Raw genomic sequence first — 41,967 nt, 5'->3', positions numbered from 1 at the left:
ACCCGCCGAGTCCGCCTCGGGCTCGTGTTCAGCCTGCCGCTCGGCGCCGGGCTCGTGTTCAGCCTGCCGCTCGGCCCCGGGCTCATGTTCAGCCTGCCGCTCGGCCCCGGGCTCCAGTTGAGGATGCCGCCCAGCACCGGGCTCTCGCCGACGCACCGGCCAGCGCCGGAACCCCGCTGAGCTCGCTCATCGGCGCGGGATTTACGCTGAGCGAGCCGTTCATTGACGCGACAGTAGAACTTGTTCTAATTTGCTCCCATGGGCTTTGTCATCGACTTGGCCGTGTACATCGACGCACCGGCCGACCTGGTGTGGCAAGTAATCACGGACCTCCCCCGCTACGGCGAGTGGAATCCCTTCGTCACCGAATGCGAGAGCACGCTCACGCCCGGCGATCCGATCGACATGCTCGTGCAGGTCTACGGCTCCAGCCCGCGGCGGCAGCGCGAATGGATTCGCAGCCACACCCCGGGTCGTGAGCTCAGCTACTCGATGAAGCCGGTGCCGCTCGGCGCGCTGCACAGCCTGCGCTCGCACACCGTCACCGCGGTGAGTCCCGAACGCACGCGCTACGAATCGCATTTCGAGCTCGGCGGCTGGTTCCATCCCGTGGTGGCGGCGGCGCTCGGCGCGAACCTGCGCCGCGGCTTCGAAGGTATGACCGCGGGGGTCCAGCGCCGCGCCGAGCTGTTGCGCACCAGCTGAATCCGGGCCGGGAATCGACCCGGCGCTTTCGTGGTTGTGCCGTCCTGTTCGGCGCTTCGCCGAGTTCGACCACGAGAGAACGGATTCCGTCGTGCGCACCGTCCGTGCCCTGCTAGCCCTGCTGCTGATCCTGCTACCGTTCACCGCCGCGGGCGCGGCGGCCCGTCCAGCGGATCCGCCGGGCTGGACCACGGCGTGGGCGACATCACCGCACCCGCCGAGTCGCGCGTTCGTCACCAACTGGGCCCAGCAGGGCTTCGCGAATCAGACTCTGCGCCAAGTGGTCCGGGTCAGCGAGGGCGGACTCACCACCCGCGTGCGGCTGACCAACCGCTACGGCGCCGCCCCGCTGACGATCACCGGCGCGACCATCGCGCGCACCGCGGGCGCGGGCGCGATCAGGCCCGAGACGCTGTCGCCGCTGACCGCCGGGCTGTCACCCACCTTCGAGATCGCGCCGGGCGCCGACCTCGTCACCGATCCGGTCGCGTTGCCGCTCAACGCTTTCGACTCGATCACCATCACGCTGTACTTCGCCGGGCCGACCGGCCCCGCCACGCAACACGCGCAGGCCGTCGCCACCACTTACCGCGCCGCGGGCGACCACCGCGCCGACCCGACCGCCGCCGCGTTCACCGAGACCACCCCGACCTGGTACTACCTGGCGGGCGTCGAGGTGGCCGATCTCCTGCCGAACCCGCCCGCCATCGTGGCCTTCGGCGACTCCATCACCGACGGCGTCGGCTCGACCACCGACGCGGACAACCGCTTCCCCGACGAGCTCGCCGAACGCCTCGCCGCGGCGGGCGCCCCGCGCGCGGTGCTGAACCAGGGCATCGGCGGCAACCGGGTGACGGTCGACTCCGACTGGCTCGGCGAGAGCGCGCTGCACCGCTTCCAGCGCGACGTCCTCGACCAGCCTGGCGTCGGCACGGTGATCATCCTGGAAGGCGCCAACGACATCGGCCTCAGCGCGGGCGCGCCCACCCTCGGCGAACCGCCGGTGCCGGTCTCCGCGGACCAGTTGATCGCCGCGCACCGCGAGCTGATCGCCCGGGCCAGGGCCGCCGGACTTCGCGTCATCGGCGCGACCATCCTGCCCTTCGGCGATTCGCCGTACGACTCGCCGGAGGCCGAGGCCAAGCGCTTGGCCGTCAACGAGTGGATCCGCACCTCCGGTGAGTACGACGCGGTCGTCGACACCGCCGCCGTGCTCGCCGATCCGGCGGACCCGAGCCGGTTGAACCCGGCCTTCGACAGCGGGGATCGCTTGCACCCCAACGACGCGGGCTTCCGCGCGATGGCGCAAGCCGTGGATCTCGCCGATCTGCGCTGAGGACAACCCACCGAAAACGCCGAGCGGGCCGGGGCATCACGCCCCGGCCCGCTCGCCGTTGTCCGGTCCGTCAGGCGACGGGTCCGCGGGCGGTCTCGTAGGCCGCGCCCACCCGGTACAGGCGGTCGTCGGCCAGCGCGGGCGCCATGATCTGCAAGCCGACCGGCATGCCGTCGTCCTTGCTCAGCCCCGAGGGCACCGACATGGCCGGGTGGCCCGCCAGATTGGTCGGCAGCGTGCACAGGTCCGACAGGTACATGGCCAGCGGGTCGTCGACCTTCTCGCCCAGCTTCCACGGGGTGAACGGGCTGGTCGGCGAGACGAGCACGTCGACCTTCTCGTAGGCGGCGTCGAAATCGCGCGCGATCAGGGTGCGGACCTTGAGCGCCTGACCGTAGTACTCGTCGTAGTAACCCGCCGAGAGCGCGTAGGTGCCGATCATGATGCGGCGCTTGACCTCGGGGCCGAAGCCCGCGGCGCGGGTCATCGCCATGACCTGCTCGGCGCTGTGCGTGCCGTCGTCGCCGACGCGCAGGCCGTAGCGCATGGCGTCGAAGCGCGCCAGGTTCGACGACACCTCCGAGGGCATCACCAGGTAGTAGGACGGCAAGCCGTACTCGAAGTGCGGACACGACACCTCGACGACCTCGGCGCCCAGCTCCTTCAGCACGCCGACCGCGGCGTCGAAGGAGGCGAGCACGCCCGGCTGGTAGCTGTCGGAGTGCAGCTCCTTGACCACGCCGATCTTCACGCCGCGCAGATCGCCCTCGGCGCCCGCGCGCGCGGCGGCCACCACCGGCGGCACCGGCACGTCGCGGGAGGTGGAGTCGCGCGGGTCGTAACCGGCGATCACCTCGTGCAGCAGCGCGGTGTCGAGCACCGTGCGGCCGCAGGGCCCGCCCTGATCCAGCGAGGACGCGCAGGCGACGAGGCCGAAGCGGGAGACCGTGCCGTAGGTCGGCTTGGTGCCGACGGTCGCGGTCACCGCCGCGGGCTGCCGGATCGAGCCGCCGGTGTCGGTGCCGATGGCCAGCGGCGCCTGGTACGAGGCCAGCGCGGCCGCCGAGCCGCCGCCGGAGCCGCCCGGGATGCGGGTGGTGTCCCACGGGTTGCGGGTCGGGCCGTAGGCGGAGTTCTCGGTGGACGAGCCCATGGCGAACTCGTCCATGTTGGTCTTGCCGAGGATCGGGATGCCTGCCGCGCGCAGCTTGCTGGTCAGCGTCGCGTCGTACGGCGACATCCAGCCCTCGAGGATCTTCGAGGCGCAGGTGGTCGGCATGTCCGTCGTGGTGAAGACGTCCTTGAGTGCCAACGGAACTCCGGCCAGCGGCGAGGCGGGCGCCTGCCCGTCGGCCAGCGCCGCGTCCACCGCGTTCGCGGCGGCGAGCGCCTGCTCGCCCGCGACGTGCAGGAACGCGTTGAACTCGCCGTCCACCTCGGCGATCCGATCCAGGTGCGCCTGGGTGACCTCGGCCGAGGACACCTCGCGGGCGTGGATCTTCGCGGCCAGCTCGGCCGCGCTGAGCGTGGTCAGCTCTGTCATTCGCCCTCTCCCAGAATCTGCGGCACCATGAACCGCTGCTCCTCGACCGCCGGTGCGGCCGCCAGCGCCTCGTGCGGCGTCAGGCCGGGCACGAGTTCGTCGGGGCGCGTCACGTTGGTCACCGGATTCGGCGAGGCTGTGGCCGGGACGTCGGCGGCGGCGACCTCGGAGATGGTCCGCACGTGGCTCAGGATCGAATCCAGCTGACCGGCGAACTGATCCAGTTCGGCGTCGGTCAGCGCGAGCCGGGACAGCCGGGCGAGGTGTGCGACCTCGTCGCGGGAGATGGCGGGCACCGCGGGACCCCTTTCGGCATGGTTGTGCATGGGTGGCCGTGCACGACGACCGCGCTGGCGCTCGGCTCACATCGTGCACGGCAGATGTTAGTCCGCGACCGGGATCGCTCCGCCCACCCGGTCGCTGCCGGGGCTGCGGTGGACAGACAAACACTACGCCGCGCGACGCACCGCCCGTCCGAGAGCAAGAACCGCGACGACACACCACGGGATCTAGAGCGACACGCCGAGATGGCGCGAAATTGCCGCGTGGCGTTCGTCACTGGCAGCGCTTCGAGTCGATAACAGGCCGCAAGGGGTGTAAGTATTGCCTGACCCGGGTATCCGACCACCAGGCTCGGCCGGCCAGAGGAAAGGAACGCGCGTGTCATACCTGCTCCGCGTGCAACTTCCGGATCGCCCGGGAAGCCTCGGCGCACTCGCGCTCGCATTGGGTTCCGTCGGCGCCGACATCCTCTCGCTGGATGTGGTCGAACGAGGGGCAGGCTTCGCCGTGGACGATCTCGTCGTGGAAGTTCCACCCAACGCGCTCCCGGACACGCTGATCACCGCGGCGGAATCGATCGGCGACGTGCACGTGGACTCGATCCGCCCCTATTCGGGCGTGCTGGACACGCACCGCGAGCTCGAGCTCATCGACCAGGTGGCCAGCGCCCGCGACGATCGGCTGCAAGTGCTCGTCGACGGCGTCCCCCGGGTGCTGCGCGTCGGCTGGAGCACGGTGATCGATCTGGGCCCGCACGGCGCCTACCGGCTCGTCGGCAGCCAGAGCGCGCCGCAGACCCAGGCCGGTTCGGCGCCGTGGATGCCGCTGGAGAAGCCCGCGGTGCTCGATCCGGAGGCCGAGTGGGTGCCGCAGATCTGGCGCGACATGGACACCAAGCTGGCGGCGGCGCCGCTGGGCAACACCGGCAAGGTGCTGCTGCTCGGCAGGCCGGGCGGCCCGGACTTCCGGCCGTCGGAGGTGGCGCGGCTCGGCTACCTGGCCGGGATCGTCGCGACCGTGCTCGGCTGAACCCGAACCGTGCCGGAGGGAACTGCTCTTGGCGCGCAGTCGGATTCGCGCGAACGGTGTCAGCGTGCAGGTAGCGGTAGCCGCAGCACGGTGAGCAGCTCGCCCGCCTGCGTCGTCCAATCCCGTTCCGGCACGGCGACGAAACCGAAGCGGTCGTAGATGCGGCGGGCGTCGACCATCGCGGACATGGTGGTCAGCGCGACCGCCTCGCACTTTTGCGCGCTCGCCATCTCGATCACGGTGCGCACCAACGCCGTTCCCGCGCCGAGCCCGCGGGCCCGCTTGGCGACCGCGAGCATGCGGAACTCCAGTTCGCCGGGCCGCGCGATCTCCGCATAAGGGGTGCCGTAGCGGGCGACGGTGAGCGAGCCGATCAAGCGGTCGTCGTGCACGGCGACCAACACCTCCGCAGCGGCGGCGGCCCTGCGTTCGGTGTCGGCCAGCTCGGCGACGTACGGACTGCCCGGCCGGACATAGCCCTCGCCCACGTACACGTCGACGGTCAGCTCACCGACCGCGGCGTATTCCTCCGGGATCGCCGTCCGGATGACCAGCTCGCTCGCGCCCATACCGGCATCCTGCCACCGCCGCGCGCGACCTAGACATCCGACCAGTTCAGGAACCCAGGCTCGGACGGCCGCCGGGGTGCTGGATCTGCCACCGGTCCGGCTTGCCCGGCGGGTACACCACGGGGATGTAGTCGCCGATCGCGGGCCACTGGTTCACGTCCCAGGCGAAGCGTCCGTAGACCACGGTCCCCGGTACCGAGGGGCCGGTCAGGTTGCCGGTGATCGTGACGTATTGCTCGCCCACGGCGTCCGGGCGCGGGCTCACGCCGGTCACGTACAGGGTGCCGGATTCCGGTTCGGCCAGCTGGAAGCCCTTTCGCCCCCGGCGGTAGGACACCAGCAGCGCGACGAGCAGGGTGACCATGATCACCAGCATTGCGAGTTCCAGCATGGGTCCATCGTATGGGGCAACGGTGAGGTCAGAGCGCGGCCAGCTCGCTCGTCCCGCGCTCCGTGCGCCGGACCTGCCAGACCGCCGTGCGGGTGCGTTGCGAACGCCCGTTGCCCCGATCGATCAGCGAGCGGTTGTCGGTGGTGAAAACGAGTTGGGCGCCATGGGCATTGGTCTCCGGGTTCTGGAACAGCTGGATCAGCCGGTCGGCCTGTTCGGCGGGCAGGTGCGCGCCGATGTCGTCGACCGCGAGTACCCGGCCGTTGTCGAGCGCGTCGAGCATGGTGGGCAGCAGGCGCAGCAGCGAGAGGGTCGCGGCGGATTCGTCGGTGATGTCGAACGGGGCGTCGATGCCCGCGTGCACGAGGCTCAGGCCGACCCCGCGCCGACTCACCATGCGGGTGTAGAGCGCGTCGCGGGCCGCGCGCAGGTTGGTCAGCTCCCGTTCCAGCAGCAGCGGTGTGAGCCCGGTGTCCTGTAGTAGTCGGTCGGCGTGCGCGGGCGAGGTGGCGCACAGCTCGACCTGTTTGGCGGCGCCCTCGATATCGGCGTCGAGTTCGCGCAGGTAGTCGGCGTAGAGCGGGTCGTTCTCGGCGATCAGCAGATCCGTGATGCCCAGTTCGGCGGCGCGCAGCAACAGCAGCAGTCGGGCCGCGTTGTCCGGGGAGCGAGAGATGTGGCCGCCCAACCGGTGCGCGATCTCGTTCGGCTCGGCGGCGCCGCGCTGTACCTCCAGCATCGAGGAGAACCAGCGGTAGGCGGGGACCAGCGCCTCGGCGTACATCTGCCCGGCGAGGCTGAGCAGCAACGCGTTCGGGCGCACCAGCGGCACCAGCGCGGCGATGCCGTAGCGGGCGGCCTCGAACATGGGCCCGATCTTGATCTGTTCGCCGTTGCGCTCGAACACGATTCGCTTGCGCGAGCGCGGATGGCTGTACAACCATTCGGCCGTCACCTCGGCGTTGTCCAACCGGAAGCCGTAGGTGAACGGGCAGCCCTCCGCGACGAACCCCGCGACGAACTCCGACGGCCGATCCGGAAAACCCAAGTGCGGCGCGCGAACCGGGCCCGCGTAGGGATCCCACCCCGTGACCGAGTGCAGCACCGCGTCGCGCATGTGCCCGAGCGCGTCGACCAGGCTCGTCTTCCCCGCCGCCGTCCCGCCGTGCACCGCGGTCACCGGCACCGCCACCGGCCCGCTCCCCTTGGTCAGCCGCAACTCCTGCCGTTCGGCCAGCGATCTGTGGTTGGTCACCTGAAAACTCCGCAGCATGCCGCCATACTTCCGTCCCACCCACCTCGAGGCGACACCAACCCGCGTCGGTGCACGAACCAGCACACGGCGCCCGCCGAGTCCGTAGTTGTGGATAAGTTCGATTTCCTCACCGCTACCTGGCCCGATGCGACGCGCTTCCGCCCTCACCTCGAGCACGGCACGGTAGGCTTGGCTTCATGACCGAGGCCTCGATCGCCTACCGCTGGAGCCGCGACGAGTTCTTGCGCGCGTGGCAAGCGGGCGCGTTCGACCATCGGGTCGAACTCGTGGAGGGGGAGGTCTGGTCGGTGGTCATCGGAGACTGGCACGGGCCAGCCGTATTCCGCGTCGGACTGGCATTGGAGTCGGACGGGTTCGAGGTCAGCGGAACAACGCTGCCGACCGAGGATTCTCTTCCCGACCCGGACTGCTGGGTCCGACGGCTCGATTCCGAGCCGATCGGTGTCGTCGGGCGGAAGATCTCGGTGTGGGCCCCGGACGATATCCCGCTGGTCGTCGAGGTTTCCGACGAGACGGTCGTGCCAGACCTCACTATCAAGGCCAACCTTTACAGCCGGGGCGGGCATCCGGTGTATTGGGTCGTCACAAGGGAACTGATCTACGAACATACCGAGCCCACTCCCGTCGGCTATGCCAACGTGCGCAAATTCCGTCCTGGCGAACTCATTCCGCTGCACTTCGCCGACACCGCCGTCGCGGTCGACGACATCCTCTTCCCGAAAAACCGGCGGCCGACAGCTGACGGACGGGGGGACAGGGCGGCCGATCGGGGTTAGCATGCTGGCGCTAGGTCCTGTGCGGGGCGTGGCTGTCGGAACGTCTCCCACGGATGAGGTGCAGCGATGACACGGATACTTCGTCGGCTCGTGATCCGCGGTGCGGTGATCGGGGCGGTCGCCGCGGGAGCGGTGGTCGCGGTGCCGCAGACGGCGATCGCGGAGGCGCCGTGCCAGGACGGTACCGCGCGGGTTTTCCTGAACAACGCCACCAATCTGTGTCAGAGCGGCAGCGCGACCTACACCGCGTACCCCGCGGTGACCAAGGTGTGTTCGACCAGCGGTACCAAGGTCGTCATCGACACCACCGGCCCGCGCCGGGTCAACCGTCGGCACGTCGAACTCGATCCGGGCGGGCACTGCGCGCGCTTCGAGATCGAGGGCCAGGAAAGCGCGACCGTGCTGGTCACGGCCGCCTGACAAGCACACCGCCGGAAAGACGTTCGGATTGACGGTCTTGCGGCGCAGCACGTTTCACCTCGCCCGACGGGCGCAGCCGGACGGAGTCGCCCCGTAAGCCGCGCACGGCCGGGGGCTGGACGGCGCGCCGGTGGCGTTCGTCCACCAGACCCGCGACCCGCTGGTCCCTGACCAGGCGGCCGGACTTCGTCCCGAGCAAACCCGCGCACCTCCGGCGGTGAATCGGCATCGCGCGATCCGGCAGTTCGAAGGTCGGCGCCCACGCGAACGCGGAGGTACGACCTAGTCGCGGTCGTCGGCGCGGAAAAGCAGTGCGCTGTCGCCGAATTCGTGCCACAGGTAGCCGGTGTCGAGCGCCTCGGCGTAGGCGCGGCGCACGGTGGTCTCCCCCGCGACCGCGACGAGCAGATCGAGGTGGGAGGCGCCGGGGGCGTGCCAGCCGGTGATCAGCCCGTCGACCACGCGGGCGGGGTGGTCCGCGCCGAGCACCAGTTCGGTCCACCCGCTCACGGGCCGTACCCGACCATCCTTGTCGGCGGCGGATTCGAGGGCCCTGGTGACCGTGGTGCCGACCGCGACGATCCGCCCGCCCGCGCCTTTGGTGTCGTTCACCAGCCGGGCCGTCGCGGCGGGCACCGCCAAACGCTCCGGGCTCGGCGGCTCCCCGGCTTCCGGTGACGAGACGCCGGTGTGCAGCGTGATCGGCGCGAGGGAGACACCCGAGCTCACCAGATCCAGCACCACATCGTGTGTGAATGGCCTTGCGGCGCTGGGCATTTCCGCGCTGCCCGGAATCCGTCCGAACACCGTGGTGTAGTACGACGGCGACCATCGCCGCGGCACGTAGGAGTAGGTGATCGGTCGTCCGTGCTCACTCATGAGAACCCGCGGATCCACGGTGACGTCGGCGATCCACAACCTGCGCGCCCCCGGCAACCAGGGCTCGCGCAGCGTCGCGCGCGCTCCGCCCGCCAGCTCGAGCACAGCGCCCGCACGCAGTTCGCCGTCGGGCAGTGGGATGCGCTCGCGGGTGCGCGCCTCGACCACCCAACCGCCGTCGTCCAACCAGGTGGCGAAGTGCAGGGTGATCGGCAGATCGGCGAGTGTGCCGTCGACCGCCGCCGAGGTCGTAGCCGAATTGTTCACCACCACTAGGTCGCCCGGTCGCAGATACAGCGGCAGTTCGCGGAACCGCGCGTGCGTCGACCGGTCTCCCGCGACCAACAGCCGGACTTCGTCCCGCGCCAACCCACGCGCCTCCGGCGGTGCATCGGCATTGCGCCGATCCGGCAGTTCGAAAGTCCGCGTCCACGCGGCGAAAGTCGTTGCCGCCCGGATGTTTCCGTGCTTCGACAACGAGCGGTGCCGCGCGGACGGCACGATGCCTTTCGCAGATCGGCGCGACGCCCCGCCACTCATCGCGCCACCGCGAAATCCGCCGCGGTGTAACGGCCGTTCCTCGGGCGTTCGTCGAGGAGCCGCAGCAGCGCGGGCACGACGCTCTCCGGCTCCGGCCGATCGGAGATGTCCTCGCCGGGGAACGCGGCCTGATGCATCTCGGTGCGCATATCGCCCGGATCGAAGGAGTAGACGGCCAGCTCCGGATGCTCGGCCGCGAGGATCGCGGTGAGCTGGTCCAGCGCCGCCTTGGCCGAACCGTACCCACCCCATCCCGGATACGGCTCCACGGCGGCGTCGGAGCTGATGTCGACGATCACCCCGCCGGGACCGAGCAGGGGCAGCGTGGCTTGCAGAACGGCCAGCGGCGCCACCACGTTCGTGCGATACACGGCCTCGAGCTCGTCGAGCGCGTAGTCGGCCAGCCGCGGCAGCGGGCTCGGGCCGAGCCTGCTGGCGTTGTTCACCACGAGGTCGAGAGGTCCGGCGCCATCGGCGATTTCGGCCAGCCGCGCGCGGTGCGCCGGATCGGTGACATCGCCGGTGACGGCGACGAATGCGACGCCGAGCTCGGCGCGGACCTCGTCGAGCCGATCACCACGACGGGCGGTGCCGATCACCCGCCAGCCGCGCCCGGTCAACGCGCGTGCCAGCGCGCGGCCGAGCCCGGCGGACGCGCCGGTGATGAGGGCGGTGGGACGGTGAGTCATGATGACCTCCTCCTAGTTGCCTGGTAGGCGCTGTCGGACTCGATCCCTCCGAAGACCACCCCACGGCCGAAGCGACTGCGGAGGTACGCCGCGCACGCCCGGAGCGACTGCGGAGGTACGCCGTCGCATGGCCGGAGCGACTGCCGAGGTAGCCGCGCATGGAGCGAATGCGGAGGTACGCCTACCCACCGATCGTCATACCTGAAGCAAGGTTCAGGTCAAGTGCCGTTCGCAGACGGCGCACACGCCGACCGCCGCGGGGCCTACTCCTCGACGTTTCCCTCGGCGCCGGACGCCGCCGGTGTCACCGCCTCCGGCCCACCCGCCAACAGCAATCGGAATCCGTCCTCGTCCAGAATCGGCACACCGAGCTCCTCGGCCTTGGCCGCCTTCGAACCGGGCGACTCGCCGATCACCACGAACGCCGTCTTCTTGGAGACCGAACCCGCCGCCTTACCGCCGCGCATCAGAATGGCCTCCTTGGCGCCGTCGCGCGAAAAGCCTTGCAGCGAACCGGTGACGACGATCGAGAGGCCCTCCAGCGTGCGCTCGATCGACTCGTCGCGTTCGTCCTCCATCCGCACACCGGCCGCGCGCCACTTGTCGACGATCGCCCGGTGCCAGTCGACGGTGAACCATTCGGCCGCCGCCGCGGCGATGGTCGGGCCGACGCCGTCGGCTGCGCCGAGTTCCTCGGCCGTGGCCGACTCGATCCGCTCCATGCTGCCGAACTCGGCGGCCAGCGCCCTGGCCGCGGTGGGGCCGACGTGCCGAATCGACAGGCCGACGAGCACCCGCCACAGCGGACGGTCCTTGGCGGAGTCCAGATTGTCCAGCAGCCGTTTGCCATTCGCCGAGAGGGTGCCGCTCTTGTTGGCGAACAGCGAGGTGGTGAGCAGGCGCGGCTCGTCGAGGTCGAACAGATCGCCCTCGTCGGCGATGGCGCCGGACTTCAGCAGGTCGACGGCGGCCTCGTAGCCGAGCGCCTCGATGTCGAAGGCGTTGCGGCTGGCCACGTGATACACCCGCTCCCGCAGCTGCGCGGGACAGGAACGCTGGTTCGGGCAGCGGATGTCGGCGTCGCCTTCCTTCTCCGGCGCGAGCTCGGTGCCGCACTCCGGACAGTGCGTCGGCATGACGAACTCGCGCTCCTCGCCGGTGCGCGCGTCCACCACCGGGCCGAGCACCTCGGGAATCACGTCGCCCGCCTTGCGGATGGTGACGGTGTCGCCGATGAGCACGCCCTTGCGCTTGACCTCCGACGCGTTGTGCAGCGTCGCCATCGCGACGGTCGAGCCCGCGACGGACACGGGCTCCATCACCGCGAAGGGCGTGACGCGGCCGGTGCGTCCCACGTTGACCTGGATGTCGCGCAGCTTGGTGGTGGCCTCCTCGGGCGGGTACTTGTAGGCGATCGCCCAGCGCGGCGCGCGCGAGGTGGAACCGAGGCGACGTTGCAGCGACGTCTCGTCGATCTTGATGACTTGGCCGTCGATCTCGTGCTCGATGTCATGGCGGTGCTCGCCCCAGTAGGCCACCCGCTCGATCACCGCCTCGACGCCCTGCACCCGCCGGGTGTGCTCGGAGACCGGCAGGCCCCAAGCGGCCAGCGCACGGTACGCCTCGTACTGCGAGGACGGCATGTAGCCCTCGATGCGGCCGAAACCGTGACAGATCATCCGCAGCCGCCTGCGCGCGGTGACCGACGGGTCCTTCTGCCGCAGCGAACCGGCCGCGGTGTTGCGCGGGTTGGCGTAGGGCGGCTTGCCCTCGGCGACGATGGACGCGTTGAGGGTCTCGAAGTCCGCCAACCGCATGTACACCTCGCCGCGCACCTCGAGCAGGTCGGGAATCGGGAACTCGTCGGCGGCGGCCAGCTCGACCGGGATGTCGTCGATGGTGCGCGCGTTGAGCGTGACGTCCTCCCCGGTGCGGCCGTCACCACGGGTCGCGGCGCGCACCAGCCTGCCCTTCTCGTAGACCAGGTTGAGCGCGACGCCGTCGATCTTCACCTCGCACAGGTAGTGCAGGTTCGGGCCGGTCTCGGCCTCCACCCGCGCGGCCCATGTGCGCAGTTCGTCATAGCTGAACACGTTGTCCAGCGAGAGCATCCGCTCCAGATGGTCGACCGCGGTGAAGTCGGTCGCGAAGCCGCCGCCGACGAGCTGGGTCGGCGAATCGGGCGTCCGCAGATCCGGATGCTCGTCCTCCATGGCTTGCAGCCGCCGCAGCAGCTCGTCGAACTCGCCGTCGGAGATGATCGGCGCGTCGCGCACGTAGTAGCGGAACTGGTGTTCGCGAACCTCGTCCGCGAGCCGCTGCCAGTCCACCCGCTGCTCTGCCGTCGCCGGAATCGCCACACTCTCGCTCTCGCTCACGAAAGGCAGAGTAGTCGAGGCCACCGACACATTCCCGCACGTCCGAGCCCTGCCGCGGGGTCCGGACCGGTCAGGAGAAGGTCAGCGACTCCGGGTCCTCGGCGAAGGCGCGGGCCACCTCGTTCGCCAGATTCAGCGCGCGCCGGGCCCAGGACAGCGGCGCGCCCGCGAGCCCGCACGCCGGTGCGACGAGCACGCGGTCGGCGAGCGTGGCGCGCGGAAAGCCGAGGCGATCGATGAGACGCACGCCCGGTTCCGCTATCTCACGCCAGGTGACCGGCGCCTGCGGCGTGGTCGCCGTCGCGGCGGCTCTGATCGCCGGGTCGGTGGTCGGCACCAGCCCGAGCACCAGCCGTTTACCTGCGTCGAGCGTCTCGCCGATGCTGTCGAGATCGCGGGTGTGGATCGTCGCGAGGTCGAAGCCGACCGCGGCGGCCTGGCTGCGGCGCAGAAAGGCCAGCGCGGGCGGCTCGGCGCAGCTGTGCACCAGCACCGGCGCGTCTTGCGCCTCGATGACGGCGTCGAGGACCGCGAGCGCCTCCGGATCCGGCATCGCGCGCACGGTGTCCAGCACGCTGACGCCGCGCAGCGAACCGTTCAGCACGTCGGTCAGCGACGGCTCGTCGAGTTGCAGCACGACCCGCGCGCCGAGCCGTTTGCCGACCTCGGCGACGTGCTGGGCGAGGCCCTCCGCGAGGGATTCCGAAAGATCGCGCAGGGCGCCGGAATCGGTGAGCGCGCGGTGCCCGCCGGGCAGCTCGACCTCGGCGGCCAGGGTGAGCGGACCGGCGGCCTGCACCTTGACGACGCGTCCCGTACCCGCCGAACCCGTTGTCTCCCATGCCTCTTCGAGCGCGTCCAGGTCGGCGCGCAGCAGGTCGCGGGCGCGGCGGGAGACCGCGCCGGGACGCGCGGCGAGCCGGTAGCCGCGGGTGCTGGTGTCGAAGCGCATGTCCACGAGCAGGGCCGAGACGCGACCGATCATGTCGGATCCGAGACCGCGGCCCGGTAGCTCGGGCAGGTGGGTCAGCTCGGCCAGCTCGCCGAGCACGGTGTTCGCGGCTTCGCGCGGATCGGCGCCCGGCCAGGAGCCGACGGCCGTCGCGATACCGCCGGGCAACGGGTCGGACGCGCCGGGGTCGGCGGAATCCGCAGCGTCAGTACCGGTTTCGCTCACCACGTCCTACCCATGTCGATGTGTGATGGATGCCGCCGCGTGCGCCGGTGGCTCGACGCCTGATGCCGAGATTCGTCCCAGTCCGCCCGGCCGCGGCATCGTGACATTACCCCGCACCGCAGCCGGGGCGATCATGGCGTATCCCTGTCGGACTCGCGGCCTGCTCCTCGGTGCGCCAGCGGGTACGACGGCCGATCCAGACGACGATCAGCTTCTCTACCGCACCTCGGTGCGCCAGCGGCGGACGATCGGCTCCTCTACCGCGCCTCGACACGCGCCGCGTCGTCGGCCGAGTGCGGCTCGCGCGAGGTGGCGCTGATGGTCCCGCTGCCGATCACCTCGTCGCCCGCCGCATCGGGCCGGTACAGCACGACGGCCTGTCCGCGCGCGACGCCGGTCAACGGCTCGCGCAGCCGCACCTCGAGCCCGTCGCCCGCCGCCTCGGCGACCGCGGGCGCGGTGCCGCCGTGCGCGCGCACCTGCGCGACGCACTCGATCGGCCCCTCCGGCGTCGTGCCCGAGGTCCAGATCGCCCGCTCGGCGCGCACCGTCCAGACCCGCAGGTCCTCGGCCGAGCCGACGCGCACGGTGCCGGAGTCGGGATCGATGTCGGTGACGTAGCGCGGCTTGCCGTCGGCCGCGGGGCCCGCGAGCCCGAGGCCCTTGCGCTGGCCGATGGTGAAGCCGTGCACGCCCTCGTGCTTCGCGAGCACCTGACCGTCGGCGTCCACGACCGCGCCCGGCCGGACGCCGATCTTCGCGCCGAGGAAGGCGCGGGTGTCACCGGAAGGGATGAAGCAGATGTCGTGGCTGTCGGGCTTGTTCGCCACCGCGAGTCCGCGCTCGGCGGCCTCGGCCCTGATCTGCGGCTTCGGAGTGTCGCCCACCGGGAACATGGCGCGGGACAGCTGCTCGGCGGTGAGCACGGCGAGGACGTAGGACTGGTCCTTGTCCGCGTCCACCGCGCGGCGCAGCACACCGCCCTCCAGCCGGGCGTAGTGGCCGGTGACGACGGCGTCGAAGCCGAGCGCCACCGCGCGGTCGGCCAGCGCCGAGAACTTGATCTTCTCGTTACAGCGCAGGCACGGGTTGGGCGTCTCGCCCGCCGCGTAGGCCGCGACGAAGTCGTCGATCACGTCTTCCTTGAAGCGGTCCGCGAAATCCCAGACATAGAAAGGGATTCCGAGCACATCCGCCGCGCGGCGGGCATCACCCGCGTCTTCCTTCGAGCAGCAGCCGCGCGAACCGGTGCGCAGCGTGCCGGGCGTGGCCGAGAGCGCGAGGTGCACGCCGACCACCTCGTGCCCGGCGTCGACGGCGCGCGCCGCCGCGACGGCGGAATCGACACCACCGCTCATCGCCGCGAGTACCCGCATCACACACCACCTTTCGCACCGGCAAGACCAGCGGCCCTGGCCCGCTCCACCACTTGGGGCAAGACATCGAGGAGGGCGTCCACGTCGGCGCGGGTCGACGTGTGCCCCAAGGAGAATCGCAACGAGCCGCGCGCCACCCATGGTTCGACGCCCATGGCGATCAGCACGTGACTCGGCGTGGCCACGCCCGCGTTGCAGGCGGAGCCGGTCGAGCATTCGATCCCCGCCGCATCCAGCAGCATCAGCAGCGAATCGCCTTCGCAACCGGGGAACGTGAAGTGCGCGTTGCCCGGCAAGCGCTGCGCGCCGACCGGACCGTTGAGCACGGCGTGCGGCACCGCCGCCGTGACGCCCGCGATGAGCGTGTCCCGCAAGGCGATCAATTCGGCTGTGCGCGTGGGCAATTCGGCGACCGTGGCGTCGAGCGCGGTGGCAAGGCCGACGGCGGCCGCGGTGTCCGAGGTGCCGGAGCGCAGGTCGCGCTCGTGCCCGCCGCCGTGCAACAGCGGCACACACCCGACCTGCCTGCCGAGCAACAGCACGCCGACACCGTGCGGTCCGCCGACCTTGTGCCCGGCGAAACTCGCCGCGGACAGCCCGCTCGCGGCGAAATCGATGGGCAGCTGGGCCGCCGCCTGGATCGCGTCGCTGTGCATGGGAACGCCGAATTCCTGTGCCACCGCGGCGAGTTCGGCGATCGGCTGGATCGCGCCGACCTCGTTGTTCGCCCACATGACGGTGACGAGGGCGACCTCGTCGGGGTGCTCGGCCAGCGCCGCCCGCAGCGAGCGCGGCGACACCACGCCGTCGGCGTCGACCGGCAGCCAGGTGGCCTGCGCGCCCTCGTGCCGCTCGAGCCATTCCACCGTGTCGATGACCGCGTGGTGCTCGATCGCGCTGGCGATGATCCTGGTGCGGCGCGGGTCGGCGTCCCTGCGCGCCCAGTAGATGCCCTTGACCGCGAGATTGTCGCTCTCGGTTCCGCCGGAGGTGAAGATCACCTCGGACGGCCGGGCGCCCAGATCAGCGGCGATCGACTCGCGCGCCTCCTCCAGCAACCGGCGCGCGGCCCGCCCGGATCCGTGCACCGACGAGGCGTTCCCCGGCCGCGCCATGGCAGCCGTCATCGCCTCGATCGCCGCGGGCAGCATCGGTGTGGTCGCCGCATGATCGAGGTAGACCGTCTGGGGCGCAGCACCGATGACCGGACCCGAAAAAGCCGACTTCATGACCGATAAAGCCTATCCCATCGCTGACCTGCGCAATCTTGGGGTATTCCCCCGCCATCTACGAATTCTCTACGATTTCGCACACGCTTCCCGCAACCTGCCGACCGCCCTCGAGTATTCCCTCGGCCGCCGTTCGGCACGGGCCGCGAGGGCGTTAGGGAGCCCTGCGCCCCTCACGGTCGCCCATCGCCGGACAGGGTGGTTTGCTCGAGGGTGCGGGGCCGGAGTCGGCGGCGTCTATCGACCGGCGACCGAGGTAGACGAGTCGGACCGGGTGGCGAGCCGGGCGACGAAAACCTGTTCCAGCAGTGCGCACAGACGGTCTCGGTCCTGGTCGCTGAGCCTGTCCAGGCCGTCTCGGGTGGCGCACATTTTCGCCCGGATCGTCTCGGTCACCTGCCACCCCTCGGGCGTGATGACGAGATTGGTGACGCGCCGGTCGGATGCGCTGGCCTCCCGGCGCACGAGGCCACGCTTCTCCAGCCGGTTGATGATCCCGGTCACGTTGGAGGCGTCGCAGGCCAAGGTCTCGGCCAGGGCGCGCATCGCGACGGGCCCCCGGCGCAGCACGCTCAACGTCCTGGCCTGGCTCGCGGTGAGGTTCTCGCTCGCCGCCGCGGCTGTGAAGTCGCTGTAGTAGGTGCCGAGCGACACCGAGAGCAGCTCCATGAGCTGGGCCGTGTCGACGCCGGAAGCTTCTGCCATGCGAACCACCCTATCCGCAGAAACTTGACCATCTCAAATACTTAGCTCTACGGTGGCTGCGTTGTTTGAAGTTCTCAACCATCGACTTCCTCAAGTAACTACTAGGAGCATCCAGTTGATCGATACCGCGTCCAAGGCCTCCCGCACGGCCGAGATCCTGTCCCGGCCGGTCACGCTGAACGGCCTGACCGTCCCGAACCGCATCGTGATGGCGCCGATGACGCGCATGTTCTCCCCTGGCGGCATTCCCGGTGACGACGTGCGGTCGTATTACGCCCGGCGCGCCGCCGCCGGCGTGGGCCTGATCGTCACCGAGGGGACCTATATCGGGCACGAGTCGGCGGGGCAGAGCGATCGCGTGCCGCGGTTCCACGGCGAGGAGCAGTTGGCGGGGTGGGCGCGGGTCGCCGCGGACGTCCACGCGGCGGGCGGCAAGATCGTGCCGCAGCTGTGGCACATCGGCATGGTCCGCAACCAGGGCGACGCGCCCTACCCTGACGCACCCGCCGTCGGCCCCTCCGGTATTCGTGTCGACGGCACCGAGGGTGGTAGGGCGATGACCCAGGGTGACCTGGACGACGTCATCGGCGCCTTCGCCGAGGCCGCGGCCGACGCCGAGCGCATCGGCTTCGACGGCGTCGAATTGCACGGTGCGCACGGCTATCTCCTCGACCAGTTCTTGTGGGGGCGGACAAACCGCCGTGCGGATGTCTACGGCGGTGACCCCGTGGGCCGTACGAGGTTCGCGGCCGAGGTCGTCGCCGCGGTTCGCGCCGCCGTCTCGCCCGGCTTCCCGGTGATCTTCCGTTACTCGCAGTGGAAGCAGGAGGCCTACGACACGCGACTCGCCGAGTCCCCGCGGGAGCTGGAGGCGATCCTGACTCCGCTCGCCGCGGCAGGCGTGGACGCCTTCCACGCCTCCACCCGTCGCTACTGGCTCCCGGAATTCGACGACTCGGACCTGAACCTCGCGGGCTGGACCAAGAAGCTCACCGGCAAGCCCACCATCACCGTCGGCTCGGTCGGCCTCGACGGCGACTTCCTCCGTGCGTTCACGGGCCAGGGCGCCGAACTCGGCAGCCTCGACAACCTCCTCGATCGCTTGGAGCGCAACGAATTCGACTTGGTCGCTGTCGGTCGCGCCCTGCTCCAGGACCCGGAGTGGGCGTCCAAGGTCCTGGCGGGGCGGATCGACGAGCTGAAGCCGTACGACGCGGCGGCACTGAAGACGCTCAGCTAGGCCGGGCGGAAGCGCCTCGACGGCAGTGTCGGTGGGTATCGGTAGCCTCCCGTGCTGTGGAAACCGGTGAACGTATCCAAGAGCTCGCGGACCGCATCGTGGCGCTGCGCGACGCCTACTACCAGGGCTCGCCGCTGGTCGCGGACGCCGAGTACGACGCGCTCGAGGACGAGCTTCGTGCCCTGATCGGGGCGCACCCCGACCTCACGCCCGACCCGAATCCGCTGGAGCAGGTCGGCGCGCCCGCGGTGCTGCACGCGCCGGTGCGGCACTCGCGTCCGATGCTGTCGCTCGAGAAGGCGACCAAGCCCGAGCAGGTCGCGGCGTTCTTCGAACGTTTTCCCGGCCAGCCGGTGGTGGTGATGCCGAAGCTCGACGGCTTGTCCCTGGCCCTGGTCTTCGAGGACGGGCGGTTGGTGCGTGCCGTGACCCGGGGTGATGGCACCACCGGTGACGACGTCACCATGCTGGTTCGCGCGCTGGTCGACGGCGTTCCCGAGCGGATCGGCCTCTCGGGGCGGGTGGAGGTTCGCGGCGAGGCGGTGATGCTGCGTTCGACCTTCCTCGCCTACAACACCGCGCATCCGGACAAGCCGCTGATCAATCCACGCAACGCCGCCGCGGGCACATTGCGGGCGAAGGACCCGGCCACGGTCGCCGGCCGGCGCTTGCAGTTCTTCGGATTCGACCTGGACACCCCCGCCGACGCCGCCGCGGTCGACCTCGTGGAGGGGTTGGCGGCACTGGGCATCATGGGCGCGCAGATGCGGCACTGCGCCGACGCCGAGCAGGCGCAAGCCGCGATCACCGCGATCGAGCGAAGCCGCAACGAACTCGACTACGACCTCGACGGCGCGGTGCTGCGACTGGCCGACCGCGATGCTTACGCGGCGGCCGGGACGCGGTCGAACTCCCCGCGCGGCGCGCTGGCGTTCAAGTTCGCCGCCGAGGAGAAGACCACGCTGCTGGCCGAGGTGGTCTGGGACGTCGGCAAGACGGGCAAGATCGTCCCGGTCGCGTGGCTGGAGCCGGTGTTCGTGGGCGGCACGACAGTCACGAAAGCCACGCTGGCAAACCAAGAGGTGATCCGCGCCCGCGACATCAAAATCGGTGACACCGTACTGGTGCGCCGCGCGGGCGACGTGATCCCGTTCGTCGCGGGCGTGCTCGACGCCTCCAAGCGCACGGGCGAGGAACGCGAGATCGTGCCGCCCACCGCCTGCCCCTCGTGCGCGCAGCCGGTGACCGAACAGGGCAACAGCCGAGAACTGTTCTGCACCAACGCCTCCTGCCCCGCCCAGACGGTGCGCAGGCTGATCCACTGGGCGTCGCGGGCGGCGGCCGACATCGACGCCATCGGACCGGTGTGGATCGAACGCCTGGCCGAGGCGGGCATTCTGGAGAGTCCCGCGGACTTCTACACGCTGACCAAGGAGCGTCTGCTCGAGTTCGACCGCATCGGCGAGGTCTCGGCCGCGCGCATGATCGACTCGATCGATGCCAGCCGCCAGGTCGGCCTGCGTCGCGCGCTGATCGGCCTGGCGATCCCGATGGCCTCCGATGGCACCGCCGCGCGCCTGGCCCGAGCGGGATTCGGCTCCCTGGAGGAGGTCGCCGACGCGGGCGAGGAACGGCTCGTGGCGGTGGAGGATATCGGACCGAAGGTCGCCGCCTCCCTGGTCGAGCATCTCACGCGCCTGCGCCCGGAATTGGAGCGGCTGCGCGCCGCGGGTGTCTGTCTGGATGTGCGCGAAGAGGACCTGCCCCCGGTCGTCGCGGCGGGCGCGCCCCTGGCGGGCAAGGCGGTGGTGATCACCGGCGCCATCAGCGACCCGCGCTCCGGCGAAAAGGTCGCCCGGCCGACATTCCAACGCCTGTGTGAGAAGGCGGGCGCGACAGTGGCGTCCTCGGTGTCGGCGAACACCGACCTGCTCGTCACCGGCGCGGGAGTCGGTGAGAGCAAGCTGGCCAAGGCGGAGAAACTCGGCGTCGAGGTCATCGATCAGGGCGAGATCTGGCAGCGGCTGATCGACGCCAAGGTCGTCTAGGCCCGGCCCGGGGGCAATGCGCGTACGCTTGTCTTCTACACCGATCAGTAGAGTGTGCCACCGGTTAGCCGGGAGGCCGAGATGCTTAGCACCACCGAGCAGTTCAGCACCGAACGCGCCCCATGCGGGAAACTGCGGGGCGGGGCTCGCCACCGGGAAGACGACGACGCGGGCCTGGTCATCGATGACCTGCGTTACGACTGCGGCTGCCGCAGGATTCGACACGAATTCCACGACGGCAGCGTTCGGATCAAAACCGTCCGCCACGACGGCAAGGTCCTGATGGACGAGCACAGCGCCGACTTCGAGGCCTGACCGACGACGCCCGGGTGGTGCCACCATGACCGCTTCGCACGATGTAGTGATCGTTGGCGGGGGCGGCGCGGGCCTGCGTGCGGCCATCGCCATCGCGCAAGACAACCCCCGGTTGAGTATCGCGATCGTTTCCAAGGTCTATCCGATGCGCAGCCACACCGTCTCCGCCGAGGGTGGCGCGGCCGCTGTCGCTGATCCCGGCGACAGCCTCGACGAGCACGCACACGACACGGTCTCCGGCAGCGATTGGCTCTGTGACCAAGACGCTGTCGAGGCCTTCGTCCAGGAAGCACCGCGCGAGCTGCTCCAGCTGGAACATTGGGGCTGTCCATGGAGCCGCAAGCCGGATGGGCGCATCGCGGTACGCGCGTTCGGCGGCATGACGAACAACCGCACCTGGTTCGCGGCCGACAAGACCGGCTTCCACATGCTGCACACGCTGTTCCAGACCGCACTGTCGTATCGAGACATCGTCAGGTACGACGAGTGGTTCGCCACGACATTGCTCGTCGACGAGGGCAAGGTGTGCGGCATCGTCGCCATCGAACTGGCCACCGGACGCGTCGAAACCATTCTCGCCAGCGCTGTCATCGTGTGCACCGGCGGCTGCGGCCGGGTGTATCCGTTCACCACCAACGCCAATATCAATACCGGCGACGGTATGGCCTTGGCCTACCGGGCGGGCGCACCGCTCAAGGACATGGAGTTCGTCCAGTACCACCCGACCGGGCTTCCGTTCACGGGCATCTTGATCACCGAAGCGGCGCGCGCGGAGGGCGGCTGGCTGCTCAACAAGGACGGTTACCGCTACCTGCAGGATTACGACCTCGGGACGCCCGCACCGAAGCCGGTGATGCGAAGCATGGAACTCGGGCCGCGTGACCGGCTGTCGCAGGCCTTCGTGCACGAGCTGGACAAGGGCCGGACCATCGGCACGCCCTACGGACACGTCGTCCACCTCGACCTACGCCACCTCGGCGCGGCTCTCATCGACACGAAACTGCCGTTCGTGCGCGAGCTGTGCTCGAAGTACCAGAACATCGATCCGGTCCGGGAGCTGATCCCGGTTCGCCCGGTCGTCCACTACATGATGGGCGGCATCCATACCGACATCCACGGCGCGACACCCCTGGACGGCTTGTACGCCGTAGGTGAGACCGCCTGCGTCAGCATCAACGGCGCCAATCGGCTCGGTTCGAATTCCCTGCCCGAGTTGCTGGTCTTCGGCGCGCGAGCCGGTCACGCCGCCGCCGAGTACGCGAGCTCCGCCAAGACCCGCGAGACACCGGCGGTCGTGGCGCGCGGACGCACCGAACAGGACCGGCTGGAACAGCGACTGGCCCAGCATGCCGAGGGATCCGAACGCATCGCCCAAATCCGCACCGAGATGCAAGAGACGCTGGAGACCGGTGCCGGGATCTACCGGGACGGCGCCTCCCTCACCGCGGCGGCCGACAAGGTGCGCGAGCTTCGCGAACGGTTCGGCAGCGCGCACCTCGACGACCACAGCCGGGCGTTCAACACCGAACTGGTGGCGATGCTGGAGCTGTCCTGCATGCTCGACGTGGCGGAATGCATCGTCGCCTGCGCGCTGGCGCGGGAGGAATCTCGTGGCGCGCACCAACGGACCGATTTCCCCGCCAGGGACGACCAGCGATTCCTGGCCCATTCGCTGATCCATCGGCAGCCGGACGGTCCGGGCCGCGTCTCGTACCTGCCGGTGACGATTACCCGCTGGCCTCCGGCCGAACGCGTATATGGGAGGTGATGGCGATGGCGGACCGGATAACCCTGCAGGTCGCGCGCTACCGACCGGATCGAGACGACGAACCGGTCCCGCAGTCGTACGAGGTTCCGCTGCGCAAGGAATGGACGGTGCTCGACGGCCTCAACTACATCAAGGACGACCTCGACGGGACGGTGTCGTACCGGTGGTCGTGCCGGATGGGCATCTGCGGTAGTTGCGGCATGACCGTCAACGGCGAGCCACAGCTGAGTTGCGCCACTTTCCTCACCGACTACGCGCCCGGGCCCGTGCGGGTCGAGCCATTGCGCAACTTCCCGGTGATCCGGGATCTCGTCGTGGAGATCAGCGACGTCATGCAGAAGCTGACCGCGGTCGAGCCATGGCTGATCAGGGAGGAACACCGGCCGCCCGAGGACGGCGAGTACCTGCAAACACCGTCCGAAATGGACGATTACAGCAAATACAGCATGTGTATCAACTGCATGCTCTGCTACTCGGCCTGTCCCGTCTACGCGCTCGAGCCCGAGTTCCTCGGTCCGGCGGCGATCGCGCTGGCCCAGCGCTACAACCTCGACTCGCGTGACGAGGGAGCCGCGGATCGGCGGGACGTGCTCTCGTCTCCCGAGGGAGTATGGTCCTGCACCTTGGTCGGCGAGTGCAGCACCGCCTGCCCCAAGGGGGTCGACCCGGCCGGGGCGATCCAACGCTACAAGCTGACCGCGGCCACGCAATCGCTGCGAGATTTCCTCATGCCTTGGCGGGCCCGATGACCACGGCGCCGCGGTTGTACCGAAAGCCGGTCCCCACGTTCTGGTGGGTGCGACGCCGCTCGTACCTGCTCTTCGTTCTGCGCGAACTCAGCAGCGTGTTCGTCGCCTGGTTCGTGGTGTATCTGCTGCTCCTCGTCCACGCGGTCAGTTCGGGAAGCGCGGAGTATCAACGGTTTCTGAGCTGGAGTTCCGGAGGGTGGGTGGTCGCGCTGAACACGATCGCCCTGCTGTTCGTGCTGCTGCACACGGTCACCTGGTTCGGCCTCGCGCCCAAGGCGATGGTCGTGCGGGTTCGGAACCGGCGCGTCGCACCGGCCGCGATCGTTGGGGCGCACTATCTGCTGTGGGGTCTGCTGACGGCGATCGTGCTGTGGGTGGTGCTGCGATGACGAACAGAAGATCCCCGGAACCGTTGGCGTGGTTGCTGTTCAGCGCCGGCGGGATGGCCGCCGCGCTGCTCGTGCCGGTGCTGCTGTTCCTGTTCGGCCTCGCCTTTCCCCTGGACTGGCTGCCCGCGCCGGACCACGCAGACCTGCTCTCGGTGTTGCGTCATCCCGTCACCCGGCTGGTCCTTTTCGGCCTCTGCGCGCTGGCTCTGTTCCATTGGGCACACCGCTTCCGGTACACGCTGACGCACGGCTTGCGGCTCGAGCGGTTCGGCGCGTTGATCATCGCGGTCTGCTACGGCGGCGCCGTCATCGGCTCGGTAGTCGCCGCGTACTTGCTGCTGCGCGCCTAGACACCCCCGGACGTCGATCGACATCGGTGAATTACCGCCGTACTCGGATACCCGGTCGCTGGACTGCACGCGGCCGAGGCCGGGACGTCGATGACCGGGGCCGGAAGCCGCTACGTCGCGCCGCATGGAAATCGACGGGACCTACAGGCAGGAAGCGTGCACGAGATCCCGCGCTTGCGCTTCCCCCAGCGACAACCCGGTAGATGTGCCGAAGTTCTTGGCCGCCTGAACAATTGGCCTGCGGAGGCACCGTTCACGTCGGTCCGTCTCCGGAAGCCGCGGCGGTGCCGGTGCCGAGCAAGGCGAAGCCGGTGCCGCTCAGCAAACGTTCGTCGAGCAGATTTCGGGTATCCACGATCACGGCACGGTCGACATCGGCGGCGATCCTGGTCCAGTCGAGCGAACGGAATTCGGGCCACTCGGTGAGGATGACGATCGCACCGGCGCGCTTCGCCACCAGGTACGGATCGTCCACCACGCGAATGCCGTCGAGGTCGGCGGCGACCGACCGAGGCACACACGGGTCGTAGGCGGTGACCGCGGCGTCGTGATGGGACAGTTGCCGCGCGATCGCGACGGCGGGGGAATCACGCAGGTCTCCCGTCCCGGCCTTGAACGCGAGCCCGAGCACGCCGATCCGGGTCCCCGACAGCGAGCCGTCGACGGCACCGGTGACCGCGCGGCGGATCTTGCGCATCACCATCGCGTGCTGATGGTCGTTGGCGCGCAACGCGTCCCGGACCACGGCGAAGTCCACGCCCGCTGCCTCCGCGGCCCGCAGGAGCGCGCGTGTGTCCTTGGGCAGGCACGAGCCGCCCCAGCCGGGACCAGGCGCGAGGAACGCCGGACCGATCCGATCGTCCATGCCCATCGCATCGGTGACCTTGGTGATGTCGGCGCCGACCCGCTCGCACAGTTCGGCGAGCGTGTTCACGAACGAGAGCTTGACCGCGAGAAACGCGTTGCTCGCGTACTTGGCGAGCTCCGCGCTGGCCGTATCCGATCGCAGCACCGGCGCGTCCGTTCCGGCGTACAGCGCCGCGACACGGTCGGCCGATTCGCGGTCCCGCTCCTCCACACCGATGAGGACGCGGTCGGGATGCAGGAAGTCGTGCACCGCGTGGCCCTCACGGAGGAATTCGGGATTGCTGACAACCGCGGGCAGACCGAACAGCGCCGGAATCCGGGCCGCCGTCCCCACCGGAACGGTGGACTTGGTGACGAGCACGCAATCCGGCGGCAGGACCGCGGTCAGGGTCTCCAGCGCGTCTTCGACCACGCCGAGGTCGGCCGTACCGGCGGTGCCCATGGGAGTCGGTAGGCACAGCAGGACCACTTCGCATTCGTGCAGCGCCCCCGGATCCGAGGTGAAGAAGAGCCGGTTCTCCGCGAGCCCCTCCCGTACCAGTTCGGGCAGGTCGGGCTCGACGATCGAGACCGTCCCCGCGCGCAGCGCCGCGATCTTGGACTCGTCGTTGTCGACACAGACCACGTGATGTCCCAGATGCGCTAGGCACGCGGCACTGGTGAGTCCCACGTACCCGGCGCCGACGACTCCGACGCGACTACCCATGGCGCACCTTCTCTCCGAGCAATCCGGCCGCGGCCGCCAGCACCTGTTCGGGTCGCAGCATGAGCAGCCCGGGGTCCGGGCGGTCGGCGTGCGGATCGCCGATGTCCCCGGCCCACAGCGCCACATGATCTTTCGCGGTGAGCGGCGGCCCCCACCGGTTCGGCGGTGTCGGGCCGAACAGCAGGACCGACGGTGTGCCGAAGGCGGTGGCGAGATGGCCCACGCCGGTGTCGCCGCACACCACCAGCGCCGCGTCGGCCACCAGCGCGGCGAGTCGCGCGAGGTCGGTGCGTCCGGCGTACACCGCCGAGGGCGGTAGGCCCGCTTGCTCGGCGACCGAGTTCGCCAAGGGGAGCTCGGCGGGCGTCCCGGTGATCACCACCCGGTGGCCGTCTGCGCCGAGTTCCCGAGCCACGCGCGCGAAACGTTCGGCGGGCCAGCGACGGGCGGGATAGGCCGCGCCGGGATGGATCACGACCACGTTCGACTCGGGGGCGGGCTGTCGTGGCGCGGGTAACCGCAGCGCGGCGGGATCGGCGTCGATCCGCGCGGACTCCAGCAGTCGGCACCAGCGATCCACCTCGTGCATGTCGTCGCGCCACTCGGGGCCGGGCAGGTCGGGGAAATCCGGATGACGATGGCTCAGCAGGATGTCCGCATTTGTCGCGAGCAGATCGCGGATGCTCTCCGGCCCGCTGCCGTGCAGGTTGACCGCCAGCCTCGGCGGCGCTCCCGGCCAGCGGAGCGCACCGAGTCCCGCTGTCGGCAGCAGTTCGTCGACCGCGTCGACGAGATCGACCAGATCGCACAGGGACTCCGGCGCGGCAAGCACTACGCGGTCGTCCGGGAAGGCGTCGCGCAATCCGCGCAGGGCGGGCACCACGGTCAACAGATCGCCGAGGCCCAGTGCGCGCAGCACGAGGATCGAGCCGGTCAAGGCCACGATCCCTCGAACAGCGCGCCGGTCACGGCACACCCGCCAGCGCCAGCCGAACGGCCTCGGCCAGGTCTCGCGCCACGATCGCTTCGTGCCGCGCGCGGTGCACTTCTTCGGGAAGGGTTCGCGCTGTCGGCACCAGGATCGCGCGGGCGCCCGCGGTCGTCGCGGCGGCGACATCCGCGCCGGTGTCGCCGATGACCACGCACCTGCCGACGTCGACGCCGAGCTCCGCCGCGGCCCGTCTGATCAGGCCGGGCTCGGGTTTGCGGCACGCGCAGCCGTCTCCTTCGCCGTGCACGCAGACTTGCCACGTGGCGAACGGCCCGAGCAGTTCCTCGACGCGGGAGTTCACCGCGGCCAGCTGTTCGTGGCTGATCAATCCCCGCGCGACGCCGGACTGGTTGCTGACGATGCCGAGCGGGATGCCCGCCGCGCGCACCATCCGCAGCGCGTCGACGGCGCCGGGTACCGGACGGACCTCGGTGGGGTCGCCGAGATAGGGCACATCGACGATGAGGGTGTCGTCCCTGTCGAACAGCAGCGCCAGCGGCGAAGCGTGGGTCACGTGCCGGTGGCGCAGCTCGCCGCGCAGCCGGTGCCAGCACGCGGCCGGTGGAATCAGCGCGCTGCTCAACGCCATTCGGCCGATCTCGGCGGGCGTGCGCGGCCCGGGTGCGATCCGGCGCGCGGCGAATACGCCGGTCAGCGTCGCCCAGAGCGCCGCGGACGCCAAAGCCGCGCGTTCGCGTCCGGCGACGCCGAGCGCCAAGGCGGCCACACCCGTGGCCGTGGTGAGCGCGTGGCGAGGCATTGATCCCTTGTCCTCGCCCACGCGCTGACGCCACCGGGGGCCGAACTTGCGCCGCATCAACGCGTTGTCGGCGTTGCCGCGTTGCGCTCGCACACTGGCCATGAGCCCCGACTGACGCACCGGGTGGTGCGTGACCCGCTGCCCATTGGCGATGACGTACCCGGCGAGACAAATCCGCAGCGCCAGATCGGCGTCCTCCCGAAATGCCCTCGGGAACCGTTCGTCGAAGCCGCCGACCGCGAGCAGCGCGGTCCGGCGGTAGGCCATGTCCGCCGTGATCCACCGCGCGGTGGCCAGCCGGGCGACGCCCCGTTCCTCGTCGGTCGGTCGGCGGTGCTTCGGCAGCGGAACCTCGATGCGGGCCGTGGACGCCGCTGTTCTCTCATCGAGGTCGTGCAGGTCGTCGGCCAAGCGGGCGGGCCAGTCCGGCGCGGTGCGCACGTCGTCGTCGAGGAAGGCGATCCACTCGCCCGACGCGTGTTGCCAACCGGCGTTCCGCGCCGCGGCGGGTCCGTGGCCACCCGAGCGGACGACCCGTACCGGAGAAAGCATCTCGGGTAGCGGTAGTTCCCCTCCGTTGGGCCGGTCGTCGACCACGACGATTTCCCGCGGCTTCGGGCCGGTCGCGGCGTCGAGCGACTCGAGCAGCGTCCGAAGACCCTCTCGGCCCACGGTCGGAATCACGACGCTGTAGTCGACGGTATTCATGCGCGACGCACCAGGAACGAGCCGATGGCGAGCAGATCGATCGGCGCGGAACCGAAGCACTCGAGCGCATCACGTGGTGAATCGACCATCGGCCTGCCCGCGGTGTTGAGGCTCGTGTTGACCACCACGGGCAGACCCGTGAGCCTGTCGAACTCCGCCAGCATCCGCGCCACGACGGGGCTGTCCGCGGGATCGACGGTCTGCACCCGCGCGGTGCCGTCCACATGCGTGACGGCGGGGATCCTGGCCCGCCACTCGGGCGCGACATCGTGGACGAACAACATGTACGGGCTCGGCAACGGTCCGCGTCCGAAGATCTCGGCCGCGCGGTCGGCGAGCACCATCGGCGCGAGCGGGCGGAACTGTTCGCGCCCCTTCACCTCGTTGAGGCGTTCGAGATTCTCGGCCCGACCGGGATGCGCGAGCAGCGAACGGTGCCCGAGCGCGCGCGGGCCGAACTCCGCGCGGCCCTGGAACCAGGCCACCACCTCGTCCGCCGCCAGCGCCCGCGCCACATCCGCCGCGACGTCGTCGGACTTCGTGTACGCGACCTTCGCCGTGCGGAGAATCGCTTCCAGCTCCGAGTCGGTCCACTCACGACCCAGACCGGCCGCCCGCATCGGGGTGGCACGTTCACCGAACTCGGCCACCAGTTGCAGCGCGGCGCCCAGGGCGGTGCCCGCGTCACCGGCCGCGGGCTGCACCCAGATCCGTTCGAAGGGACCTTCGGCGTGCAACCGGGTGTTGGCGACGCAGTTCAACGCGATCCCACCGGCCAGCGTGAGGTCACGCTGACCGGTCTGACCGTGCAGCCAGGAAATCGACTCGAGCAACACGTCCTCGAGTCGACGTTGGACGCTCGCGGCGAGGTCGGCGTGGTCGAGGCGAAACGCACCGTCGATCACGGCGGGCGCGAAGGAATCCCAGTCCACGGGTTCGGTTCGGAAACCACCGTCACCGGTGCAATACACCAGCTCGCGGAACCGATCGAGGAACCGGGGCGTGCCGTAGGAGGCGAGGGCCATCACCTTGTATTCGTCGCTGGAGCGGGCGAATCCGAGGTGTTCGGTGAGGTCCTCGTACATCAGCCCGAGCGAGTGCGGCAGCCGCTGTGAGGCCAGCTCGACGAATTTGCCGTCCCGGTATTCGCCGGCCAGAGAGGAATGGCTTTCGCCGCGTCCATCGGCCACCAGGACGGCCGAGTCGCCGAACGGCGCGGCCAGCGCGGCGGACGCGGCGTGTGCCAGGTGATGTCGCACGAAACGCACCCTTGTGGGATCGAGGCCGGGCAACGCGGCCGCGAGGAATGCGGGCGCTCGGAAGGCGTAGTCCGTGCGGGTCTCTTCGCTTCCGGGGTCGAGGCCGTCGAGCGAGTGGTCGACCAGCTTCGGGTCGTACGAGTAGCCGACCGCGTCGAGCTGATCGGGGCGTATCCCGGCTTTGTCCAAACACCATTTGGCCGCTTGCTCGGGCAGCTCCCACGCGGAGAACGGCACCGGCCGCTTGCCGTGCTTGCGTCGGCTGAACCGCTCTTCTTCGGCGGCCGCGACGATTTCGCCGTCCACGATCAGGGCGGCGGCAGGATCGTGGAATATCGCGTTGATTCCCAGAATGCGCACGTGCCGCCTTTCTGTTCGAGACGGATGCGGGGCCCATCGGCCGACCGCTGGCATTTATCGGGCGCTACCCTCGGCGGTCGCCACTAAACCGACGCGCCGATCAGCGCACCGGCTCCTCGGCGGGCACGGTCGGGCGCCCCGCGAACCAGTCGATCGTGCGGCGCAGCCCATCGTCCCTGGTCACCGACGGCCACCAGCCCAGTTCACACCGCGCGAGTGAGATGTCCGGGCAGCGGCGCCGCGGATCATCGATCGCGCCGTCGACGTACCGCACGATGGACCGGCTTCCGCTCAACGAGCGGATCTCCTCGGCCAGGCTGCGCACCGAGACCTCGTCCGGATTCCCGATGTTCACCGGTCCCGGGTGATCGCTGGCCGCCAACGCGATCAAGCCACGCACCGTGTCCTCGACGTAGCACAGCGAGCGGGTCTGCTCGCCGGTTCCCGCGATGGTGAGCGGGGCGTCCGCCAGCGCCTCGGCGATGAACGTGGGCACCATGCGGCCGTCGTCGGTGCGCATCCAGGGTCCGTAAGTGTTGAAAATACGGGCGATGCCGGTGTTCACGCGCCGCTCCCGGCGAAATGCCATGGTCAACGCCTCGGCATAACGTTTCGCCTCGTCGTAGACGCTGCGCGGACCGACCGGATTGACGTGACCCCAGTAGTCCTCGCGCTGCGGGTGGACCGCCGGGTCGCCGTAGACCTCGCTGGTCGAGGCGAGCACGAAACGAGCCCGATTCCGCTCGGCCAGCCCGAGGGCGTTGCCGGTCCCGGCCGAACCGGCTCGTAGTGTCTCGATCGGCAGCCGCAGATAGTCCGGGGGCGAGGCGGCCGACGCGAGGTGGAAGACGACATCGAAGGAGCCCACCGCGGGAAACGACTCGGTGACATCGTGCTGGACGAGGTCGAAGCCGGGTCGGTCCAGCAGCCGGGCGACATTGTCCGGTGTGGAGGTGGCGAAGTTGTCCAGTGCGACCACCGCGGCGCCCGCGTCGAGTAACCGCTCGCACAGGTGCGACCCGACGAATCCGCAACCGCCGGTGACCAATACGCGTTTCGCCTTCATCCGGTGACCTCCGAAAGTAGGGAATCCCACCGACGCAGAAAGGCGTCGAGGCCGTAATGCTCCAGCGCGAACTGCCGTCCGGCCTTGCCCGCTAGCACCGCGAGATCGGGTTCGTGCAGGAATTCGTGGAATTTCGCGGTGAGCGACGCGACATCACACGAGAGCGCGCCCGCTTCCGGCGGCACCGCGCACCCGGCCTCGGTGGTCGCCAGGGCGATCACCGGCATCGCCAGGTGCATGGCTTCCAGGAGCGACAAGCCGAGCGAGGTCCACCGCGCGGTGTGCAGGTATATCCGTCGCCGCGCCATTTCCCGGTGCAATGCGTGCTGTGCGAAATCGCCGATGCCGCGAATCGGATGTCGGGTGGGTCTGTGCGTCGTGAAGTCGTCCGCGCCGATGCCGTACAGATCGATGGGTCCCGCCATCGCGAGGTCGGGCAACAGATCGCTGCCCGTGATCCGGCCGCGCCGCATCGGTTCGTTGATCAGCGCCACGCCGTGCGGCAGCTCCCCGGTGTAGAGCGCGCCGGGGTCCACGATGCCGTGCGGCACGACACGGGTCGGCGCGATTCCGTTGTCCCACATCAGCTCGTTGAAATGCGTCACGTGCACGAGCGCGATGTCGGCGCGATCCGCCAGCGGATGCCTGGTGGTGGCCGGGCTGGGGCGCGGCGTGTTGTGCTCGACGTAGACCGCCGGAATGTCCGCGCCGGGGCGCCTGCCCAGCCAGCGCTCGGTGAGCTCGATCTCCTCCGGGCGTTGCAGAACGACCACGTCCGGCTGGGTCTCGCGCAACTCGCCCGCGAGCACCTCCGTTGCGGACGGCCAGTCCCGACCGCAGAGCCCACGCCCCCACGGCCCACCGCCTTGCACCACGGGGACCAGATAACGGTGCGGCCCTTGGACGAACGATGTCGTCCACGAGCCGTGCACATGCCACAGCAGCACGGTGCGCCGTTCGACAGTCGCGGCCACGTCGTTAGCTGTTGCCTGTCGGCATCGAATCAAACCCGGCCCCGCACGGTATGGCAGCACCGGCGCCACTGGTTTGAACAGCGGGCGGCAGGCAACGCCCGCGGTATGACCGGACCGAGAGCTGTCACGTTTCCCACCGAAGACCGGGCGGACGAAACGATCGAGATCCTCGATCCCGCCACCGGCGCCACCGTCGGCAAGGTGTCCATGACGAGCCTCGCGGAGATCGATCAGCGGATGCAGCTGGCCAGCCGGGCCCAGTCCATGTGGGCGCGCACCCCGGCGGCCGAACGGGCGGCCGCGCTCCGCGCCTGCGCCGCCCTGCTCCGCGAGCGCGCCGACGATCTCGCCGAGCTCAACCGCCGCGAAACCGGGCGCCCTCGGCCGGAGGGCAAGGAAGGGGTGTCGGCCGGGGCGTCGACGTTGGAGCAATACGCCGAATTGGGCCCGGTGCACCGGGGCAAGAGCTTGCAGGGCGACTTCGACGCGACCGACCTCATGGTGTGGGAACCGCGCGGCGTCGTCGTCGCGCTGACGCCGTGGAACGACCCCGTCGCGGTGTCCTGCGGTCTGCTCGGCGCGGCGCTGGTCACCGGAAACACGGTCGTGCACAAGCCGAGTGAGCGCGCGCCGCACACCGGCGGGCTACTCGGGGAGCTGTTCACCAGCGCGTTCCCCGAAGGCGTTGTGCAAACGGTGCAGGGCGATGGGCGGGTGGGCGCGCTGCTCGCCGCACGCACCGACGTGGATGTCGTCGCGCACGTCGGCAGCACGGGCACCGGACGGTCGATCGCGAAAAGCGTTGCGGCCACGGGCGCCAAGGCCCTGCTGGAGAACGGCGGCAACGACGCGCTCGTCGTCGACACCGGTGTGGATCCGGTGTGGGCCGCCGGGCAGGCGGCGCTCGGCGCGTTCGCCAACGCCGGTCAGATCTGCGTGTCCGTCGAGCGGATCTTCGTGCACCGGGATGTCGCGGAGGCGTTCCTCGCGGCGCTGGTCGCCGAGGCCGAGTCCTGGCGGGCGGCGCCGTTGGTCGACCGACGCCATCGCGATGGGGTCCACGCCCACGTGCGCGACGCGGTCCGCGACGGAGCCGATCTGCTGACCGGCGGAACGGTGCCGGACGGCGCCGGTGCGTGGTATCCGGCCACCGTGCTGACCCGCTGCGAGCCGACCATGCGAATCATGCGCGAGGAGACGTTCGGTCCGGTCGCGCCGATACGGGTGGTGGACACGTTCGACCAGGGTCTCGCCGAGGCCGCGAACGACGACTACGGCCTCGCGGCGACCGTGCTCACTCCTTCGATCGCCAACGCTCAGCGCGCCTGGCGGGAGCTGCCGGTCGGCACGGTGAAGATCAACGCGGTGTTCGGCGGAGCGCCGGGCGGCGCGGCGCATCCGCGGCGGGCCAGCGGAACCGGCTTCGGTTACGGACCGGAACTGCTCGACGAGATGACCCAGACGAAGGTCGTGCACCTGCGTCCGGCTCCCAGCTAGCACGCAGTGCGCCACCTGTGTCAGGCGCGTGCGCTGTCGGATGCCGTTTCGGTGCGCGGCGCGTGCTCCGGTGCACGTCCCCGACCGCGGAAGACCGCGACCGCGCGGCTGCGCAGCCCGCGCCGATCCACGCCGCTGTGCGTGACCGCGGCGGGCGCCGTCGGTTCGGCGGGCGCCGGGTCCTCCACCCGAGTCGCGGTGGCCTCGATCCACCGGGTGTCGTTCAGTCCGTGCCGGGAGAGTTCGTCGCCGCGCACGGCCAGCTCGCAGCGGCGGGCGAGATCCTTGCGGTCCAGGCCCGGATACTCCGGCGGCTCGAGGACGATCTCGGCGATCATGCCGCGGGAGCGCAACACGCGCAGGGCCGAGTCGCCGAAGGAGTCCTCGCCGACGAAGCCGGGGACGGTGCAGCGGTCGTCGTGCCCGTCCAAGTAGCGCAGGCGGACGGGCTGCACGAAGGTGCCGGTGTCGATCGCGGCCTGGAACAGTGCGGGCCGCATGGTGCCGTAGGCGCGGCCGCACCACGTGGTGCCTTCCGGGAAGACCGCGACGCGCTCGCCCGCGGCGAGACGCGCCCCGAGCTGGGCGACGATGTCGGGCAGCTGGCGCAGCCGCTCGCGTTCGATCGGGATGACGCGCATCAGCTTCGCCAGCTCGCCGAGCAGCGGCCAGTCGATCAGATCGGCTCGCGCGACGAACCCGAGCGGCTGCACGGCGGCCAGCGCGACGACGTCGGTCCAGCCGATGTGCCCGGTCACCACGAGCACGCCGGTGCCGCGATCGGCGTAGCGGACATCGGCGCTGGCGGCCGCGGAGGCGGCGCGCTCGGCGCCGACCCGGGAGGCGATCGCGCGCTCGGCGGGCACCGGATCGGTGGGAATCCGCTTGTCCACCACCCGCAGTCGCATGCCGAGACAGCGCAGCAGCATCCGCGCGTATCCGCGCTGGAGGTCTTCGCGCCGTCCCGCGGGCGTCGCGAGGTGGCACATCGGATAGGTCAGCAGCAGCCCGGCGACGCCGAGCGCGCGGGCGACCACCCGCGCCGTGCCGATCTCACCGATCGGCTCGATGCAGCCGGGCCCGCAGGGGCTCGACGGCATCCACGCGTGCACGGCCTGTGCGGGCGGCGCCTCGAAGACCACGGTCCTCACCGCCCCCCGTCGAGGGCCGCGGCAGCGCCCTGTAGTCGGTCCAGGTATCGCGTGTTGATGGTGTCCAGGCCGAGCAGCGCGACGAAGTCGGCGACCGCGAAGTCGGGATCGTGCGCGGGCTCGCCGCAGATCTCCGCGCCGAGGCGCAGGTAGCCGCGCAGCAGCGGAGGCAGCTTGGGGCGCGAGGGCGGGGTCAGCTCGTCGAGCGTCTTACCGTCGACGACCACCGGGCGGTGCGGGTGCACCCGCCGCTCCGGATCGGAGGCGTGCCGCCCGAGCAGCATGTCCCGCACGCCGCGCACGTTGACGCCCACCGGGTCCGCCGGGGAGTCCTGCATCGGCACCGACACGCAACCCATCACCCACTCGTATCCGGTGAGCTGGATGTAGTGCAGGATGCCCGCCCACATGAGGGTGAGCACCGACCCGTTGCGGTGGTCGGGCACCACGCAGGCCCGGCCCATCTCGACGATCCGCTGACCCTCGGGATCCAGCTGGGCGAGGTCGAATTCGGTGGCGGTGTAGTACCCGCCCGCCGCGGCGACCTTGTCCGGCGGCAGCATCCGGTAGCAGCCGACGAACTGCTCGGTGATGTCGTCGCGCACCAGCAGGTGGTCGCAGTGCTCGTCGAAGCGATCGGCGTCCAGCCCGGTGCCGTTGTCGGGGATGTGGAAGCCCGGCTCGTTGGCGAAGACGCCGTAGCGCAGCCGCTGCGCCGCCTCCCTGTGTTCGGCGTCGGACGAGACGACCAGGGAATAACGCGACCGTTCCACCCCCGAGTCCGTCGGAGCCGGGGCTGTCAGCACGGACGAAATAGTCATATCCGTGATGAAGCCAGTCCGACACTGCGCCGGGGCGACCTCGAAGTTGCGTGTCGATGCAGGCTAGGTTAACGAGACGCCGGTCACACCCAAGGTTCACCGACCCGACGCGCGGCGTTAGCATCGACGCGTCGTGGAGTCGCCTTTTCCCTGCTCGAGCAACCGTTCAGTGCCCGAAAACGGCAATCGCACCGATGCGCGGGCATCGGTGCGATTCGTTCGGGTGCGCTCAGGCGGCGACGCGTTCCGGTGCGCGGGCTTGCGCCGGGGTCGATTCCACCTCGTCGAAACCGGGGCGGCCGCTGCCGATGAAGGCGACCAGCCACGAAGCCACCGCCGCGAAGCGGTTGCGGAAGCCCACCAGGTACAGCAGGTGCACCGCGAGCCACATGACCCAGGCGATCACGCCGCGAAAGGTGATCTTCTCGTTGAGCTTCACCACCGCGCTGAACCGGCTGATCACCGCCATGCTGCCCTTGTCCCAGTACTTGAACGGGGTGCCGGGCTGCTTCTTGCGGCGGATGATGTCGGCGGCGTGCCTGCCCTCCTGCATGGCCACCGGCGACTGACCGGGGTAGCCGTTGAGCGAGGTCATATCGCCGATGGCGTAGATGTCGGCGTAGCCCGCGACGGTGAGATCGGGGTTGATCAGCAGCCGTCCGGCGCGGTCGGTCTCGACGCCGGTGGCCTCGGCCAGGATCTTGGCGAACCCGCCCGCCTGCACACCAGCCGACCAGACCACGGTCTCGGCGCCGATCTTGCGCTCCACACCCGCCTTGTCCTTGACGGTCACCTTGCCCGGCTCGATGTCGGTGACGAACGTGTCGACGAGCACCTCGACGCCGCTTCCGGTCAACGACTTCTTCGCGTACTCCGAGAGCCCACCGCCGAAGGGCGGCAACACCTCTCCGGCGCCCTCCACCAGGGTGACCGAAACATCCTGGTGGTAGTACCTTTTCGCGAGCTCCTTCAGCTGACCGGCGACTTCCACGCCGGTCGCGCCCGCGCCGACCACCACAAAGCTGAGCAGCCTGCTCTTGGTCTCGGGGTCCGCGGTCGCGGCCTCGGCGAAGACCCGTTCGATCTGGGCGCGAAGCAGTTTCGCGTCGTCGATGGTCTTGAGGGCGAAGGTCTTCTCGGCGAAATCGTCACGGCCGAAATAGGACTGCGAGGCGCCGGTGGCCGCGATCAGCGAGCCGTACCGAATCTCGTGGCGCACACCGTCGTTCTCGTAGGTGACGATCGCCTGATCCGGATCGATGCCGACCACCTTGCCGAGGCGCACATCGGCTTCCTTGTGCCTGCGCAGCACCGACTTGATGGGCGGCGCGATCTCGTGCGACGCCAGCACACCCGTCGCGACCTGATAGAGCAACGGCTGGAACAGGTGTTCCGGCGTGCTCGAAATGAGTACGAAGTCGATACCCGACTTGGCGAGTTGTTTGGCGGCGGCCAGCCCCCCGAATCCCGATCCGACGACGACCACATCTGCGTGTTCCATGACAGCCTCCTTCTCTCATTACCAACCGTCATCGGGAACGCAGATATTTCAGCCGTTACGGCGCATAATGAAGATGACTCTTATCTGGATTGCTCATGAATAGGAGCTTGTCGTGGAGCTTCGGCAGCTGGCGTACTTCGTCGCGGTCTGCGAAGAACTGAGCTTCAGCAGGGCCGCGGCCCGATGTTTCATCTCGCAGTCGGCGATCAGCCACCAGATCGCGCGGCTCGAACGCGACCTCGGTGTGCCGCTGTTCGAGCGCTCTACCAGGGCCGTCGTCCCCACCGACGCGACCACCCGGCTACTTCCCCTGGCCAAACAGATGCTGAGCCTGGAATCCGCCATCCGCGCGGCGGTTCGGGCCTCCGGGCCGCGAATCCGGCTGGCGGCCAACATGTCCTTCGCGAGCCGCTCGCTGTCGGCCATCGCGGCCGCGCGCGCCGCGCACCCGGACGCGGAAATCGAATTCGTGATCAAGCCCTTCCGCCAACGCATCACGGCCGTCGCGGACGGCGACTGCGATCTCGCGCTGATCCGCGGGCGCGTCGACCAGCCAGGCCTGATGGTGGAACAACTCTGGGTCGAAGACCTCGTGATCGCGACTTCGAGCGGTCACCCGCTGGCCACCCGCGACACCGTCACCCTCAACGACCTCAGCTCCTACCCGCTGCTGCTGCCGCCCGAACAGGAACAGGTGCTGCTGCACAACATCATTCGCAGCGCCTTCGCCGATCTGCCCGTCGGCCCCACCTTCGGCCCGCCGATTCCTCCCGACCACACCGCCACCATGGAGCTGATCAACCGCCCCGAGGCGTGGACCGTCCTCTACGCCCAGAGCCCCACCGAAGGACTCGTCGTCCTGCAACTCGCCGAACACCGCCTGCGCATCCCGGTCTGCGCCGTCCTCCGCGACGACGCCCGCCGCTCCCCCATCCTCACCACCCTGCTGGCCACCCTCCACCGCAGCTGAGGCACCGCAGACCACCCTCGGTCTCACAAACGAGGCGAAAGCCGCCGGTCCACAGTGATTTCGCCGGTCGATCGCCAGGCCCCACGTTCGAACGACAAGTCCCCGGCCACGACGGTCGGCCTCTTGGACTGGTGTGCCGCGGCTCATCGCGGAGCCCAGGTACCGGCATCGAAGCTGAAACAGGAACGACCCCGGCTGTTTCCAGCCGGGGTCGTTCAAGTTGGCTACGCGCCGAGGGGTCTCAGCCCTTGTGGGTCTTGACCGCTTCGGTGAGCTGCGGGGCGACGTTGAACAGGTCGCCGACGATGCCGTAGTCCGCGATCTCGAAGATCGGGGCTTCTTCGTCCTTGTTGACCGCGACGATGGTCTTCGAGGTCTGCATACCGGCGCGGTGCTGGATGGCGCCGGAGATGCCGAGGGCGATGTACAGCTGCGGGGAGACCGTCTTACCGGTCTGACCGACCTGGAACTGGCCCGGGTAGTAGCCCGAGTCGACGGCGGCGCGCGAGGCGCCGACGGCCGCGCCGAGCGAGTCGGCCAGCGCCTCGACGACCGCGAAGTTGTCGGCCGAGCCGACACCGCGACCACCGGAGACGACGATGTTCGCCTCGGTGAGCTCCGGACGGTCACCGGCGACGACCGGCTCGCGCGAGGTCACCTTGACGACGCCCTCTTCCTGCGCGGGGACCTCGACGGTCACCTTCTCGCCGGCACCGGCCTGCGCCGCGGCCTCGACCGCACCCGGGCGGACCGAGATGACCGGCACGTCGCCGGTGGCCTTGGCGTCGACGGTGAAGGCGCCACCGAAGATGGAGTGCACGACGGAGCCGTCCTCGTTGACGCCGATGACGTCCACCAGCAGGCCGGAACCGATGCGGGCGGCGAGGCGACCCGACACCTCCTTGCCTTCGGCGGAGGCGGACACGATCACGGCGGCCGGGGACACCGACTCCACCAGACCGGCCAGCACGTCGACCTTCGGGGTCACCAGGAAGTTGTCCACATCGTCGGACTCGGCGATGTAGATCTTCTCGGCGCCCGCGGCGGCCAGCGCGTCGGCCAGCTTCTCGCCGGTGCCCGCGGCGCCGAGCACGACGGCGGCCGGGGTGCCCAGGGTGCGGGCGGCGGTGAGCAGTTCGGTGCTGACCTTCTTGATCGCACCGTCGGCGTGCTCGACGAGCACAAGTACTTCAGCCATTTGTGTTCTCTCCTAGGAAGTCTCGTCAGCCGGCCGGATCAGATGATCTTCTGACCGATGAGGTACTGGGCGATCTTGGTGCCGCCGTCGCCCTCGTCCGCGATCTTCTCGCCCGCGGTGCGCGGGGGCTTCGGGGTGGACGCGGTGACGGTGGTGCCCGCGTTGGCGACACCCACGGTCGACGGGTCGACGCCCAGATCGGCCAGCGTGAAGACCTGAACTTCCTTCTTCTTGGCCGCCATGATGCCCTTGAAGGACGGGAAGCGCGGCTCGTTGATCTTCTCGGTGACCGAGACGATGGCCGGGAGGGTGGCCTCCAGCTTGAAGACGCCTTCGTCGGTCTCGCGCTCGCCGGTGATCTTGTCGCCGTCGACGGTCAGCTTGCGCAGGTGGGTCAGCTGCGGCAGACCCAGGTACTCCGCGATGATCGCGGGCACCGCACCGGCGCGGCCGTCGGTCGCCTCGTTACCGGCGATGACCAGCTCGACACCCTCGACCTGGCCGAGCGCGCTGGCCAGCACCCACGCGGTCTGCACGGCGTCGGAGCCGTGGATCGCCGGGTCGTTGATGTGGATGGCCTTGTCGGCGCCCATGGAAAGCGCCTTGCGGATGGCCTCGGTGGCGCGGTCCGGACCGGCGGCCAGCACGGTGACCTCACCGCCCTGGGCTTCCTTGATCAGCAGCGCCTCTTCGACGGCGCGCTCGTTGATCTCGTCGAGGACGGCGTCCGCGGCCTCACGGTCCAGGGTGTAGTCACCATCGGACAGCTTGCGCTCGGACCAGGTGTCAGGGACCTGCTTGATGAGTACGACGATGTTCGGCATCGGTCTTCGTCGACCTCCTGTTCTGGGGGCGTTATCTGGTGGTCGCACGAGCTGGGCCGTACGTCCTGTTGAGGTAGCTCAGGGCGTGACACTACCCTACGTTAAGTTACTCGTGGGTAACTTAGTGGCTTCTCTCTCAATACACCGGTCCGGGCGATATCGTGCGCGACCCTTACCAGTAACGTCGGTGTGATGAGCGAGGCTGTGATCCCTGCCGCAGTGGGCGACCCGAGGGTCATAACTGCGGAAAACGCCGGTGCCGACGAACCATTGCCGCTGACCGGCGAGCGCACCGTCCCCGGCATCGCCGAGGAGAACTACTGGTTCCGCAGGCACGAGATCGTCTACGCCCGGCTGCTCGACCGGTGCGCCGGAAAGACCGTGCTGGAGGCCGGTTCCGGCGAAGGTTACGGCGCCGACATGATCGCCGGAGTGGCCGCCAAGGTGATCGGCCTCGACTACGACGCGAGCGCGGTCGCGCACGTACGCGCGCGCTACCCGCGCGTGGAGATGATCCAGGGCAACCTCGCCGCCCTGCCGCTCGACGACGCCTCGGTCGATGTCGTGGTGAATTTCCAAGTCATCGAACACCTTTGGGACCAGAGCCAGTTCCTGCGGGAATGCCATCGAGTGCTGCGCTCCGGCGGCGAGCTGCTGATCAGCACGCCCAACCGGATCACCTTCTCCCCGGGCCGCGACACCCCGCTCAACCCGTTCCACACCCGCGAACTCAACGCGGACGAACTGACCGAGCTGATCGTCGAGGCCGGTTTCGAGGTCGCGCTGATGACCGGCGTACACCACGGCGCGACGCTGAAAGCGTTGGACGCCAAGCACGGTGGCTCGTTCATCGACGCGCAGATCGAGCGGGCGCTCGCGGGCGAGTCGTGGCCCGCCGAACTGACCGCCGACGTCGCCGCGGTCTCCATCGACGACTTCGACCTGATCACCGAGGACATCGACGCCAGTCTCGACCTCGTGGCCATCGCGGTGAAGCGTTGACCGACAACGCGGTACCCGGCCAGTTCACCCTGGTCCTGCACTCCCATCTGCCGTGGCTGGCCCACCACGGCCGCTGGCCGGTCGGCGAGGAATGGCTCTACCAGTCCTGGGCCGCGTCCTACCTTCCGGTCGTCGAGGTGCTGAGAACCCTTGCGGCGGAAGGGCGTTCGAATCTGCTCAGCCTCGGCATCACGCCGGTGCTCGCGGCCCAGCTGGACGACCCGCATTGCCTGGCGGGCATGCACCATTGGCTCGGCAACTGGCAGCTGCGCGCCGACGAGGCCGCCATGGCGGGCAATATCGCGCTGGGCGGACACGAGCACCGGCTCGCCGCCGCGGCGCTCGCCGAGTTCGAGCTGCGCTGGCGGCACGGCGCCGCGCCGGTCTGGCGCGAACTCGCGGACGCGCAGACGATCGAACTGCTCGGCGGGCCGCTGGCGCACCCGTTCCAGCCGCTGCTGGACCCGCGGCTGCGCGCCTTCCAGCTGCGCGAAGGCCTCGCCGACGCCCGCCAGCGCTGGGGCCACACCCCGACCGGCATCTGGGCGCCGGAGTGCGGATACACGCCGGGCATGGAGATCGGCTACGCCGAGGCCGGTGTGACGCATTTCATGGTCGACGGGCCCGCGCTGCGCGGCGACAGCAGCCTCGGCCGCCCGGTGCGCGACTCCGACGTGGTGGCGTTCGGGCGCGATTTGCAGGTGAGCTACCGGGTCTGGTCGCCGAAGTCCGGGTATCCCGGCCAGGCGGCGTACCGTGACTTTCATCACTACGACCACTCTACGGGTCTCAAACCCGCCCGGGTCACCGGCAAGACGGTCGCCGGGCCCGACAAGGCCCCGTACGACCCGGAGCTGGCGGCCGCGGCGGTGGTCCGCGACGTCGACGACTTCGTGCGCACCGTGCGCGATCGACTCGTGGCCGAATCCGAACGCATCGGCCGCCCCGCGCTCGTCGTCGCCGCCTTCGACACCGAGCTGTTCGGGCACTGGTGGCACGAGGGCCCGCAGTGGCTGGCCCAGGTCCTGCGCGCGCTGCCCGAGGCGGGTGTCACCGTCGGCACCCTGGCCGACGCGCGCGAACGCGGCTTCGTGGGTGAGCCCGTGCAGCTGACCGATTCGTCCTGGGGATCCGGCAAGGACTGGCGGGTCTG

Annotated in this window: 40 protein-coding genes (1 of these 40 only partly in view); 17 read left to right on the top strand and 23 right to left on the bottom strand. The window is 69.7% G+C overall.

Going from position 1 to position 41,967, the window contains the following annotated elements; genetic code table 11:
* From ABZV58_RS06690 to ABZV58_RS06680, 3 genes are all read left to right on the top strand, one after another.
* Window positions 1-180 (top strand): hypothetical protein (locus ABZV58_RS06690; RefSeq protein ID WP_354999204.1); only part of this gene is annotated, 180 nt, incomplete at its 5' end.
* A 78-nt stretch (window positions 181-258) separates the two neighbouring features.
* Window positions 259-705 (top strand): SRPBCC domain-containing protein, encoded by a 447-nt coding sequence (locus tag ABZV58_RS06685; protein WP_354999203.1) that lies wholly within the window; start codon window positions 259-261, stop codon window positions 703-705.
* Between the two features lie 91 nt (window positions 706-796).
* Complete coding sequence (locus tag ABZV58_RS06680) at window positions 797-2,041, top strand: SGNH/GDSL hydrolase family protein (RefSeq protein ID WP_354999202.1); 1,245 nt, start codon at window positions 797-799, stop codon at window positions 2,039-2,041.
* Between the two features lie 70 nt (window positions 2,042-2,111).
* Here the strand turns inward: ABZV58_RS06680 and gatA are convergent, their stop codons facing one another.
* Window positions 2,112-3,584: an Asp-tRNA(Asn)/Glu-tRNA(Gln) amidotransferase subunit GatA gene (gene gatA / locus ABZV58_RS06675; protein WP_354999201.1), complete on the bottom strand. Its 1,473-nt coding sequence runs from the start codon at window positions 3,582-3,584 to the stop codon at window positions 2,112-2,114.
* On the bottom strand, window positions 3,581-3,880 hold the full coding sequence (gene gatC / locus ABZV58_RS06670) for an Asp-tRNA(Asn)/Glu-tRNA(Gln) amidotransferase subunit GatC (RefSeq protein WP_354999200.1): 300 nt from the start codon (window positions 3,878-3,880) through the stop codon (window positions 3,581-3,583). The genes gatA and gatC overlap by 4 nt, the downstream gene beginning before the upstream one ends.
* A gap of 364 nt (window positions 3,881-4,244) precedes the next feature.
* Between gatC and ABZV58_RS06665 the strand changes: the two genes are divergently transcribed.
* A complete protein-coding gene (locus ABZV58_RS06665; protein ID WP_067781705.1) occupies window positions 4,245-4,895 on the top strand; it encodes an amino acid-binding protein in 651 nt (216 codons plus the stop codon).
* Window positions 4,896-4,954: 59 nt separating this feature from the next.
* On the opposite strand, the gene ABZV58_RS06660 is transcribed toward ABZV58_RS06665, so the two are convergent.
* Genes ABZV58_RS06660 through ABZV58_RS06650 form a run of 3 tightly spaced genes read right to left on the bottom strand, consistent with a single transcriptional unit; the run spans window position 4,955 to window position 7,110 of the window.
* Window positions 4,955-5,464 (bottom strand): GNAT family N-acetyltransferase, encoded by a 510-nt coding sequence (locus ABZV58_RS06660; protein WP_354999199.1) that lies wholly within the window; start codon window positions 5,462-5,464, stop codon window positions 4,955-4,957.
* A gap of 46 nt (window positions 5,465-5,510) precedes the next feature.
* Window positions 5,511-5,855, bottom strand: coding sequence for a hypothetical protein (locus ABZV58_RS06655; RefSeq protein ID WP_354999198.1), 345 nt, complete (start codon window positions 5,853-5,855; stop codon window positions 5,511-5,513).
* Window positions 5,856-5,883: 28 nt separating this feature from the next.
* Window positions 5,884-7,110 (bottom strand): ATP-binding protein, encoded by a 1,227-nt coding sequence (locus tag ABZV58_RS06650; protein ID WP_354999197.1) that lies wholly within the window; start codon window positions 7,108-7,110, stop codon window positions 5,884-5,886.
* Window positions 7,111-7,307: 197 nt separating this feature from the next.
* Between ABZV58_RS06650 and ABZV58_RS06645 the strand changes: the two genes are divergently transcribed.
* Window positions 7,308-7,907 carry a Uma2 family endonuclease gene (locus ABZV58_RS06645; protein WP_354999196.1) on the top strand — a complete coding sequence of 200 codons (600 nt, stop codon included), beginning with the start codon at window positions 7,308-7,310 and terminating at the stop codon, window positions 7,905-7,907.
* Window positions 7,908-7,973: 66 nt separating this feature from the next.
* Complete coding sequence (locus ABZV58_RS06640) at window positions 7,974-8,327, top strand: hypothetical protein (RefSeq protein ID WP_354999195.1); 354 nt, start codon at window positions 7,974-7,976, stop codon at window positions 8,325-8,327.
* A gap of 282 nt (window positions 8,328-8,609) precedes the next feature.
* Here ABZV58_RS06640 and ABZV58_RS06635 read toward each other — a convergent pair whose 3' ends face one another.
* The 7 genes from ABZV58_RS06635 to ABZV58_RS06605 form a co-directional block, all read right to left on the bottom strand.
* Complete coding sequence (locus ABZV58_RS06635; protein ID WP_354999832.1) at window positions 8,610-9,620, bottom strand: S-adenosylmethionine:tRNA ribosyltransferase-isomerase; 1,011 nt, start codon at window positions 9,618-9,620, stop codon at window positions 8,610-8,612.
* 122 nt (window positions 9,621-9,742) lie between these two features.
* Complete coding sequence (locus tag ABZV58_RS06630) at window positions 9,743-10,435, bottom strand: SDR family oxidoreductase (protein WP_354999194.1); 693 nt, start codon at window positions 10,433-10,435, stop codon at window positions 9,743-9,745.
* Between the two features lie 263 nt (window positions 10,436-10,698).
* Window positions 10,699-12,789, bottom strand: a complete 2,091-nt coding sequence (ligA, locus tag ABZV58_RS06625; RefSeq protein WP_354999831.1) for an NAD-dependent DNA ligase LigA — start codon at window positions 12,787-12,789, stop codon at window positions 10,699-10,701.
* Window positions 12,790-12,883: 94 nt separating this feature from the next.
* On the bottom strand, window positions 12,884-13,933 hold the full coding sequence (locus ABZV58_RS06620; protein WP_354999830.1) for a methionine synthase: 1,050 nt from the start codon (window positions 13,931-13,933) through the stop codon (window positions 12,884-12,886).
* 314 nt (window positions 13,934-14,247) lie between these two features.
* Window positions 14,248-15,366, bottom strand: coding sequence for a tRNA 2-thiouridine(34) synthase MnmA (gene mnmA, locus ABZV58_RS06615; protein ID WP_354999193.1), 1,119 nt, complete (start codon window positions 15,364-15,366; stop codon window positions 14,248-14,250).
* Window positions 15,366-16,595 (bottom strand): cysteine desulfurase family protein, encoded by a 1,230-nt coding sequence (locus tag ABZV58_RS06610; protein WP_354999192.1) that lies wholly within the window; start codon window positions 16,593-16,595, stop codon window positions 15,366-15,368. The genes mnmA and ABZV58_RS06610 overlap by 1 nt, the downstream gene beginning before the upstream one ends.
* Window positions 16,596-16,832: 237 nt before the next feature.
* Window positions 16,833-17,300, bottom strand: coding sequence for a MarR family transcriptional regulator (locus ABZV58_RS06605; protein WP_354999191.1), 468 nt, complete (start codon window positions 17,298-17,300; stop codon window positions 16,833-16,835).
* Between the two features lie 115 nt (window positions 17,301-17,415).
* Here ABZV58_RS06605 and ABZV58_RS06600 point away from each other — a divergent pair, with 115 nt between their 5' ends.
* From ABZV58_RS06600 to frdD, 7 genes are all read left to right on the top strand, one after another.
* Window positions 17,416-18,540 (top strand): NADH:flavin oxidoreductase, encoded by a 1,125-nt coding sequence (locus ABZV58_RS06600; protein ID WP_354999190.1) that lies wholly within the window; start codon window positions 17,416-17,418, stop codon window positions 18,538-18,540.
* Between the two features lie 56 nt (window positions 18,541-18,596).
* Window positions 18,597-20,588, top strand: a complete 1,992-nt coding sequence (ligA, locus tag ABZV58_RS06595) for an NAD-dependent DNA ligase LigA (protein WP_354999189.1) — start codon at window positions 18,597-18,599, stop codon at window positions 20,586-20,588.
* A gap of 81 nt (window positions 20,589-20,669) precedes the next feature.
* Entirely contained in the window at window positions 20,670-20,903 is a 234-nt protein-coding gene (locus ABZV58_RS06590) for a hypothetical protein (protein WP_354999188.1), read from the top strand.
* 25 nt (window positions 20,904-20,928) lie between these two features.
* Complete coding sequence (gene frdA, locus ABZV58_RS06585) at window positions 20,929-22,671, top strand: fumarate reductase (quinol) flavoprotein subunit (protein ID WP_354999187.1); 1,743 nt, start codon at window positions 20,929-20,931, stop codon at window positions 22,669-22,671.
* A 5-nt stretch (window positions 22,672-22,676) separates the two neighbouring features.
* A complete protein-coding gene (locus ABZV58_RS06580; RefSeq protein WP_354999186.1) occupies window positions 22,677-23,420 on the top strand; it encodes a succinate dehydrogenase/fumarate reductase iron-sulfur subunit in 744 nt (247 codons plus the stop codon).
* Window positions 23,417-23,809 carry a fumarate reductase subunit C gene (locus ABZV58_RS06575; RefSeq protein WP_354999185.1) on the top strand — a complete coding sequence of 131 codons (393 nt, stop codon included), beginning with the start codon at window positions 23,417-23,419 and terminating at the stop codon, window positions 23,807-23,809. The genes ABZV58_RS06580 and ABZV58_RS06575 overlap by 4 nt, the downstream gene beginning before the upstream one ends.
* Entirely contained in the window at window positions 23,806-24,159 is a 354-nt protein-coding gene (frdD, locus tag ABZV58_RS06570; protein WP_354999184.1) for a fumarate reductase subunit FrdD, read from the top strand. Before ABZV58_RS06575 ends, frdD begins: the two co-directional genes overlap by 4 nt.
* 253 nt (window positions 24,160-24,412) lie before the next feature.
* Here frdD and ABZV58_RS06565 read toward each other — a convergent pair whose 3' ends face one another.
* The 6 genes from ABZV58_RS06565 to ABZV58_RS06540 form a co-directional block, all read right to left on the bottom strand.
* A complete protein-coding gene (locus ABZV58_RS06565) occupies window positions 24,413-25,732 on the bottom strand; it encodes a UDP-glucose/GDP-mannose dehydrogenase family protein (RefSeq protein WP_354999183.1) in 1,320 nt (439 codons plus the stop codon).
* Window positions 25,725-26,669, bottom strand: a complete 945-nt coding sequence (locus ABZV58_RS06560; RefSeq protein ID WP_354999182.1) for a glycosyltransferase family 9 protein — start codon at window positions 26,667-26,669, stop codon at window positions 25,725-25,727. Before ABZV58_RS06560 ends, ABZV58_RS06565 begins: the two co-directional genes overlap by 8 nt.
* 28 nt (window positions 26,670-26,697) lie before the next feature.
* On the bottom strand, window positions 26,698-28,191 hold the full coding sequence (locus tag ABZV58_RS06555) for an HAD-IIIA family hydrolase (protein WP_354999181.1): 1,494 nt from the start codon (window positions 28,189-28,191) through the stop codon (window positions 26,698-26,700).
* A complete protein-coding gene (locus ABZV58_RS06550; protein WP_354999180.1) occupies window positions 28,188-29,810 on the bottom strand; it encodes a carbamoyltransferase C-terminal domain-containing protein in 1,623 nt (540 codons plus the stop codon). The genes ABZV58_RS06555 and ABZV58_RS06550 overlap by 4 nt, the downstream gene beginning before the upstream one ends.
* A 100-nt stretch (window positions 29,811-29,910) precedes the next feature.
* Entirely contained in the window at window positions 29,911-30,876 is a 966-nt protein-coding gene (locus ABZV58_RS06545) for an NAD-dependent epimerase/dehydratase family protein (protein WP_354999179.1), read from the bottom strand.
* Window positions 30,873-31,817, bottom strand: coding sequence for a glycosyltransferase (locus ABZV58_RS06540; protein WP_354999829.1), 945 nt, complete (start codon window positions 31,815-31,817; stop codon window positions 30,873-30,875). Before ABZV58_RS06540 ends, ABZV58_RS06545 begins: the two co-directional genes overlap by 4 nt.
* Window positions 31,818-31,955: 138 nt before the next feature.
* Between ABZV58_RS06540 and ABZV58_RS06535 the strand changes: the two genes are divergently transcribed.
* The gene (locus ABZV58_RS06535; protein ID WP_354999178.1) at window positions 31,956-33,347 is read left to right on the top strand and encodes an aldehyde dehydrogenase family protein; all 1,392 of its coding nucleotides are present in this window, start codon (window positions 31,956-31,958) and stop codon (window positions 33,345-33,347) included.
* Window positions 33,348-33,367: 20 nt separating this feature from the next.
* Here ABZV58_RS06535 and ABZV58_RS06530 read toward each other — a convergent pair whose 3' ends face one another.
* The 3 genes from ABZV58_RS06530 to ABZV58_RS06520 form a co-directional block, all read right to left on the bottom strand.
* The gene (locus tag ABZV58_RS06530) at window positions 33,368-34,498 is read right to left on the bottom strand and encodes a lysophospholipid acyltransferase family protein (RefSeq protein WP_354999177.1); all 1,131 of its coding nucleotides are present in this window, start codon (window positions 34,496-34,498) and stop codon (window positions 33,368-33,370) included.
* A complete protein-coding gene (locus tag ABZV58_RS06525; RefSeq protein WP_354999176.1) occupies window positions 34,495-35,319 on the bottom strand; it encodes a GNAT family N-acyltransferase in 825 nt (274 codons plus the stop codon). The genes ABZV58_RS06530 and ABZV58_RS06525 overlap by 4 nt, the downstream gene beginning before the upstream one ends.
* Before the next feature lie 229 nt (window positions 35,320-35,548).
* A complete protein-coding gene (locus ABZV58_RS06520) occupies window positions 35,549-36,820 on the bottom strand; it encodes an NAD(P)/FAD-dependent oxidoreductase (protein ID WP_354999175.1) in 1,272 nt (423 codons plus the stop codon).
* Window positions 36,821-36,932: 112 nt separating this feature from the next.
* On the opposite strand from ABZV58_RS06520, the gene ABZV58_RS06515 reads away from it, so the two are divergent.
* The gene (locus tag ABZV58_RS06515; protein ID WP_354999174.1) at window positions 36,933-37,790 is read left to right on the top strand and encodes a LysR family transcriptional regulator; all 858 of its coding nucleotides are present in this window, start codon (window positions 36,933-36,935) and stop codon (window positions 37,788-37,790) included.
* A gap of 241 nt (window positions 37,791-38,031) precedes the next feature.
* Here ABZV58_RS06515 and ABZV58_RS06510 read toward each other — a convergent pair whose 3' ends face one another.
* Together ABZV58_RS06510 and ABZV58_RS06505 are read right to left on the bottom strand one after the other, a co-directional pair.
* The gene (locus tag ABZV58_RS06510) at window positions 38,032-38,988 is read right to left on the bottom strand and encodes an electron transfer flavoprotein subunit alpha/FixB family protein (protein WP_354999173.1); all 957 of its coding nucleotides are present in this window, start codon (window positions 38,986-38,988) and stop codon (window positions 38,032-38,034) included.
* 38 nt (window positions 38,989-39,026) lie between these two features.
* Window positions 39,027-39,812, bottom strand: a complete 786-nt coding sequence (locus ABZV58_RS06505; protein WP_067781613.1) for an electron transfer flavoprotein subunit beta/FixA family protein — start codon at window positions 39,810-39,812, stop codon at window positions 39,027-39,029.
* A 192-nt stretch (window positions 39,813-40,004) separates the two neighbouring features.
* Between ABZV58_RS06505 and ABZV58_RS06500 the strand changes: the two genes are divergently transcribed.
* Together ABZV58_RS06500 and ABZV58_RS06495 are read left to right on the top strand one after the other, a co-directional pair.
* Window positions 40,005-40,814: a methyltransferase domain-containing protein gene (locus tag ABZV58_RS06500; protein WP_354999172.1), complete on the top strand. Its 810-nt coding sequence runs from the start codon at window positions 40,005-40,007 to the stop codon at window positions 40,812-40,814.
* Window positions 40,811-41,967, top strand: the 5' portion of a protein-coding gene (locus ABZV58_RS06495; protein WP_354999171.1) for a glycoside hydrolase family 57 protein. It continues 430 nt past the right edge of the window; 1,157 of the gene's 1,587 nt are visible here — the first part of the coding sequence; it begins with the start codon at window positions 40,811-40,813; its stop codon lies off the right edge, out of view. Before ABZV58_RS06500 ends, ABZV58_RS06495 begins: the two co-directional genes overlap by 4 nt.

Source organism: Nocardia sp. NPDC004654, assembly GCF_040609595.1.
Taxonomy (GTDB): domain Bacteria; phylum Actinomycetota; class Actinomycetes; order Mycobacteriales; family Mycobacteriaceae; genus Nocardia.
This window is presented reverse-complemented; position numbering and strand designations above follow the sequence as displayed.

Excerpts from the sequence above, each read along its gene's own strand:
- ABZV58_RS06685 (WP_354999203.1), top strand. The coding sequence starts at position 259 with ATGGGCTTTGTCATCGACTTGGCCGTGTACATCGACGCACCGGCCGAC.
- gatA (WP_354999201.1), bottom strand. The coding sequence starts at position 3,584 with ATGACAGAGCTGACCACGCTCAGCGCGGCCGAGCTGGCCGCGAAGATC.
- ABZV58_RS06660 (WP_354999199.1), bottom strand. The coding sequence starts at position 5,464 with ATGGGCGCGAGCGAGCTGGTCATCCGGACGGCGATCCCGGAGGAATAC.
- ABZV58_RS06655 (WP_354999198.1), bottom strand. The coding sequence starts at position 5,855 with ATGCTGGAACTCGCAATGCTGGTGATCATGGTCACCCTGCTCGTCGCG.
- ABZV58_RS06645 (WP_354999196.1), top strand. The coding sequence starts at position 7,308 with ATGACCGAGGCCTCGATCGCCTACCGCTGGAGCCGCGACGAGTTCTTG.
- ABZV58_RS06640 (WP_354999195.1), top strand. The coding sequence starts at position 7,974 with ATGACACGGATACTTCGTCGGCTCGTGATCCGCGGTGCGGTGATCGGG.
- ABZV58_RS06630 (WP_354999194.1), bottom strand. The coding sequence starts at position 10,435 with ATGACTCACCGTCCCACCGCCCTCATCACCGGCGCGTCCGCCGGGCTC.
- mnmA (WP_354999193.1), bottom strand. The coding sequence starts at position 15,366 with ATGCGGGTACTCGCGGCGATGAGCGGTGGTGTCGATTCCGCCGTCGCG.
- ABZV58_RS06610 (WP_354999192.1), bottom strand. The coding sequence starts at position 16,595 with ATGAAGTCGGCTTTTTCGGGTCCGGTCATCGGTGCTGCGCCCCAGACG.
- ABZV58_RS06605 (WP_354999191.1), bottom strand. The coding sequence starts at position 17,300 with ATGGCAGAAGCTTCCGGCGTCGACACGGCCCAGCTCATGGAGCTGCTC.
- ABZV58_RS06590 (WP_354999188.1), top strand. The coding sequence starts at position 20,670 with ATGCTTAGCACCACCGAGCAGTTCAGCACCGAACGCGCCCCATGCGGG.
- frdA (WP_354999187.1), top strand. The coding sequence starts at position 20,929 with ATGACCGCTTCGCACGATGTAGTGATCGTTGGCGGGGGCGGCGCGGGC.
- ABZV58_RS06580 (WP_354999186.1), top strand. The coding sequence starts at position 22,677 with ATGGCGGACCGGATAACCCTGCAGGTCGCGCGCTACCGACCGGATCGA.
- ABZV58_RS06575 (WP_354999185.1), top strand. The coding sequence starts at position 23,417 with ATGACCACGGCGCCGCGGTTGTACCGAAAGCCGGTCCCCACGTTCTGG.
- frdD (WP_354999184.1), top strand. The coding sequence starts at position 23,806 with ATGACGAACAGAAGATCCCCGGAACCGTTGGCGTGGTTGCTGTTCAGC.
- ABZV58_RS06565 (WP_354999183.1), bottom strand. The coding sequence starts at position 25,732 with ATGGGTAGTCGCGTCGGAGTCGTCGGCGCCGGGTACGTGGGACTCACC.
- ABZV58_RS06555 (WP_354999181.1), bottom strand. The coding sequence starts at position 28,191 with ATGAATACCGTCGACTACAGCGTCGTGATTCCGACCGTGGGCCGAGAG.
- ABZV58_RS06545 (WP_354999179.1), bottom strand. The coding sequence starts at position 30,876 with ATGAAGGCGAAACGCGTATTGGTCACCGGCGGTTGCGGATTCGTCGGG.
- ABZV58_RS06535 (WP_354999178.1), top strand. The coding sequence starts at position 31,956 with ATGACCGGACCGAGAGCTGTCACGTTTCCCACCGAAGACCGGGCGGAC.
- ABZV58_RS06525 (WP_354999176.1), bottom strand. The coding sequence starts at position 35,319 with ATGACTATTTCGTCCGTGCTGACAGCCCCGGCTCCGACGGACTCGGGG.
- ABZV58_RS06520 (WP_354999175.1), bottom strand. The coding sequence starts at position 36,820 with ATGGAACACGCAGATGTGGTCGTCGTCGGATCGGGATTCGGGGGGCTG.
- ABZV58_RS06510 (WP_354999173.1), bottom strand. The coding sequence starts at position 38,988 with ATGGCTGAAGTACTTGTGCTCGTCGAGCACGCCGACGGTGCGATCAAG.
- ABZV58_RS06505 (WP_067781613.1), bottom strand. The coding sequence starts at position 39,812 with ATGCCGAACATCGTCGTACTCATCAAGCAGGTCCCTGACACCTGGTCC.
- ABZV58_RS06500 (WP_354999172.1), top strand. The coding sequence starts at position 40,005 with ATGAGCGAGGCTGTGATCCCTGCCGCAGTGGGCGACCCGAGGGTCATA.